We start from the raw sequence: 57,096 nt of genomic DNA on the forward strand, positions 1-57,096 counted from the left end.
CTGTGCTCGTGGTAGCTCACGGCCTCAGGGGCGAGCCTGAGGGCAGCACGCCACGCCTCGAACCCGGCAAGGTTGTCGTGGAAGGACAGCTCCAGCAGGTCCGGGAAAATCGTGGAGACCGCCAGAGTGGGCGCGGGCAGGTCCGCGAAGTCCGCACAGAAGACCCGCAGCACTTGCAGCGGAGCGCTCAGCGCGGCCAGGGTCGAGGCGCTCATGCCACACCCCCCGAGGACGACGCGCGGTCCGGGCCGACGATCCGCCCGTCCAACAGCGCGACGTCCGCCCCGATGCCGAGCGCCCCGTCGGAGTCCAGACGCCCGTCGACGGCGCCGGGGTACTCGGCGGGCACCGGCGGGTCGTAGAACTGATGCCGCTGCTCCGCCAGCTGCCCCGCCCGGTAGGAGCGCGGGTGCAAACGGCGGTAGAGGCGGTGCCGTAAGGCCGTCATCGGGCACCTCCCACACGGGGTGCGGTGCCGGGGCGGCCAGTGCGGCGGCCGTTGGTGGTCGTCACCTCTGGCACCGGGCCATAGGCGATCTGCCAGCCACCGCCCGCACGTTTCGCCGCGTACATCGCCTCATCCGCCCGCCGCAGCGCGACATCCAAAGCGAGAGCGTGAAAGGTGGCGGGGTGCGCACCGATGGAGGCGCCTACCAGCAGCTCTTTTCCTCGGAATGGCACGGGTTGCGTGAGGGCGAGGTGCAAGCCGCCCAGCTCGATGGCGAGCGCGCTGGGGTCGGGGATCAGGGCGGTGGCGGCGAACTCGTCCCCGCCCAGCCGCCCCGCGCTGCCCTGGCGCAGGTCCGCCCACTTCTGCAGGCGGGCACCGACCGTGGCCAGGACCGCATCCCCCGCGGCATGACCGCAGTTGTCGTTGACGTCCTTGAAGCCGTTCAGGTCCACCATCACCACCACCGCACCCACACGTCGCAGGTCACGGCAGGCGGAGCGGGTGAACAGGTCACGGCCGGGCAGATTGGTCAGCGGGTCGAACCGGGCGCGACGGGCCCGCCGGCGCAGCAGCGCGGCGTGGACGGACCAGCCAGCCAGCAGCGGGCCGGCCGTCGCGGACAGCGAGGTGATCGTATCCATCACGCCGCCTCACTCCCGCGCGCCCAGCCCTTCACGCGACGGCCGGCGGACAGGTCGAACAGGTGCGGGGTGCGGTCCTTGATGAGCGTCGCGGCGATCCGCGTCACCCGGTCGTACAGGCCCGGGTCATCGCCGATGATGTCGCGGGCCGCGTCCAGCCGGGCCTCACGCTCCTCCTCGCTCTCCCCCGGCACACCCAGCCATAACTCCAACGGGGTCCCCAGGGCGAGCTCTACGAACTCGGCGGCTGAAGCCGCCTCTTGTCCTGCAACAATGTGCTTCAAGGGTCGTGCCTCTCATTCAGGCGGGAACGGCCCGAAGCGGCCTCGGTGTTTGCCCACCGGGGCCGCGCGCCGTTGAGAACCAGAACAGGCTCCGGCTCCCCTCAACCCCGCCCGTACAGCGCGAAAGAGCGCCGGACGGGCAGAGGAGGCAACCGGCCGCAGCTCTAGCCGCCGCGGTGCGATCGAGTGGGACCGGCCGTTCATGGCGAGGTTCTGTTGCTCGCGAACGGATTGCTGAGCGGCGCCACCGTGCCGGTCGACCACAGTGGCGCCCGCGTATATCGGCGACCCACGGGGCCCCCTCTTCAGCGGTTCGGATCTCGGGTGATCCGTAGCCGTCGGGTGCCACCGGCCAGAAGACCGGAGCAGCGACGACCCCCGCCCACTCCCGAAGGCCAGTGGGCGGCGCTCCTTTTTCACCCCGGGGAGGTGAGTGGCCCCGGACCGCCCTATGCAGGGGGCGGCGTCCTGTGGCCCGGATCGCTCCGGGCAACCTCCCGAACCTTGCGAGGGCTGGAGGCGTCCTCCCAGGCCCGCTACTGCCGGGCCGGAGGCGGGCCCCATCGACCACCCATGTGCAGGCGGCTGAGGCAGCACGCTGTTCAGTTCTCAAGCAACGGACGCTTCCTTCGAACCCGTGTCACGGGCCCTCTGGGCGTTCGGTGGTGCTGGTCAAGCAGCTTTCGCGGCGGGATCCGACGTCCCCGAAAGGGAGTTGGGGCCCGCTTGCTCTGCCTCAGAGTGCACTGTGAGGCAGAGTGCGTCAACCCCCTTCGCGGAACATGCAGCTCGGCACGCTGGTTCTCCCTCAGCCGCTTAGGCACTATGAGGCAGAGGCCGATACGGAGCTTGGGGTGAAGATGGTCGAGTGGACCGGCAAACCCGCCTACCAGCAGGTGGCGGAAGATCTTCGACGGCGGATTGCCGCCGAGGAGTTCAAAGAGACTGGGCGCCTGCCCTCACTGGCAGAGCTCCAGGAGAGATACGTGGTCACCATCACCGTGGCGCGCGACGCGATCCGCGCACTCAAGTCCGATGGACTCGCGGTGAGCCATCAAGGGAAGGGCGCCTTCCTGACATCAGGCTCGGCCGCCCTGGCGCGGCAGAACGACCCGCAGGCCGCGGTCGAAGAGCTCCGACAGGAGGTCGAACAGCTCAGGCGCGAGGTCGAGGAGCTGAGAGAGCGACTGACAGAGCTGGAGACGTGATGGGCGGCCGGCGGACCGGACCGGCGAACCGTGCCGCCTGGACTTCGTGGTGACACCCGAGCACCTCCTCGATCGGACGTGCAGTCAGTTCAGCGTGCTGGGCGCGAAGTTGGTATCACGCTCCCTTACCTGACAAAGTCTCTTCGTTTTTATACATTCACTTACACATCCTCTATCACGGCTTTTCATGAGCGCCTACGATCGCTACACTCGCGGTCGGATTGGCTATCTAGGAGGGGAAGATGGCTCGACACCGCCCCGATTGGAACGCGGCTCTCTTGCGCGAGCAGCGAGAAAAGCACGGCCTCACCTTAGAAGAGACCGGAGAAAAGCTGCGGGAAATTGCAGAGCGCCACAAGTTCAACATCGCGGCGAATTTCCAAACCGTCTGGGGACATGAGAACAACATCTACCCCGGCCCTCACTATCGCCGGGCGTACTGCATTCTCTACGGACGCAACGAAGCCGAACTCGGCTTCCGTCGAGCCCTCCCCGGAGAGGAAGCTCAGGTGGCACCGAGCCCCACCACATCGGCGATACATCCCTCAGATCAGCTGGAAGCGGTCCGTGCCGCCCTCGGCAGCATCCGTGAGGGCACCGACGACGTCAACGGCGAGGATCTACGGAATCGACTCCTCGGCGCTTGGCGTGCGCACAGTGAGTGGAGCACCGACCAAAGCCCATCGGTCGTGCTCGTAGGGGGCTTTGCAGGTTCCGGGAAGTCAGAGTTCGCGAAATTCCTCGGCCGCCTCACAGGCTGGCCGATCCTCGACAAGGACTCGCTGACTCGCCCCTTGGTGGATCAACTCCTTGTTGCCCTCGGCGGAGAGCCCAACGACAGGAGCTCGGAGCTCTACCGGGAGAAAATCCGCCCTCTCGAATATCGCTGCCTCATGGAAGCCGCATGGGACAACGTCGATTGCGGAGTCTCGACCATCCTCGACGCCCCGTTTGTTTCAGAGTTCTCGCAATCCTCATGGATGCAACGCTTCCATAACAGGTGCAAATCCAAAAGGGTCTCAGTCGCTACGATATGGGTTGAATGCGATCCGGATTCCATGCGGGAGTACATCGAATTCCGGGGAGCCGCCAGAGACAGTTGGAAGATGGAGGCATGGGAGGACTATCTGGCCACCATAGATCTGGAGATGCGGCCTCAGGGCCCGCACTTCGTTGTGAACAACCGGCTGGGTGCGGCTATTGCCATGGCTGATCAGGCCCGTGACGTCCTCAGTGGAGGTGGTCTGTGACATCCGCCGGCGTCATCCTGTACGGCCCGCCAGGCGCGGGTAAGGACACCATCACCTCGGAGCTGAACCGCACCCGTCCCGCGTATGCCCTCTTCGAGCGGCTAAAGGCGGGAGCGGGACGGACGGCCGGCTATCGCCTCACGTCGGTGGAACATATCGAAGAGCTCGATCGAGCTGGCGAAGTGCTCTATCGCAATGCCCGGTACCAGGCCGAGTACGCCATCGACCGCAGCGGCCTCTCCGCCATGGTGGAGGCTGGCCGCACTCCGGTGTTGCACATGGGGCAGGTGGAGGGAGCGACCGCGGTCGAAGTCTTCCCGCTCCACTGGGTCAGGGTGCTCTTGTGGTGCCCCGTCGAAGTCACGGCAGCGCGCTGTGCTGAGCGTGGTGACAAGGACGTGCAAGCGCGGCTTCAGGTGTGGCACGAAACCCGGCAAGACCTGTTGGACCATGCCGACGACTCATGGTCGTTGGTATTGCGGACCGATCAGCTCAGCCCCTCTGAGGCGGCGCACGCGATCGACCAGGCCGTCATCGACACAGTGGAGGCCAAAGCTCACGACATCAGGCGGTTGGTCGCATGACGGTTCTTGGCATCCTGCACCCCGGCAGCATGGGAACAGCGGTGGCGGCGCAAGCCAGAGCACGGGGTGTCGAGGTCCTCTGGTGCCCGGAGGGTCGGAGCAACGCCAGCCGGGACAGGGCAGAACGGGCCGGGTTCAGCGCGGTTGCGGGCATCAGCGAGATGGCTGAGCGCGCTGACATCATCTTGAGTCTCTGCCCGCCGGCCAATGCCGAAGAGGTTGCGTCGTCGGTTGCCGCACACTTCTTCACGGGCATCTACGTGGACGCCAACGCTGTCTCGCCGGCGAGCATGGCAATGATCAGCGTCGCCATGAAGCGCGCTGACGCCGAGGTGGTCGACGGCTCCGTCATCGGTTCACCGCCGTCGGCCGCGAAGACGACGCGGCTCTACCTGTCGGGCCCACTTGCCTCGGTGGCGAAGGTGGCCGAACTCTTCGAGGAGACGGCCGTGGACGCCCGTTCCTTGCCAGGTGGGATCGGGCGCGCGTCGGCCCTCAAACTGTCGTACAGCACGTTCCAGAAGACGAGCCGCGTGCTCGCCGCGGTCTCCTACGCGCTCGCCCGTGACTATGGCGTGGAGGAGGAGCTACTCGACGTCGCGCAGGGGCGTACGACCAGCTACCTTGCCGAGACCGCGTACTTCCCCAAGGTGGCCTCTCGCGCATGGCGTTGGGCTCCGGAAATGCGGGAAGCGGTGAGCGCACTCGCGGAGACCTGCCTACCGACCGAGCTGGCAGAGGCCGCCGCGCTGGTGATGGAACGCTGGGAGGACGCCAAGAATTTGCCGCTGGAGCTGTCGGAAGCGCTGGACAGGCTTCATCAGGTGCCAGAGGACTGGTAGAGACGGTGCTCGTGGCCCCAGGCGAGTAGATGCGTGATCGCGGCCGATACGTCCTCGCCTCAGCGTCCGGGCTGCGCAAGATGCCGTCATCCACGGCCGCGTTCATGACGGACGAGACGTTCTCGAAGATCGCAGGCCGGTAGGTCCCCGACGGGACGGCCTTCTTCAGCTCGCAATCGCGGATGTGCTCGGGCTTGAACGACCCCAGCGGGCGCGAGCCTATATAGGGGCAAGCGTGGAGCCGCAGCCGCGACTCGATGGCCGTGCGGCTGGTCTCGTCGGTGGTCTGGTTGCTCCCACTTCTCTGCGAACTGCCGGAAGGTGGTTCGGCCGGCGCGCGGGTCGACATTGTCACCGCGCGCCATGTCGGCCTCGATCTGGGCCAATCACTGACCGCCCAGGTGGAGGGTGCCGTTGCGGTGGAAGCCTTCCCGCTGCACTGGGTGAAGGTGATGCGATGTGGCACGAGACGCGCCGGAACCTGTTGGGCTACCCGCTCCACCCATGGTCACTCGTGCTTGAAACTCACCGCGTCAACCCATCGGAGGTGGCTTATGCCATTGATGAGGCCGTTACCGACAAGGCGGGGGCCAAGGCCCGTGACATTCGAGAGCTGGTCGCATAACGACACCGGGCATCCTGCATCCCGGCAGCGTGCATGGGAGCGGCGGTAGCGGCTCAGGCCAGAGCTCTGGTGTCCAAGGAGGGCGAAGCGATGTCAGTAAGGTGCGGGCATAACAAGCGTCACCTTGGGCCTCTGCCCGTCGGCGAGCGCCGAAGAGGTAGCGGCCTCGGTGGCAGCGCACCCTTCGCAGGCATCTACGTTGACGCCAATGCCACCTCCCCGGCGAGCGTGGCGACGGTCAAGGCAAGTCGTCCCGGACCTGCCGAGTGGTCGACGCAGTTATCGGGTCCCCACCCTCAGCCGCAAAAGACACACGCCTGTACCTGTCCGGCCCAGACGCACCGGTTGAGGCGGTGAGCCGTCTCTTCCAGGGCACCGCGGTCAAGGCCCTCACGCTGCCGGGCGAAATCGGGAGAGCATCAGCGCTCAAGCTGTCGTACGGCACCTTCCGGGAAGACGGGTCGCGTATTTGCTGCGGTCTCGTACGCCTTGGCTTGCGACTGGGATGTGGAGGGGGAGCTGTTGCACATGGCGCAGGGCCGTACGACTAGCTATCTCACGGGGACTGCCTACTACCCCCAGGTGGCATCCTGTGCCTGGCGATGGGCCCCAGAGACGCGCGAAAGCAGTCGGCGCGCTCCGGGAGACCTGTCTACCAACGGATCTGGTCGATGACGCAGCGTCCATCTTCGAACGGTGGCAAGACGCGAGAGGACCTGTCCCTGGAGGTTTCTGAAGCGCTGGACATGCTCCACCCCGCTCCGAAGTAGGCACTTGCCGAGATATCCGCCTACCAACGGAGCTGGTTGAGGCAGCTGCACTCATCTTGGATCGCTGGCGAGACGCCAAAAACGCGCTAATGGACCTACGAGACGCGTTGAACAGATCTCATCACGGACAGGATTTCTAGCACCAACCTTCAAGATCTAGCCCATCGCCATCAGGCGCCACACCTCTACGGCAAGGTCTTCGAACTGATGGACCAGTTTATTCAGCTGCCACAGGCGAGCGAGCAAAGGGGGTTTACGTAGACCGCGCATGAGGGCACCCTGTGGGCACGGGAGGGCCTCATGACACTCAGCTCCATAATCGCCTTCATAGTCGGCTCTCTCACTTCAGCGGCCCTGGCGGCCAGCGCCGGGTGGCTACTCAAAAAGCAATTTCTAGTCCTAATTGTTGACGCCCGAAGGCGGCGGCGCGAGCAGATGTCAGGGCTTTATGGAATAGAAGAGCATTGGCCGGACTTAGTTCGATTCTCAGGGAGTTACGGTAAGCGCCTAGAGAGGAAGTACGAAGAGTCGGAGTCGGCGACATGGTATTTCATTACAGTCGATCCCTACGGATTTGCCCCCTGGCTGGGCAGGGAGTCGGAAACCCGCTCGATCGCCCATAAAGTTAAACACTCCAATATAAACGTAGTGTGGATTTACCATGAAGCCGCAGAGTACATGATGGCACGACGTCTGCTCGTAATTAATGCCCCTGAAGATCGCATGACCTACGAGGCGGGAACCTCGCTGCTACGCAACGCTTGCGAAAGCTGCAGCGACCAATGGGAGACATTTAGCAGTAACGTTCCCCATTACTACTTGGCTTTTCTCTCGGTCCCGAACGGGGCGCAGGTATCAGGCGAACGTGCCCCAGCTGGCACATTTGGCTTTGTGATGCCCTACCTGCTGGCGCCTCGTTCCTACGCGGCGAGGGCGGGACTTTATCTTGAGGCGAACAGCGAGGACTCGAACCAATTCCTCTTGGATTATTACTACAGGTCGATTACCGACTTCCTGCGGATCGGGGTAAGGGAAGGCTGGCTCAATAGGACGAACTGAGGCGTTATCCCGTAAAGGGACCCGGAGGTCGAGAATGCAGTCCTCGAGTGGCAGATCGGCATTGCGGGATGTTCACGACATGCGGAATTTCAGGCGTAGGCGAAGGGCAGGCGTTCAATGGGAGACTGGCAGTGGGTGCAGGACATAGAAAAGCACCTTGAGGAATCAGATTTCCTCAATGAGCATGAGACCGGAGCGAAAGTTGGCAGGATCTCGGGTGGCACCGTCTATGTCGCCGGGCTTTGTGCGGGCGTCGTCTATCTAGGCGTCACAGGCACAGCAGCCAAAGCTGCCAGTTGGGCTGCGGGACAAGAGGCTGCCGTGGCGGCGGCAGCCTCTGCGGGTGCCCTCACCACCGCAGAGCGGATCAGCTATCGGCTGGGAAAGAAGGTAGGGGAGAAGGCGAGTAAGCCCCTGCTAACGAAGGCACTCTCAGGAGGATGGTCGCTAGCCCGGGCCGGTGGGGCCTACGTTGGCGCGGGGTGCGAAGCTGGCTTCGACTGGCTCATCGACTGAGGCGAAGCGGTCGGCCGACGGGCTCTGCGCCCCACGTGTGACAAGAGAATCCCGGCAGAGCACTGCGCACTATCTGCTTACGGTGCGGCGCGGCCTATGTACGGCAACGGAGCTGGGTGATCGGTTCCGCCGGGCTGTGCATTGTGTAGCGCCCAACTGCACGTGAATGATTGCCAGTATGGATGCCAAGGTGCTGCCGTGTAGCGCGCTTGGGTAGATTGAGGCAGGAGGTCGAGTGGCAGGCAATCATTCCGCTGGGCCGGGCATCGGTCGAGCTCAGTGCCTTGCGGTGCAGAACTTTACCTAGTCGAACTCGTGATCGAAATCAGGGGGAAGGTGAAGGCGGCCGGTGCTGGCCGTCGGCCTCGGTGGGGACGCGCCCGCACTCGCGGTCACTTGGGCCGCGTGTGGGCCGTCAAGAGATGACCACGGTCGGCCACCAACAACCGTCAACGTCTCCTGTCTTCGCAAGTCACCGGGCCTGGCGGATCGACCAACCGATACGGGCGCCGGGGGCGCATCAGTTCCTGCGCAACAAGAAGCAGGAGTGGGAGGAGTACCGCTCCGAGGTCACCGCCTTCGAACTGCGGAAGATGCTGCCGGTGCTGTAGGCACCGGTCAGAGTGTGTGTGCCGCTCCGGGCCGACGGTCGCGAACCGTCGGCCCGGAGTCGTCTCGTGCACCACCGTTCCGGGACCGGAATCCGTCCGGATCCGGGATAGGCGGGGTCGGCGATGAGGGCCAGTGTTGGGGCGACGTCGACGAGGAAGGAATCCTCATGACCACTCGCCCGCTCTCCCGGCTCGCGCTTCCGGCGGCGGTGGCCGCCAGTGCCGTGCTGGCGCTCACCGGTGCCACCGCCACGGCGGCCCCCGCAGCGGGACACGGAACCGGCGGTACGAAGGGCGCCCAGGCGTCCCCCATCTCCACCCTGCGGAGCGCGGCGAGCCCGAACCGGAGCAAGTGCGTGGGGCTCGCCGACAACGGCAGCACCAGAAACGGGACCGTCCTGGTCCTCTGGGACTGCCACCGCAATCCCGACCAGTGGTGGTACACCGGAGACGACGGCGTCTCCCTTCGCAGCTACGCCTCCGGCTACCCGGCCGGCAAGTGCGTAGGGCTCGCCGACGGCGGCAGCACCAGGAACGGAACACGCCTGGTGCTGTGGGACTGCCACCTCCACCCCGATCAATGGTGGAGGACGCAGGATCTCGGTGACGGCACCTTCGCGCTCGTATCCGGAGCGGGTCAGAACAAGTGCGTGGGACTGGCCAACAGCGGCAGCACCGCCAATGGCACCCCCTTGGTCCTGTGGGACTGCCACTACCACCCCGACCAGCGATGGGTGAAGGCGTCGTAGACCTCCTCCGCCGGAGACCGAGAGCGCGCCGCACCTACCACGTCACCGGCAGGCTGTGGCAGCCGTAGATGGCCTGGTCCGTGCGGAAGCGCAGGGTTTCCAGGGGGACCGCCGGCCGTAGGCCGGGGAAGCGGCGGAGCAGGGTCGCGAGGACGATGTCCAGTTCGGCGCGGGCCAGGGCCTGGCCGATGCACTGGTGGACGCCCCAGCCGAAGGCCAGGTGGTGGCGGCCGCCGGGCCGCCGGATGTCGAAGCGGTCGGGGTCCTCGAAGGCGTCCTCGTCGCGGTTGGCGGCGGGCACCGAGACGATGACGCCCTCGCGGGCGCGGATGAGCTGCCCGCCGACCTCGACGTCCTCCAGGGCGACGCGGCGCGGGCCGTTGCGGATGATGCTGTGGAAGCGCAGCAGCTCCTCGACGGCGCCCGGCAGCAGCGACGGGTCGCGGCGCAGCCGGCCCGCGAGGTCGGGGTCGTCCATGAGGGACAGGGCGCTGAGGCCGATCATGTTGGCCGTGGTGTCGTGGCCGGCGATCAGCAGCAGGACGCCGAAGGTGGCGACGTCCGCGCGGGCCAGCTCGCCCGCTGCCTCGTGCCCGGTGATGAGGCGGCTGAGGATGTCGTCCCCGGGCGCCGCGGCCTTGGCGGCCGTCAACTCCTCCAGATAGGCGTTGAATTCCCGCCGGGTGGCCGCCTTCTCGTCCTCGGGGACCTCGCGGGAGAACAGCCGCGCGGTGAAGCCCTGGAAGAGGGCGTGGTCGGCGCCCGGCACGCCCAGCAGCATGCAGATGACCCGCGACGGCATCGGCAGGGCGAGCGTCTGTACGAGGTCGACGGGCCGCTCGGGGGAGCGCTCCATCGCGTCGCACAGGTCGTCGGTGATCCGCTGGAGCCCCGGGCGCAGTTCCTCGACCCGCTTGACGGTGAACTCGCGCATGATCATGCGGCGCAGCCGGCTGTGCTCGGGCGGGTCCATGCGGATGAAGCCGCGGTCGGCGGCCGTGGGGGTGCCGCCGGTCATGCCGCTGAGGGGGTAGCCCGGGCGGGTGGTGTCGGAGCTGAAGCGCAGGTCGCCGAGGACGGAACGGGCGTCCTGGTGGCGGGTGACCAGCCAGGCCCAACTCCCGTCGGGCAGGAGGGTCCTGGATATGGGGTCCTCCCGGCGGAGCCGGACCAGGCCCTCGGGCGGGTCGAAGGGGCAGCCTGTGGGGGGAGTGGTGGGGAGGTGCGCGAGGCCGGCGGGTGTCATGTCGCTCCTTGCGTTGCTCGGAGATCACCAGGCAGCGGGTTAATTTACATCTACATGTATCTGCGCTGCCATAGGACAAAGCCCCCGGGAAGCGGCGAGTTGGGGCCGCCCGGCGGGGGCGCGCGAGGGTGCGAGCCGCCGCCCCGGCGCCGCCGGGGCGCCCCGCTCCGGCCCGGCGCGCGGAGCCTGGCGCTATCATGCTGACCAGGATCAGGACACGTGCGGGCCGCCATCAGGGCCGCTGACGTCACCGGCCATCGGCGGTGCTCCTCGAGACCGGCACAAGACCGGCACCGGACCGGCACCGCGGACGGCGACGAGCGGACGAGAGGGTTCCGATGACAGTGCCGCAGGGGCGCCGCAGCAGCTCGTATACCCGGCTGCTCAGGCACGGCTTCACCGACACCACCACCGCCGAGCGGCTGCTGGAGACCCCCGAGCTCGCGCCCGTACGCTCCGACCCCCTCCTCATCGACGCCCTCGGCGCCACCGCCGACCCCGACCTCGCCCTACAGGGCCTGGTGCGCCTCGTGGAGGCCCTGCACAGCGCCGACCGGCAGACGCTGCTGGACACCCTCGTCACCGCCAAGCCGCTGCGCGACCGGCTGCTCGGCGTGCTCGGCGCCTCCGAGGCGCTCGGCGACCACCTCGCCCGCCACCCCGGCGACTGGCACGCCCTGGTCTCCTATGAATCGGCCGATCTCAACCCCGGCACGGCGGAGTTCGAACACGCCCTCGCCGAAGGCGTGCACGGCGAGCGCGGCACGCACCTCGCGCCCGCCGACGCGCTGCGCGCCGCCTACCGCCGCTGCCTGCTGACCATCGCCGCCCGCGACCTCTGCGGCACCAACGACGTCGCGCGGACCGCCGGCGAGCTCGCCGACCTGGCCACCGCCACCCTGCGCGCCGCCCTGGACATCGCCGGGCGGGAGCAGCCGCAGGACGCCGAAGCCTGCCGGCTGGCCGTCATCGGCATGGGCAAGTGCGGGGGCCAGGAGCTCAATTACGTCTCGGACGTCGACGTCATCTTCGTCGCCGAGGCCCGGGGCGCGACGCCCGAGGGCACGGCGGTCCAAGCCGCGACCCGGCTCGCCTCCCGGATGATGCGGGTCTGCTCCGACGTCACCCCCGAGGGCACCATCTGGCCCGTCGACGCCAATCTCCGCCCCGAGGGCCGCAACGGCCCGCTCGTACGCACCCTCTCCAGCCACCTGGCCTACTACCAACGCTGGGCCAAGACCTGGGAGTTCCAGGCCCTGCTCAAGGCCCGGCCGGTCGCCGGCGACCTCGCCCTCGGGCAGGAGTACGTCGACGCCGTCTCCCCGCTGGTGTGGCAGGCCGCCGAGCGGGAGAACTTCGTCGCCGACGTCCAGCAGATGCGCCGGCGCGTCATCGAGTCCATCCCCGCCACCCAGGTCGACCGCGAGCTGAAGCTCGGCCCCGGCGGCCTGCGCGACGTCGAATTCGCCGTCCAGCTACTCCAGTTGGTCCACGGCCGCAGCGACGCCACGCTGCGCGGCGGCGGCACCCTCGACGCCCTCACCGCGCTCGCCGCGGGCGGTTACGTGGGCCGCACCGACGCCGCCCAGCTCGACGCCGCCTACCGCTTCCTGCGCACCCTCGAACACCACATCCAGCTCCACCGCCTGCGCCGCACCCACCTCATGCCCGAGGGCGAGCGCGACCTGCGCCGCCTCGGCCGCTCCCTCGCCCGCGCCTTCCAGTGGCCACCGGGCACCGAACCGGTCGACGCGCTGGCCAAGGAGTGGAAGCGCCACGCCCGCGAGGTGCGGCGGCTGCACGAGAAGCTCTTCTACCGCCCACTGCTGGACGCCGTCGCCCAGCTGGAGCCCGGCGAGATCCGCCTCAGCGCCAAGGAGGCCGGCCACCGCCTGAAGGCCCTCGGCTACGCCGACCCCGCCGCCGCCCTGCGCCACCTGGAGGCGCTGGCCTCCGGCGTGACCCGGAAGGCGGCCATCCAGCGCACCCTGCTGCCCGTCCTCCTCGGCTGGTTCGCCGACTCCGCCGACCCCGACGCCGGGCTGCTGAACTTCCACAAGGTCTCCGACGCCCTCGGCCGCACCCCCTGGTACCTGCGGCTGCTGCGCGACGAGGGCGCCGCCGCCGAGAACCTCGCCCGCGTGCTCTCCGCCGGCCGCCTCGCCCCCGACCTGCTGCTGCGCGCCCCCGAGGCGGTCGCCCTCCTCGGCGACCCCGAGGGCCTGCGCCCCCGCGGCCGCGAGGCCCTGGAGCAGGAGGTGCTGGCCGCCGTCGGCCGCGCCGAGAACGCCGAGGCCGGCATCGTCGCCGTGCGCGGGGTGCGCCGCCGCGAGCTGTTCCGCACCGCCGCCGCGGACATCATCGGCGCCTACGGAGGCGGCGGCCCCGAGCCCTCCTGGCGCAACGGCCACACCGACAGGACCGGCGACGGCCCCAGCGACACCCACCTGCGCGTCGACACCGTCGGCAACGCCGTCTCCGAGCTCAACGCCGCCGCCGTCGCCGGAGCCCTGCGCGCCGCCGTGCGCACCGAGTGGGGCGACACCCTGCCCACCCGCTTCGCCGTCATCGGCATGGGCCGCTTCGGCGGCCACGAGCAGGGCTACGGCTCCGACGCGGACGTCCTGTTCGTCCACGAGCCGCGCGAGGGCGTCTCCGACGAGGAGGCCACCAAGGCCGCCTTCGCCGTCGCCACCGAGATGCGCCGCCTGCTGCAACTGCCCACCACCGACCCGCCGCTGCTCATCGATGCCGACCTGCGCCCCGAGGGCAAGTCCGGCCCGATCGTGCGCACCCTCGCCTCCTACGCCGCCTACTACCGGCGCTGGTCGCTGGTGTGGGAGAGCCAGGCGCTGCTGCGCGCCCGGACGGTCGCCGGCGACGAGGTCCTGGGGCGGCGCTTCATCGAGCTGATCGATCCGCTGCGCTATCCCGCCGAGGGCCTCGGCGACGGCGCGATCCGCGAGATCCGCAGGCTCAAGGCCCGTATGGAGAGCGAGCGGCTGCCGCGCGGCGCCGACCCCACGACCCACACCAAGCTCGGCCGCGGCGGCCTCTCGGACGTCGAGTGGACCGTGCAGCTGCTGCAGATGCGGCACGGCTGGGCCGAGCCCGGGCTGCGCACCACCCGCACCCGCGAGGCGCTCGCGGCGGCCCGCGCGGCCGAGCTGCTGAGCACCGAGGACGCCGCCACCCTGGACGACGCCTGGGTGCTGGCGACCAGCGTGCGCAACGCCGTGATGCTCGTACGCGGCCGCTCGGGCGACACCTTCCCCACCGACCCCCGCGAACTGGCCGCGGTCGGCCGCTATCTCGGGTACGAACCGGGGCACATCGGGGAGATGCTGGACGACTACCGCCGTACGACCAGGCGCGCGCGGGCCGTCGTGGAGGAGCTCTTCTACGGCGCCTGAGGGCCTTCGAGGCCACGGCCCGGCGCTACGGAGCCTGGGGCGTCCCGGCGCTCGCGGCGACCGGCGCCTTGACCGCGACATGGCGGGCCAGCCGGTGCGGGAAGGAGCGGTACCACCCGAAGGACAGGGCGAAGCCGAAGGACAGGCACAGCAGACCGCCGACCGCGTCCAGCCAGAAGTGGTTGGCGGTCGCCACGATCACCACGAGCGTGGCCAGCGGATACAGCGCCCCGAACACCCGCGCCCACACCGGGCGGGCCAGCAGCGCGATGGTGACGCCGCACCACGTCGACCAGCCGATGTGCATCGACGGCATCGCCGCGTACTGATTGGACACATTGGCCAGATTGCCGGAGGCCATGGAGCCCCACGTGTGGTGCACCACGACCGTGTCGACGAAGTCGACGCCGCCCATCAGCCGGGGCGGGGCCAGAGGATAGAGGTAATAGCCGAGCAACGCGACACCGGTCGTGGCGAAGAGGGCCAGCCGGGCCGCGGCATAGCGGCCGGGATGCCAGCGGTACAGCCACACCAGCACCCCGATCGTCAGGATGAAGTGCAAGGTGGCGTAGTAGTAGTTCATGCCCACGATCAGCCACGTCACCGAATTGACGGCGTGGTTGACGGAGTTCTCGACCGCGATGTGCAGAGCGTGCTCCGCGCGCCATATCCAGTCGGCGTTGCGCATCGCCGCCGCCCGCTGCTCGGGGACGGCGTTGCGCACGAGGGAGTACGTCCAGTAACTGACGGCGATCAGCAGCACCTCGAACCACAGGCGCGGCCTCCGCGGCGAGCGCAGCCTCCGCAGGCTGAGTTGTCGCAGAATGGGACGATCCGCCGACGGCCGGCCCGCTCGCTCCTCGGTGGGTGGCGGGGCGGCCGTCCGGCCTTCCAGTGTCCTTACTGTCGCTTCACCCATAGGGAAACAGTCTGCCAGAAAGCGTCCTGGGGCAGATCATCCCCAAGTCTGGTCTTCGCCGCTTTCCGTACGATTCAGGGCCTCCGTACGAGCGCCCGTACGAGCGCCAGTACGGCCCTGTTCTCAGGGCCCTTCCGGACTCGCCGCACGGCCCCCCGGGGCAGAGGCGGTTGAACCGCGAACCACCAACTCCGGGAGGAAGACGAACTCGCTGTGCGGCGCCGGCGTCCCCCCGATCTCCTCCAGCAGCGCCCGCACGGCCGCCTGCCCCATCGACTGCACGGGCTGGCGGATCGTGGTCAGCGGCGGGTCCGTGAAGGCGATGAGCGGTGAGTCGTCGAAGCCCACCACCGAGACGTCCCGCGGCACCTCCAGGCCGAGCTGGCGCACCGCGCGCACGACACCCAGCGCCATCATGTCGCTGGCGCACACCACGGCCGTGCAGCCCCGGTCCATCAGCGCCGCCGCCGCGGCCTGGCCGCCCTCCAGGCTGTAGAGCGAGTGCTCGATGAGCAACTCCGCCTCCGCCTCCGCCACGCCCAGCTGCTCCCGCATGCTGCGCAGGAAACCCTCTATCTTCCGCTGCACCGGCACATAGCGCTTGGGCCCCAGCGCCAGCCCGATCCGCCGGTGGCCCAATGCGGCCAAATGGGTGACGGCGAGCCGGACCGCCGCCCGGTCGTCGGGCGAGACGAACGGCGCCCGGACCTTCGCGGAGAAGCCGTTGATGAGCACGAACGGCACGCCCTGGCCGCGCAGCCGCTCATAGCGCTGCATGTCGGCCGAGGTGTCCGCGTGCAGCCCGGAGACGAAGATGATCCCGGCGACCCCGCGGTCGACGAGCATCTCCGTCAGCTCGTCCTCCGTGGAGCCGCCCGGCGTCTGCGTGGCCAGCACCGGCGTATACCCCTGCCGGGTCAGCGCCTGCCCGATGACCTGGGCGAACGCCGGGAAGATGGGGTTCTCCAGCTCCGGGGTGATCAGCCCGACCAGGCCCTCGCTGCGCTGCCGCAGCCGTACGGGACGCTCGTAGCCCAGCACATCGAGCGCGGCCAGCACGGACTGGCGGGTGGAGGCGGCCACCCCCGGCTTCCCATTGAGGACGCGACTGACGGTTGCTTCGCTGACACCCGCCTGGGCTGCGATATCGGCTAGCCGGGCGGTCACAGGACTGGACCTTACCGGGCGCATCTCAGACTGCCCACCAAACACAGGAATCGGAGGGGATGCGGACCGTTCCGCCAACGAATTCCAGGGCCGAGGTGGCGAGCACGGGACGGCCCGGCACCGGCAGCTCCACCTCGTCGCCCAGCGTGTTGAGCGTGCAGACGAATCCGGGCCGCGAGAAGGCCAGCACGCCCGCGGGCGCCTCCAGCCACGTCATCTCCCCGTCGCCCAGGCCCGGCAGCTCCCGGCGCAGCGTCAGCGCCGAGCGGTAGAGCTCCAGCGTCGAGCGCGGGTCACCGGACTGCGCGGCCACCGTCAGCTCCCGCCAGTCCCCGGGCTGCGGCAGCCAGCTGCCGCCCGGCCCGAAGCCGTACGGGGCCGACTCGCCCGACCACGGCAGCGGCACCCGGCAGCCGTCCCGGGTGCCGTCCTGGCCGTCGCCCCGGAAGAACGCCGGGTCCTGGCGCACCTCGTCCGGCAGGTCCACGACCTCCGGCAGGCCCAGCTCCTCGCCCTGGTAGACATACGCCGAACCCGGCAGGGCCAGCATCAGCAGCGCCGCCGCGCGCGCCCGCCGCAGCCCGCGCTCGCCGCCGCCGTAGCGGGTGGTGTGCCGCACCACGTCGTGGTTGGACAGCACCCACGTGGTGGGCGCGCCCACCGACAGCGTGGCGGCCAGGGACTCGTCGATCACCGTCCGCATGGCCTCCGCGCCCCACGCGCAGGTCAGGAACTGGAAGTTGAAAGCCTGGTGCAGTTCGTCGGGGCGCACGTACAGCGCGAGCCGCTCCGAGGTCGGCGCCCACGCCTCGGCGACGCCGATCCGCTCGCCCTCGTAGGAGTCCAGCAGCTGCCGCCAGGAGCGGTGGATCTCGTGCACCCCGTCCTGGTCGAAGAACGGCAGCACCTGCGCGCCGATCAGCTTCGCCTGCTCCGTGCGGCCGATGTCCGGCAGGCCGGGCGCCTTGACCATGCCGTGCGCCACGTCGATCCGGAAGCCGTCCACGCCCAGGTCCAGCCAGAACCGCAGCACGGACTCGAACTCCTCCCGCACCTCCTGGCTGTCCCAGTTGAGGTCCGGCTGCTCGGGTGCGAACAGGTGGAGGTACCACTCGCCCGGCGTGCCGTCGGGACCGGCCGTGCGGGTCCACGCCGGGCCGCCGAAGACGGACTCCCAGTCGTTGGGCGGCAGTTCGCCGTCCTTCCCCTTGCCCGGCCGGAAGTGGTAGCGGCTCCGGGCCGGCCCGCCCGGCCGGTCCGCGAGCGCGGCTCTGAACCACAGGTGCTGGTCCGAGGTGTGGTTGGGCACGATGTCGACAATGATCCGCAGCCCCAGCCGGTGCGCTTCGCGGACCAGGTCGTCGGCGTCCGACAGATCCCCGAACAGCGGGTCCACGGCCCGGTAGTCCGCCACGTCGTAACCGCCGTCGGCCTGCGGAGAGGCGTAGAACGGCGTCAGCCACACCGCGTCCACGCCCAGCCCGGCCAGGTGCGGCAGCCGCTCGCGGATCCCTCGCAGATCGCCGACGCCGTCACCGTCACTGTCGGCGAAGGAGCGCACGTACACCTGGTAGATGACGGCGCTGCGCCACCAGCCCTCCGCCTGTGGCGAGGAGGGGGCGGCGCCCTGGCCGCGGACGGAGGGCGCGAGATCCTGGGTCATGTACGTCCTATCGGTTCGAGGTACGGGGCCGGAAGGCTGCGGAACGGGCTGCACGGCGCACTGAACGGGTCAACGACGCCGGCCCGACAAGGTCAGCCCTTGGTGCCGCCGGCCGTCAGCCCGGCGATCAGGTGGCGCTGGACGAAGAAGAAGACCGCCGCGGCCGGCACGGTGATCAGCACGGCGGCGGCCGTCATCAGCCCCCACTCGGCCTTCTGCTGGCCGACGAAGGTCTGGAGGCCCACCGCCAGGGTGTAGTGGTCCTCGCTGCTCATGAACTGGGTGGCGAAGGCGACTTCACCCCAGGCGGTGATGAAGGAGTAGAAGGCGGTGACGGCCAGGCCGGGCCGGGCGAGCGGCAGGATCAGCCGCCAGAACGTGCCGAAGGGGCTCAGCCCGTCCACCCGTCCCGCCTCGTCTATCTCGGCGGGAATGGTGTCGAAGTACCCCTTGAGCATCCAGGCGCAGAACGGTACGGAGATCGAGCAGTAGGTCACGATCAGGCCGAGGTAGGAGTCCAGGAGTTCGAGTTCACCCAGAATGTTGTACAACGGCACGATCAGTACCGCCATCGGGAACATCTGAACGACGAGGAACGTCCACATCAGCGGCCGGTGACCGGGGAAGCGCATCCGCGACACGGCGTAGCCCGCCGTCGCCGCCACGAACACCCCGAGCACGGTGGCGCCCAGCGCCACGATCACCGAGTTCCCGAACCAGGTCGCGAACTTCGTCTCGCCCAGGATGTGCGTGTAGTTGGAGAAGTCGAAGCCGACGAACCGGGTGGGCTCCTGCCAGCCGTCGCGCCCGCGCAGGGACACGAAGACGACGAAGAGGACGGGGAAGACCGAGACGAGGCTCGCGGCGACGAGCGCCGCGTGCAGCGCGGCCGACGCCCCGCGCGAACGCTCGCCGCGCGGCCGTGGGGTGAGGGCGCTCATCGCTGAGCCTCCTGTCGGGAGAGCATCCGGCGGTAGAAGACGGCGAAGACCAGCAGCAGCGAGAGGATGAGGATGCCGTACGTGGCGGAGCCGGCGTAGTCGCGCACGCCCTGGAAGGCGAGGCGGTAGGCGTAGGTCACCAGGATCTCGCTGTCGGAGCTCGCGCCCTGCCCGATCAGCAGGTAGATCACCTGGAACATGTTGAACGTCCAGATGACGCCCAGCAGGATCACGGTCCCGCTCACCGGCCGCAGGCCCGGCAGGGTCACGTGCCGGAACCGCTGCCAGGGCGAGGCGCCGTCCATCTCCGCCGCCTCGTGCAACTCGCGCGGGATCGCCTGGAGTCCGCCCAGGATCGCCACCATCATGAACGGAACGCCCAGCCACACGTTGACCGCGACCGCCGAGACCTTCTGCAGGGTGCTGTCACCGAGCCAGTCGACGGGGTCGAGGCCCAGCCCGGTCAGGAAGGCGTTGAAGACGCCGTACTTCTCGTTGAACATCAGCCGCCAGGAGAAGGTGGCGACGAACGCGGGCACCGCCCACGGCAGGATCAGCAGCACGCGGTACAGCGCGCGGAAGCGCATCGGGCGGTTGAGGAGCAGCGCCAGCCCGAGGCCGATCGTGTAGTGGAGGAAGACGCAGGACGCGGTCCAGACGACCGTCCAGGTCAGCCGGGAGTAGAAGTGGCCCTCCTGCCCGGAGAGCACCTTCCAGTAGTTGTCCAGCCCGACGGACTTGTACGTCGACGCGATGTGGTTGACGCCGATGGTGCGGCCGACGTTGGCCTCGTTGGCGTCGGTGAAGGACAGATAGATCCCCCGGCCCAGCGGATAGCCGACGAGCACGGCCAGCACCACGACCACCGGCAGCACCATGGCCCAGGCGTACCAGTGGGTGTCGAAGGAGCGCCTGGCCCGGGTGAGCAGGCCGGGCGGCGGACTGCCGGTCTCGGAAACGGAGGTGGTCATGGTCGGTGGCTTTCGTCCGGGGGAAGGTGGCGCCGGACGGGGCTGGCAGTGCAGCCTGTCCGGCGTCGGAGGACCGGAGGTCCGGGGGCGGAGCCCCCGGTACCGGGAAGGGGCGGGGGAAAAGTCCCCGGCCTACTCGACCGAGTAGTCCTTCAACAGCGCCGACTTCCACGCCTTGGCCGTCGCGTCCAGCCCCTGCTTCGGCTCCTCCTTCAGCGTGAGGATCTTGGTGTAGTGCTGGAGCCACTCGGTGAACAGGTCGCCGCCCTGCGGGATCGGCGGCCGCGGGTGGGCCTTGCCCAGCGCGGCGTAGTACGAGCTGCGCACCGGATCGGCGAGCACGGCCTTGGTGTAGGCGGACTTACGGGTCGGCAGCACGCCGATGCCCGTCGAGACCTCCTCCTGCTGCTGCGCCGCGGTCATGAACTGCGTGAACAGGTACGAGGCGTCGAAGTTCTTCGAACCGGCGTAGACGACGAGGTTGTGGCCGCCGACCGGCGCGCCCGCGGTACCGGTGGAGCCGGCCGGGACGGCCGAGATGCCCAGGTTGTCCCGGGACTTGAACGCGTCGCCGCCGAAGATCTCCTTGGTCGCCCACGGCCCGTCGATGAGCATCGCCAGCTTGCCGTTCTTGAAGTCCGTCTTGAGGGCGTTGTAGCCGTCGGTGCCGGCCGGCTTGGGCGCGGCGCCGGACTTCACCAGGTCGACGGCGGTCTCGATGCCCTTGAGGGAGGCGGCGTTCGAGATGGTGATCTTCTTCTTGCCGGTGTCGACCATGTCGCTGTTCTCGCCGTAGAGGAAGGGCAGCGAGTAGTAGCTGTCGGGGCTGAGGCCGATGCCGGCCGCTCCGGTCTTGTCCTTGATCTTCTCGGCGGCCTCCTTGACCGCCTTCCAGTCGGCCGGCGGCTTGTCGATGCCGGCCTTCTGGAACAGCTCCTTGTTGTAGAGCAGCCCGAGGGTGTCGGTGACCTGCGGGACGCCGTACGTCTTGCCCTGGTACGCGGCGTTCTTCAGCGGCCCTTCGAGGAAGTCGTCGCTCTTGTCGAGCGCGGGCGTGCCCGTCAGGTCCTTGAGGTAGCCGAGCTGCGCGAAGCCCGGAGTCCAGCCGACGTCCGAGCGCAGCACGTCGGGCGCGCCCTTGCCGGTGGACGCGGCGGTCTTGAACTTCTGCTGCGCCTGGTCGAACGGCACGTTGACGTACTCGACCTTGATCTTCGGGTACTTCTTCTCGAAGGCCGAGACCAGCTTCTTGAAGGCCGGGGCCTCGTTGGTGGCGTCCGAGGTGTCCCACCAGGTCACGGAGCCGCTGACGCTGCCCGGGTCGCTGGCCGCCTTGGAGCCGTCGCTGCCGTCACCTCCGCTGTCACCGCCGCACGCGGTCGCGGTGAGGGTCAGCACGCCGACGACGGCGGCGACCGATATGCCTCTTCGCATATGGATCTCCTCTTCAAGGAGGCCGACCTGTGGCGGGCGGCCCGAGCTGTGGAGGAAGTTAACAGGCTGCAATCTCTTGCGAAAGGGCTTGCAAGAAGGAAAAGGCGAGATTTCCGGGTCGTAACCGGACCGTGTCCAAAGGCTTGACCGGCGACGACGTGGCTCGTACGGTCACCTGCGCGGCACGTCACCCCTGTCGTGCGGACAGTCTTGCTGCAAGAACGGCAAGAACCTTCATGGGCCTTATGGGCACGGCAGTTGCCATACGAGGTCGCTTCCTCCACCCCCCAGGAGACGCCATGGCTCCCACCGCCATGCCCCCGATAGCCCGCAAAGCCCTGCCCCTCGCCCTCGCCCTGGTCGCGAGCGCGCTGGCCTGCGCGCCACCCGCGCAGGCCGGCGCCGTCACGGAAGGGGACGTCACGGCCGTCCTCTTCGAGTGGAAATACGACTCCGTCGCGAAGGAGTGCAAGGAGACCCTCGGCCCCGCCGGTTACGGATCCGTCCAGGTCTCCCCGCCCCAGGAACACATCCAGGGGCCGCAGTGGTGGACGTCGTACCAGCCCGTCGGCTACCGGATCGCCGGGCGCCTCGGTGACCGGGCCGCGTTCAAGGGCATGACCGACGCCTGCCACTCGGCCGGTGTGAAGGTCGTCGCCGACGTGGTCGTCAACCACATGGCGGCCGGCTCCGGGACCGGAACCGGCGGCTCGACGTATACGAAGTACGACTACCCCGGCGTCTACCAGCGCCAGGACATGGACGACTGCACCACCGTCGTCACCGACTACCGCGACCGCGGGAACGTCCAGAACTGCGAGCTCGTCGGCCTCGCGGACCTGGACACGGGCGAGGAACCCGTCCGCGCCCGCATCGCCGCCTACCTCGACGATCTCCTCTCCCTGGGCGTCGACGGCTTCCGGGTCGACGCCGCCAAGCACATCCCCACCGGGGACCTCGCCGCGATCAAGGCCCGGACCTCCCGGCCGGACGCGCCCTGGAAGCAGGAGACCATCTTCGGCGCCGGAGAAGCCGTCCAGCCGGACGAATACCTGCGCAACGGCGCCGTCCAGGAGTTCCGCTACGCACGCGACCTGCGACGGGTGTTCCTCGGTGAACGCCTGGCGTACCTGCGGAACTACGGGGAGGGCTGGGGTTACCTGCCGAGCGCCCAGGCGTCCGTCTTCGTCGACAACCACGACACCGAGCGCGGCGGCGACACCCTCAGTTACAAGGACGGCGCCAACTACACACTGGTGAACGTCTTCATGCTCGCCTGGCCGTACGGCTCCCCGGACATCCACTCCGGCTACGAGTTCACCGACCGTGACGCCGGTCCGCCCAACGGGGGCGCGGTGAGCGCGTGTTGGCGGGACGGCTGGAAGTGCCAGCACAAGTGGCCGGAGATCAAGTCCATGGTCGCCTTCCGCAACGCGGCACGGGGTGCGGCCGTCACGGACTGGTGGGACAACGGCTATCAGGCGATCGCCTTCGGCCGCGGAAACAAGGGCTATGTGGTCATCAACCACGAGTCGTACGCGGTCGACCGCACCTTCCGGACGTCCCTGCCGGGCGGCGACTACTGCGACGTGCAGAGCGGGCGGCGGGTGACGGTGGGGGCGGACGGCCGCTTCTCGGCGACGGTGGCGCCGAACACGGCGCTGGCGCTGCATGTGGGTGCGCGTGTGTGTGGCTAGCGGTTTCCCTTCCCCACCCCGCCGTTGGCCTCGATCGCCGGCCGGGCTTGAAAATCAAGCTCGGCCATATCCAGCCCGTCTGGGGGCACCTCCCAGCGGTAGCTGGGGGAGATCGAGGACCGGGGTCCGGGGCGGAGCCCCGGTCACGAACCTCAACCAAAGGAGCACCGTTCCGTGAGACGCCTCGCCACCCTGGCGACAGCCATAGCCCTCACCCTTCCCCTGGCCGGCACAGGCAACGGCACCGCCCACGCCGACCCACCCCCCGCCCCCCAAGGGGCAAAGGTCCAATGGATCGACAAAACCACCGTCGCCTGGCCCAAAGACCTCGGCAACCCCACCCGCCCCCACCGCATCGTCCACGACCGCGGCAGCTTCGAACTCACCCGCCTCCCCGGCGGGCTGACAGCCGAGCAACGCACGAAATACCCGCACCTGGCGAACTACGACGCCTTCCACCTGAACGCCCACGGCGAAGAGCGCGCCGCGCTCACCGCACAGCTCGTCGCCGAGACGGACGGCGTCGCCACCGGCGTACAGATCCCCGGCGTCCTCGACGACCTCTACGCGGCCTCCGCCACGAAGGCCCGGCTCGGCCCCGTCTTCCGGAACGGCCGCCCCACCCTCTCCGTATGGGCGCCCACGGCGCGGCGCGTCGCCCTGGAACTCGACGGCCGCACCCTCCCCATGCGACGCGACGCCGCCAGCGGAGTCTGGAGCGCGACCGGCACCCCCGACTGGGCCGGCAAGCCCTACCGCTACGCCGTCACCGTCTGGGCGCCCACCGTCCGGAAGGTCGTCACCAACCTCGTCACCGACCCGTACTCCACCGCCCTGACCGCCGACTCCGCCCGCAGCCTGGTCACCGACCTCGCCGACCCCGCGCTCGCCCCGCCCGGCTGGCAGGGCCTGCGCAAACCCAAGGCCGTACCGCCGCGCGACGCGCGGATCCAGGAGCTGCACGTCCGCGACTTCTCCGTCGCCGACCGCACCTCCGCGCACCCGGGCCAGTACCTCGCCTTCACCGACCAGGACTCCGACGGCATGCGCCACCTGGCGCGCCTCGCCAAGGCCGGCACCTCCTACGTCCACCTCCTGCCCGTCTTCGACATCGCCACCATCCCCGAGCGGCGTGCCGACCAGGCCACCCCGCGCTGCGCCCTCCCCGCCCTGCCCGCCGACTCCGACCGGCAGCAGGAGTGCGTCGCCGAGACGGCCCCGCGCGACGCGTACAACTGGGGCTACGACCCCCTCCACTACACCGTCCCGGAGGGCTCGTACGCCTCCGACCCGGACGGCCCCCGCCGGACCCGGGAATTCCGGCAGATGGTCCAGGGCCTGTCCCGGGCCGGACTGCGGACCGTCATGGACGTCGTCTACAACCACACCCCCACCGCCGGTCAGGACGAGAAGTCCGTGCTCGACCGCGTCGTCCCCGGCTACTACCAGCGCCTCCTCGACGACGGCACCGTCGCCACCTCGACCTGCTGCGCCAACACCGCGTCCGAGAACGCCATGATGGGCAAGCTCGTCGTCGACTCCGTCGTCACCTGGGCCAAGGAGTACAAGGTCGACGGCTTCCGCTTCGACCTCATGGGCCACCACCCCAAGGCCAACATCCTCGCCGTGCGCAAGGCCCTCGACGCCCTCACCGTCGCGAAGGACGGCGTCGACGGCAAGGCGGTCGTCCTCTACGGCGAGGGCTGGAACTTCGGCGAGGTCGCGGGCGACGCCCGCTTCGTCCAGGCCACCCAGAAGAACATGGCCGGCACCGGCATCGCCACCTTCTCCGACCGCGCCCGCGACGCCGTCCGCGGCGGCGGGCCCTTCGACGAGGACCCCCGCGCCCAGGGCTTCGCCTCCGGCCTCTTCACCGACCCCAACGGCTCGACCCCCGGCACCCCCGACGAGCAGCGCGCGCGGCTCCTGCACGCCCAGGACCTCATCAAGGTCGGCCTGACCGGCAACCTCGCCGGCTACCGCTTCACCGACTCCACCGGCCGCGCCGTCACCGGCGCCGACGTCGACTACAACGGCTCACCCGCCGGCTACGCCGCCGCCCCCGGGGACGCCCTGGCCTACGCCGACGCCCACGACAACGAGAGCCTCTACGACGCCCTCGCCTACAAGCTCCCGCGCTCCACATCGCCCGCCGACCGGGCCAGGGCACAGGTCCTCGCCATGGCCACCACCGCGCTCTCCCAGGGCCCGGCCCTCTCCCAGGCCGGTACGGACCTGCTGCGCTCGAAGTCCCTGGACCGCAACTCCTTCGACAGCGGCGACTGGTTCAACGCCCTCCACTGGGACTGCGCCGACGGCAACGGCTTCGGCCGCGGCCTGCCCCCGGCCGCGGACAACAAGCCCAAATGGCCCTACGCCCGGCCCCTCCTCGCCGACCCCGCGCTCCGGCCGGGCTGCGGGCCGATCCGCTCGGCCTCGGCCGCCTACCTCGACCTGCTGCGGATCCGTACGACGGAGAAGGCGTTCAGCCGGCCGACCACCGAGGCCGTGCAGGCGGCCCTGTCCTTCCCGCTGTCCGGCGAGGACGAGACGCCCGGCGTCATCACCATGCGCCTGTCCGACCTGGTCGTCGTCATCAACGCCACCCCCGGCGAGCGGACCCAGCGCATCGGCGGACTCGCCGGCCAGCCCTACGCCCTGCACCCCGTCCAGGCGCGCGGCGCGGACCCCGTCGCCAAGTCGGCGTCGTACGCCCCCGCGTCGGGCACCTTCACCGTGCCCGGCCGCACCGTGGCCGTCTTCCGGGCGGGCCGGGGCGGCTGAGGGCCAGGACGGCTGAGGTTCAGGACGGCTGAGGGGCGAGCGCGCCGAGTCGGCCCACGAGGTCGGCGAGCGGCCCGTCCACCGGCTCGTCCGCCAGGATGCGCCGCAGCACGGCCGCCATGTCGTCGTCGTACGCGGCGCTCACCGCGGTGAGCGCCGCGAAGGCGTGGACGAGCTGGAGCTCCAGCTCCTCGCGGGGGATGCGGCGGCCGTCCAGCCAGAGCAGCGCCGTCGTCTCCGTCAGGGAGATCCAGGAGCGCAGGGCCAGTTCCAGGCGCGGCGCGGGGCAGCGCACCCCGAGGTGGTCGAGCATCTCCTCGTACGCGGCCTGGCGCACCCCGTCGATCATGGCGCAGGTGCGGCTGGAGCCCGCCGCCGGGCCGCCGCGCATCAGCGCCGAGAACCCCGTCGCGTGCTCCTCGACGAAGTCGAAGAAGCGCCGCATCACCCGCAACAGCCGCTCGCCCAAAGGGCCTTCGCGGGGCTCGTCGAAGAGCGCCGCCAGCTCGTCGGCGGCCCGGCGCAGCGCGGCCTCGTACAGGCTCTGCTTGCCGGGGAAGTAGTGATAGACGAGCGGCCGGGATATCCCGGCCGCCGCTGCGATCTCGTCGATGGAGACATCGTCGGGGGAGCGGTGGCCGAAGAGGTCGAGGGCGACCGCGATCAACTGCTCGCGTCGCTGCTCGACAGCCATTCTGCGGCGCACCCCGTTCGTCATGGCGGTCATACTAATGCCAGGTCGGGGTGGTGGATCAGGGCCCGGAACCCCACCGTCCGGCGGCTGTTCACCGCGCGGACGGCCCTCACCGGAGAGGCGTCAGCTTCTTGCCGTCGGCCAGCCGTCCGCTGAGCTCGGTGCGTACGCCCGGCTTCGCCGGCACGGCCAGCAGCGGCCCCCGGGCGCTGCCCCGCACCCCGCCCGTCGCGACGACCGACCGCACGTCCGGGTCGCCCGCCGCCAGGGCGTACCAGGAACCGCCCGGGGACTTCCACAGCACGCCCGCCAGGACGTGCGGGTCGCGCGCCCCGCAGGCGGGGTGGTCCTCGGCGCGGGTGACGGCCGAGCTCGGCGCGCCCGGCCGGGCGCCCGGCCCCTGGAACAGGGTCAGCACCCGGCTGCCCGGGCCCCGCCACGTCTCGGCCCGGGCGCACGTCCACTCGGCGCTGCCGGCACCGCCGGGCAACTGCTGGGTCGCGAACGGCCAGACGTTGACCGAGCGGACGCCCTGCGACCGGACGGTCTGGAGGTGGCAGGCGGTGTGACCCCAGCCGGCGAGCGCCGCGGCGGAGCCGACGTCGCGCGGACCCCCGGGGCTGCCGGTGGTGAGCCGGGCCGGGGTCAGCTCACCGAGATCGGTCACCAGGTGCTCGCCCATCTGGAGCGCGGGCCAGCTCCGGCAGTCGTTCGTCGGGGCGGGGCTGAGCGTCGGGTCGGTGACGCCGTCGTCGGCGAGGCGCAGGGGCTGCCCGGCCGCCTTCGGCTTCAGGAGGTCCCGGACGGCCACCGAGCTCACCCAAGGCGCCGTCAGATAGCGGACGTTGCTGTCGGCGCGGCCCACCACGACCGCCGTCGCGGAGTCGTCGTCGGAGGCGTCCGTACGGGCGAAGTCCAGCGCCGCGCTGCCCTGGCCGCCGCCGTTCCTGGACTCGGCGTAGCGCACCACGCGCAGGCCGTCGTACAGCACCACGACCGCGGCCTGCCCGATCTCGCCCGCGTACAGCAGCTGCGCCGGCCCGGGGGCCGGGCCGGAGGCGGTGCCGGGGGTGGCCGTCACCTGGACCGAGCGGCCCGGCCGCGCCCAGACGGCCAGCGCCCGGCGCAGCAGCTCCTGGTCGGCGACCCTGCTGCCGCGCGCGGGCCAGGCGGCGAAGCCGGAACGGTCCGCCGTCCGCCACGCGCCGGGGGCGACCCTGGTCAGCTTCGCCGGGTCGAGGGCCTGCTCCGCCGCCGCGTTCCGCGCGTACGGCGGGGCGGCCGCGCCGCTCGGGCCCCAGCCGTCGCCCGGCAGGCCCAGCAGCGTCCCGCACACCACGACCGCCGCCAGGGCCGCGATCGCCGCCCGGGTGTGCTGGCGGCGGCGCATCAGGTCCGTGGGCCGCGCCTGCAGGGAACAGGGGTCGAACTCCATCGACTCCAGCAACGAGGCGTCCCGGCTGCCCGCCGGCGCGCGGAGCCCGTCCGCCTCGGCGAGCGCCGCGCCCGGGTCCTCCACCCCGGCCGACGACAGCACGAGCCGCACGTCACGATCGGCGGACAGCTCCAGGGCGCGCAGCACATACGCGGCGCGGCCGGGCCCGGAGAGCGTGGCCAGGGCCTGGTCCAGGGCGAGTTCGTCGGCGCCGCCCGAGCGCGGGAACAGCCGCAGCCCCCACACCTGCGGCAGCAGCGGCGGCAGCTGGCCGGGCCTGGGCAACTGCCAGCGCCCGCGCGGCCGCCCCGCCTCCAGGGCGGAGCGCAGGACGCGCTGGCGGACATACGCGTACCCCGGGTCGGACGGTGAACCGTCGGTCCCGCGCGGCGCCGGCACGGCCAGGCCCGCGAGCTCGGCGGCGCCGACGCGGTTGCGCGGCAGGGCCCGCTGGACGAGGGCGTGCGCCGTCAGGACGCGGCGGTTGCGGCCCAGCGACGGCGGCAGCACCAGATACCCGAGCCGCACCAGGCGCGGGTAGTGCTCGATGAGCGCGGCCTCGGCCTGCTCGACGTCGACGGGCGGGACGGTCCGGGGGGCTGTCGCTTGCTGCTCCACGATCCGTAGAACGAGTGAATGGTGAGATGGTCACCTCACCCCTGCGGGGGCGTACTCCGGACGGCCCCGCGCCCTCCGCTACGCCACGCAGCGGGCGCGCACGCGGTCCACGGCCTCGTCGGGGATGCCGAGCCCGTCGCGGACATAGGCCTCCACCCCACCGTACGTGCGCTCCATCTGCTCCAGCGCTGCGGTGAGGTAGGCGGGGCGCACGCCGAGGATCGCGTCCACGATCTCCGGGTCGCCGCCCGCGGTGGTGAAACGGTCGATGAGGGGCGCGAAGGCGGCGCGCACGGCGGGGTTCACGGCGAGGTACTCCTCCCGGACGGTGGCCTCGTCGGCGCCCAGGAGCAGGAGGACGACGGTGGCGGCCCAGCCGGTGCGGTCCTTGCCCGCCGTGCAGTGGAAGAGCAGCGGGCCGCAGTCCGGTTCGGCGAGCGCGGACAGCAGCAGCCGGTAGGCGGCGCAGGCGGGCTCGGAGGTCACGAACGCCCGGTAGGAGTCGCAGAGCAGCTTCTCCGCCTTGCCGTTGCCCAGGTGCTCCTCGGCGACGGCCGGGTTGCCGAGCACCGTCTCCAGCTCGGCCGGCACCCGGCCGCCCGTGGCCACCGCGCCGCCGCCCGCCATCACGTCCGCGACGATCAGCCGGGCCCCTTCGGGCACCTGGTCGGGGCGGGCCCGCCGCTCGTGCTCGGTCCGCAGGTCCACCACCGTATGGATGCCGAGCCCGGCGACGGCCGGGTCGATCGACGGGTCGAGCCGGTCGAGCTGGCCGGAGCGCAGCAGCAGGCCGGGGCGGACGGCGGAATTGCCGGCGAGCGCGATGCCGCCGAGATCACGGAGATTGATGATGGTCGAGGCGTCGTCGAATTGCGGCATGGGCGCGTCTCCCTTGTCTGATATCTACCGTTATTGTGCCGAACGGTAGCCGAGGCCGCGCTCGCGCCCCGGGGGCCCGGGAGGGTCCGTGCTGGATCAAGGCCGGTCCATCCAGCCCGTCCGGCGCCCGGGGCGGAGCCCCGGTCACGGGAAGGGGCGGGGTGGGGGAGAAAGCCGCGCCGGCACCCGCGACCGACCGCGCACGCCCCCCGGCGCGGACGGCGCGCAACCCCGCGCACGCCGGTACCACCGCGCCCCCGCACCCGTGACCGGCGGCTCCCCCGCCCCACCCTCACCCCAGCCGCCACCCACTGAACCGGCCCATCCCCCGCGCCCCGCTCCCGTCATTGCCCGCCGTAAGGAACAGCCCCACATCCTGGGCGCGGGCCGGTCCCGGGACGGTGACCGTCGCGACCGTCCGCCACGTCGCGCCGTCGTCCGTCGAGCACTCCGCCGCATAGGCGCCCGAGGCCGTACGGGTCAGCCGCAGCGTCACCGGAGCCTTGACGCCGGTGACGCGCCGGTAGCCGTCGAAGGTGCCGTCGCCGTTGGTGTCGTACGACAGCACCACGCCCTGCCCTGGCGTCACGGCGAGGTTCACCGCGCCCGGCGACCGTGCCGCGAGGCTGTTGCGCACGATGATGCCCGTACGCGCCCAGCCGCCGGTGTGGGTCTGGCTGTCCACCCGCACGGTGGCCACCCCGCCCGCCGTCAGCGCGCCCGCGCGGTAGACCGCGCCGAACTGCTCGGTGCCCTTCCACAGGTCCTCGCCCCCGCCGTCGATCGCGAAGCGGTCCCCGAGCCGGCCGAAGACGGCGGCATTGCTGGTGACCGTGCGCCAACCGGACCCCAGCGGTCCGGCGACGAACAGCGTGCCCGTCCGCACCGACCGCACCCGGTCCTCGCCCTGCGGCCCGTAGCGCGCGCTCACCTCGTACGGCAGCGGCTGGAGGGGGTGCTCCAGCGGTGCGGCGGGCGCGGTGACGCGCCAGCGCGCCGTGCCCGTACCGCCCGGAGGCAGGGAGGGCAGCGAAGTCGGGCCCTGTGGCGCGGCCTTGAGCCCGGCGACGGCGAGGTCGACGGGCCCGGTGGCCCGGAAGCCGTTGACATTGGTCAGCGCCGCGGTGACCGTCGCGCCGCCGCCCGGCGCGACGGCGGCCGGATCGGCCGCCGACGACAGCGCCCCCTGGTACGGCGCCACGGCGAGGGTGTCCCGTACGCGCAGCGCCGTGCGGTAGGCGTCGGTCACCGGCCGCAGCGGGTACGCCCGGGTCTCCCGCGTCCACGGCTCCTCCACCGCGAACCAGTCCACGGCCCGCGGCGCCCGCCCCTGCCGCAGCGCGTCCTCCAGCTCCTCCAGCCACCGCCGCCAGCGCGGCAGGTAGAAGTCGGCCATCAGGCCGTGCCAGTCGCGGTTCGCGTAGTCGTGCAGCTTCCCGTCCTCGGAGGTCGCCCGCCCGCCCCACACGGTGAGCAGTATCCGGGCCGTGCGCTCCAGGTCGGCCGCCTCGTCCGGCCCGTCCGCCCAGGCACGCGCCGCCGCGTTCCACGGGCCGAGGAGGAACGCCCGGTGCGCGCCGGCGATGTCGTCGGCCAGGCCCATCAGCCGCAGCCACAGCGCGGCGAGCGCGCGGAAGGCGGTCAGGTCCTTGCGGGCGTAGGCGCTCTTGAGCTCGGGGAGCAGCTGCCGGCTGCGGTGCGCGAGCGCCTGCCGGGCGACGTCGACCAGGTCGAAGCGGTACGTGTCGCCGCCGCGCAGGGCCGCGCCGGCGCCCAGCAGCCCGGTCAGCGCCGCGTCGAAGCGCGCCGGGTCGTAGGACACGGCGCTCGGCGCGTACTCGCCGGCGCGGTCGGCGTCCAGGCTCGGGCGGGCGGCGAAGAGGCTGTCGTGCGGGTCGCTGCGCTCGGGCGCCTCCTGCCGGTAGGCGGTGTCGCGCAGCGCCGCCCACGCCTCCCGCGCGGCCTTGTCCTCGCGCCCGTAGCGCAGGTCGGCGTACGAGGCGAACCACTGCGCCCGGTCGGGCGCCCGGTCGCGCCACGCCAGCTCGGAGAAGTACTCGAAGGCGGCCGGGTCGCGGTCGGCGCCCTCCGGCATGAACGCCGTGCCCACCAGCGCGCTGCCGGGCTTGTCGCGCCAGGCGAAGAACTTCTCGGTCCAGATGTGCGTCTTGGCGCCGAGCGTCGTCCGGCCGCCGAAGTTCGGGATCGAGCCGAAGGCGTACGGGGTGGAGCCCCAGTCCTTCTCCCGGTCGGTGATGCCCTTGAAGCGGTCCGAGATGCCGTCGACGATCAGCATCCGCTTCCGGTCGACCGCGCCCAGCAGCTCGGGGAGCGGGTTGTCCTGCCAGCCGAGGATCACCCAGGTCGCGTCCGGGTGCGCGGCGCGCAGCGCCTGCTCGACGCGCCGGGCGGCGGCCGCGACGGGGACACCGCCGGCGGTGCCTCCCTCGTGCAGCAGGTCCATCTTGAAGTGCGCGGCCGGACCCAGCAGTTCCGCCTGATGCCGGTAGAACGCGGCGGCCACCTTCGGGAAGGCGTCGGTGCGCGGGTCGAGCCAGTCCGGGCGCCGGAAGCCGTGCCAGATGCCCTGCGGTACGACGCGGGCGCCCGGATTCCGCACGGCGAAGCCGTCCGGTACGGACCCGTAGTAGCCGGGCAGGACGGGCGCCATGCCCAGCTCGCGCAGCCGGTCGGCGATGCGCCGGCCGAGCTCGGCGCGGCGGGCGATGAGGGCGGGGGAGAGCGGGCCGCCGTAACCGCTGAGGTTCTGCAGCAGCCACCACGGCTGGTGCGAGGGCGCGGGCAGCCAGGCGCGGGACTCGGCGTCGCTGTAGCCGAAGTCCATCAGGAGCCGGTGGTAGACGGCCTCCTGACCGGCGATCACCAGGACCTCGTTGCAGCCGTGCAGGGCCAGGATGTCGATCATCCGCTCCCAGTAGGCCCAGTCGGCGTACGGGAGGGTGTAGCCGTCGTTGGTGTCGTTGAGGGCGAAGCGGTGGTGGAGCCTGGTGGATCGTTTCAGCGGGGTCCGTGGGGCGGGCAGCGTGCCGGGGAGTTCGAGCCGTTGGGCGCCCCAGGTGAGATGGGCGCCGCAGGTGTACTTCAGATACCAGTGCACACCGGTCAGCAGCACCGCCGGGCTCGTACCCGACACCTCGATCCGCCCGGCCCGGCCGCCGACCTCGAACCGCTCCTCGCCGCCGGGCGCGCGGCCCAGCGCCGTCAGCCGGAACTGCCCGGCATGCCCGCCGAGCAGCCGCTCCAGCGCCGCGCGGGCCGGGGCGGTGGCGAAGGGCGCGCGTCCGGCGGGGGCCGCGGAGTACCCCTCGGCCGCCGCGGCTTCCGCCGTGGAGGGAAGGCCGAGGGCGGCTCCCGCGCCGATCGCTCCGGCGGCTCCCAGCAGCAGGCGTCTCGACGGTCCCGGCGGTCTCGGAGGGTTCGACTGCTCGGTCATGGCGCTCCCCACTGTGCTGATAATGCGACAACGGACGCGTGCGAGGCGCACGCTAACCGGCGTCACAGAAGGGAGCAATGGGGCGCGCAGGAGGCACCGGGCTTTGAGCCCGAGGGGACCCCAGGAGGGCCACGAATGCCGAGGTCAGCCCTGGTCCAGATAGGCCAGGACGGCCAGCACCCGGCGGTTGTCGTCGTCGGACGGCGGCAGGCCGAGCTTCCCGAAGATGTTGGACGTGTGCTTGGCGACGGCCCGCTCGGTCACCCGCAGCCGCTCCGCGATCGCCGCGTTGGAGCGGCCCTGGGCCACCAGCTCCATCACCTCGCGCTCGCGCGGGGTCAGCCGGGCCATCGGCCGGTCCCGCTCCCGCCGGGACAGCAGCTGCGAGATGACCTGCGGATCCATCGCCGTACCGCCTTCGGCCACCCGCCGCACCGCGTCGACGAACTGCTCCGCGTCGAAGACCCGGTCCTTGAGCAGATACCCCACCCCGCCACTTCCGTCGGCGAGCAGCTCCCGCGCGTAGAGCTGCTCCACGTGCTGGGACAGCACCAGCACCGGCAGCCCCGGGGTCTCGCGGCGGGCCGCCAGCGCGCACTGGAGGCCCTCGTCGGTGAACGACGGCGGCAGCCGTACGTCCACCACCGCCACGTCCGGCTTCAGCTCGGCCAGCGCCCGGCTGAGCTCGGGGCCGCTCTCCACCGCCGCGGCTATCTCGAAGTCGTACGCCTCCAGCAGCCGGACCAGCCCGTCCCGCAGGAGGAACAGGTCTTCGGCGAGCACAACGCGCACGGCAACTCCATCGTCGGGGAGATCGGTGCCCCAGGGACGCCCGGCGAGGATGCCGTCCGGGCGGGGGCCGTCTCCCTCCATGGTCGCCGATTCCCGGCCGGGGCGCGGTCCCAGGCCGGGAGATGACAGGCCGTCACGTCGCTGTCGGGCGCCTCGTGCCGCTGTCGCCGAGCCCTCACCCGAGCGCGCAGGGGATCTCCATCGTCACCATCGTGGGGCCGCCGACCGGACTGCTGACGGCCAGGACACCGTCGAACGCGCCCAGACGGCGCTCTATGCCGAGGAGCCCGGTGCCCGCGCCGCCGGCGGCCGGCGCCTGCGCGCCACCGCGGCCGTTGTCGGTCACGGCGATGCGGAGCATCCCCTCCGTGTGGTGCACGTCGAGCCAGACCCGCTGGGCACCGGAGTGCTTGGCGGCGTTGGTCAGCACCTCGCTGACGGCGAAGTACGCGGCCGACTCCACCGGCGCCTCGGCCCTGCCCGGCAGCTCCACGTCGACCTCGACGGACAGCGGCATCCGCAGCGCCAGGGCCCGCAGGGCGTCGCCCAGGCCGCGCTCGGCCAGGACGGGCGGATGGATGCCGCGCACCAGGTCGCGCAGCTCGGTCAGGGCCTCGGCGGAGTTCGCGCGGGCGGCGGCCAGCAGCCGCTTGGCCTGGGCCGGGTCCTTCTCGATCAGCGCCTCGATGGTGCCCAGGCTCATGCCCATGGCCACGAGCCGGGCCTGGGCGCCGTCGTGCAGATCACGCTCGATGCGGCGCAGCTCCGCGGCGGAGCTGTCGACCGCGTCGTGCCGGGACTCGGTGAGCTGGTCGACGCGCAGGGCCAGCTCGCGCTCGCGGGTGGGTTGGAGAAGCACCTTCGCCATGCGGAAGTGGAGGCGCAGGAGGGCCTGGTTCACGAAGAGGCCGAGGACACCGAAGGCGAGCCCGGTGACGGCCGCCAGGTTGGCGGTGAACTGGTCGGTGATGGGCACGAACGCGAACCACTGCGTGCCATCGGCCCGGACGATCGGCTTCCACACCCCGCAGGCCAGCACCGGGCCCCAGATCGCGTACACGAGCAGCACCGCCGGCAGCAGCGCCAGGATCGCGCCCCCGGTCAGGTCCGCCAGCAGCCACTGCATGTCGCGCCAGGTCGCCTTGTCCTTCAGCAGGGCGACGCACAGCTCCAGCTGCCCGACGAGGCCCCCGCGGTGGGCGGGCAGCGGCTGGTACGGCGCCGGAATGCGCACGTCCGCCCAGTCGAGGGCCTGGACGCGGCGCTGGTTGGCGTAGGCGCGGATGGCGTTCACCAGGACGGGCGTGGTGTAGAGGCCGATCCCCAGCACCATCAGGACCAGGGACACCAGGGTCAGGGTGAAGAGCAGGGTCGACACCACCAGCCCGTAGACCATCAGCCACAGCCCGCGGGCTCCGGCGAGTAGAGCGGTGCCGACCTTCATTCGTGTCTCCCAGCGACTGTCCCCGTGCTCGTCCTTCGAGCACGGGGTCCAGTCTGAGCGACCCCGCCCGGCTCGGTCACGGGGGCCACTACCCCGGCCGTGGTGTACCTAGCCCCCCTCTGACCTCGCCGTTCCGGCCGGGAGGCCGCTTTCAGTAGGAGGCGGGCGGCGCGTACTTGTAGCCCACCCGGCGGACGGTCACGATCGAGGCGCGGTGCTCGGCCCCCATCTTGCGGCGCAGCCGGGCCACATGGACGTCCACGGTGCGGCCGTCGCCCACGTGCCCGTAACCCCAGACCGTGGTCACCAACTGGTCGCGGGTGTGCACCCGGTGCGGGTGCGCGACGAGGTGGGCCAGCAGCTCGAACTCCAGGTACGTCAGGTCCAGCGGCCGTCCCGCCACCCGGGCGATCCGCTGCTCGGGGTCGATGCGCACGAGCGCGTCGCCCTCGGAGGCGGGGGCGACGGTCTCGGGGACCGGCTGCTCGGCCGGTACGAGCACCAGATAGCCGATCATCGGCGGCTGTCCCGGCAGTGTGGGCACGGTGTGCTGGGGCGCGGGCAGCCACGTCGCCGCACCGGAGTGCAGCAGCTCGGCGACCGGCGCCACCTCGTCGGGGGCGACGGCCCGCAGTCGGTGGCGGTGCGCGGGATGAACGGCGGGAGCGGTGGCCGGCGCCGCCTGGGCGTGCGCGGAGCGGGCGGCCTGGGCGGGCACGGTCAGGGTACGGAGGTTCGTCATGGAGAGCTCAGCTCTTTCGCGCGAGAGACCGTCGAGGGGACGTGCGATGCGCGGGCCATTGGCCGGACGGGGGACCGGCGGCTGACTTCGACGTGAGGGTCAGCGGGAGGAGTGGGCCTGCGCGGAAGTCGCGCGGCAACACACTCGGTCGAAATCGTGGTGCTGACGGGAAGGCCAGAAAGGCTCCAGGTCGCTGCGACCCGTCGCGGTGTTCTGGAAGCTGGCCATGCCCCTATTGAAGCATGACCTGCGACGGAACAGCAGCGCCCTCCTGCCGGTTGATACGGAACCTTGGCAGGGGGCGCCGCCGCGGGCGGCGCCGCGTCACGACGGCGTGCACCGGCCGCCGGCGCCACCGGCCATCGGCGTTCGGGCCGTCGGCGCACCGGCGCCCTCAGCACACCAGCCCTCAGCGCACCGGCAGCCGCTTGCGCCAGTCCAGTGGCGCGACGTCTATCACCTGGTCCGGGTCGCCGTCCCACGTCACCGGCAGACCGGCCGCCGTGAGGGCGGCCACCACCTCGCGTCCGACGGCGGCGGTGGCGGCACGGCCGTCGGCCTCGTCGTGCTCCGCGTCCTCGGGGTCCGTACGGTGGTGGCCGTAGGACAGCGACAGGCCGTGGCCCTCGGCGGCCCCGTCCGCGTCCTGGTGGTGGAAGAAGACGAAGCCGTGGTCACCCTCGGCGGCCTCGGCGCCTATCTCCGCGAACCCGCACTTCGTGCAGCACGTGAAGTTCATCCGGGCCGTGATCCCGCGCTCCTGGAGCGCCGCGAAAACCTCCGCGAGCCGATCGACGTCCGTCACCTCGGGCCAGCTCTCCTGCTCCGTCAGCCGCTCGCGCCACAGCCGCCCGACGATCTGCCGCGCGGCCGGCACGGACAACGGCGTACCGCCGTCGACGTAGAAGTAGTCGGACAGGCCCTCGGCGAGCTCCTCGCGCGTGCCGAACCCGCGCCGGATCATCAGCCCGGCGTGCTCCTCGGCCTCCTCCAGCAGCTCCGGATCGAGCTCCGCCGCGAGGTCCCGGCCGGAGTCGGCGTCGGGGTCCCCATCGGTCTCACCGTCGGCCTCCGCCTCGGCCGGCGGCAGTTCGACCCGCTCCCAGGCGTGCCCGTCCGCCCAGCCGCCCGCGTTCTCCGCCCACGCCACGAAGACGGCGACGACCTCCTCCGCGCTGCTCATCCGCACCCCGAAGTGGCGCTCCGCCGAACCGTCGCGGTACTCCACCTCGTAAGGGCCGTCGCCCTCGTGCCAGGTCTGGATGTAGTGGTCGCCCTCCTCCTCGGCGACCAGCCGCTCGACCACCGCGAACCGGTCTCCGTCCCCGCCCAGCCGGCCGATCAGCTCGGCCAGCTCCTCGGCGGTGACCGACGAACGGACCTCGCCGGGCTCGGTGTTCACGGTGATGGGCAGCATGGATCCCCCTCGCTCAGTGAGCCGCCCGCGATCAGCGACCCGCGTAGGAGGATCCTGCCACCCGCCACTGACAATCAGCTCCCGCTCCCGCCGGCCACGACCGGGTAGTGGTCGGAGAGGTCGGTGTACGTGTAGTCCTTGCCCCAGCTGGAGACGGTCCACGGCGCGGACGGCTCCTTGACCACCGAGTTCCGCCAGGCCGCGGGGCGCGCGTGGCCGTTGCGGTGCAGCACGTAGTCGAGGTCCTCACGGCCGTCCGTCGGATAGCGGTAGGCCGCGATGGAGTTCTCCTTCGTGTCGAAGGAGTACGGGTGGCCGGTGCGGGAATCCGAGGGCGCGAGATCGGCGTTCGCGAGCATCGACGCGTATTCGGAGCCGTGCGAATCGACATTCAGATCGCCCGCGAGCATCACCTGCTCACCCGCCGGAATCCTCTTCGCGTCCAGGAAGGCGTCGATCTGCCGGAACTGCTTGGCCCGGTCCGCCACCGCCTCGCCCGCCTTGCAACCGCTGTCGGTCGACTGCGTGTGCGTGCCCACCAGGTGCACCTTCGTACCGTTCACATTCAACACGACATAGGCGAAACCCTTGTTGGACCACCAGTCCGCGCCGCACGCGTCCTGGAATATCACCTGTTCCTTGCGGACGATCGGCCACTTGCTGAGGACGGTGACGCCGCCGTCCTCCGGCGTGGTGGAGGAGTAATTCCCGCTCGTGGCATCCCAGCCGTCCTTGCTCCGCCCGACGATCGGCGTCTGATACGGATACCGCCCGGCCGCATTGGCCTTCAGCGCGTCCGAGGCGCTGTTGTCGAACGCCTCCTGCAGGACGACGACGTCATTCCCCTGGAAGAATCCGGCGGCGGGTATCTCCTTGGCGCGGTGGTCCTGACCCCAATTGGGGTAGACGTTCCTGCTCATGAGGAAGGTGTTGTACGTGAGCACCTTCAGCTCCGGCACCGCGACGGCGCTCGCGCCGCCGCCCGTAGCGGCCTCGGCGGCGACCCCGGTCGAGGCGGCCACGGCGGTCTGCGGGAGCGCCGCGGTGAGCGTGACGGCCGCGAGCGCGGTGGCGAGCGCGGAGGCGATTCCGGCCTGGCGGGCATGCTTGACGAGCGGCACTGCATCTCCCTGGGTGGGGGTGGGGACGGCCGGCGCTGATGCGGGCGGGGCCCCTGGGTCGGGTGGGGGAACGAGCCGTGCTCATCAAATCAGCGTGAGTTACCTCCGGATAGCCTCCAGGTGATCAATTCCCCTACGGAAGCGGTCGACTTCGTACAGCGACGGAGCGGTGTGTTCAATGCGCCGGTGATTCGTTTGAGCCGTCGGGCGACCCGGAAGGAACAAGAGGCCCGCACCAGACGAGGAGCCCCATGCCCAGCCACTCCAGCGACCGGCGCCAAGGTCTCCTCCTCGACTTCGGCGGGGTGCTGACGACCCCGATCGCCGACGCCACACGGGACTTCTGCCTGTGCGAGGGGCTCGCCCCCGACGCCTTCCTGACCGTCATCTCGACGGACCCGGTGGGGCGTGAGCTGTACACGAGCCTGGAGCGCGGCACCATCACCCAGGCCGAGTGGAACGCCCGCACCGCGCCCCTGCTGGGCGTCGACGCCACCGACCTCCTCGGCCGAGTCCTGACCGGCCTCCGCCCGGAGCCCACGCTGATCGACGCCGCGCGCACCGCCCGCCGCGCGGGGGTGAAGGTCGGCATCCTCTCCAACAGCCTCGGCTCCGCGCCCCACGACCCGTACGCGGGCTACGACCTCGACACCGAGTACGACCTCGTCGTCCTCTCCGAGCACCACGGGACCCGCAAGCCCGAACCGGCGATCTACGCCACGGCGCTGGACCTCATGGAACTCCCCGCTGACGCCTGCGTATTCGTCGACGACAACGCCCGCAATCTGGAGCCCGCGCGGGATCTCGGCATGGCCGTCGTCCTCGACGCCGATCCGTCCGACACGGTCACCCGGCTGGAAGAGCTCCTCGGCCTGCGGCTGAGGTGACGATGCCCGCCGCGCGTGCGGCACGCCGGCGCCCGGGCCCTGACGTCCGCACTCGCGGAACCGGGATCGAGAGTGTCGCGTCCACTCAGAGCGGCGCGGAGAGCGTCACGGGACGCGAGGGAGGACGGACATGACCGGAACAGCCACCCGCTATCTCCATCTCGTCCGGCACGCCGAGGCACTGCCGGACGAGAGCGGGCTGACGGACACCGGTGAGCGCCAGGCCGTCCTGCTCGGCCGCCGCCTGCGCCACCTCCCGCTCTCGGCGGTTCACCACGGCCCCCTGCCACGCGCGGCGCGGACCGCGCAGCTGATAGGCGAGCAGCTCACCGGCGTCCCCCTGCACGCCACGCCGGCCGCCGGGGACTACGTACCGTATGTACCGGAAGCGGGCGAGCTGCCGCCCGACAGCGCTGACCTCTTCCTCCGCTTCCTGGAGCGGTTCACCCCGGAGGAACGGCAAGAGGGCCCGCCACTGGCCCGGCAGGCGGTGGAGCGGTTCACCGGCCCCGTCGAGGGCGGCGTGGACCGGCATGAACTGGTCGTCACCCACAACTTCCTGATCGGCTGGCTCGTACGACACGCCCTGGACGCCCCGGCCTGGCGCTGGCTCGGCATCGACCACGCCAACGCTGCCCTGACCGCCATCCGCTACGCCCCGGGCCGCCCGCCCGCCGTCCTGTTCCACAACGACATGCGGCACCTGCCCGCCGACCTGCGCTGGACGGGCTTCCCTCCCGAACTCCACCTGTGAGGCCCGTGGGCACCCGCGCGGTCCCCGCCGGCCCGCCTCCCGGTCAGCGCTCGGAGCGCGCGAGCGCTTCCCGTACGGCCTCGTCCGTGCGCGCGACCACCGCCGTGCCGTCGTCGGCCGTGATGATCGGCCGCTGAATCAGCTTCGGATGCCGGGCGAGCGCCGCGATCCAGCGGTCGCGGGCGTCCGCGTCGCGTGGCCAGTCCTTGAGGCCGAGCTCCTTCGCCACCGCCTCCTGCGTGCGGGTGATGTCCCACGGTTCGAGCCCGAGCCGGTCGAGGACCGCGCCGATCTCCGCTTCGCTCGGCACGTCGTCGAGGTAGCGGCGGACGGTGTAGCCGGCCCCTTCCGCGTCCAGCAGCGTGAGGGCGCTCCGGCACTTCGAACAGGCGGGGTTGATCCAGATCTCCATGCCCGCCACCGTATCGCGAGACCCGTCAAATGCCGTCTGAGCTGGGTCGATTGTCAGTGCCCGGCAGTAAAATAGGGGGTGTTGAGCGAGGGCTCACGACCGCGTCAGGAGGATGCCGATGGCCATAGCCGCTACACCTCTCCCGAACCTCCCCACTCTGCCGACCCTGCCGAAGAAGAAGCTGCCCGCCGGCCGGCCCCGCGACTGGTACGAGTCGCACAACCGCCGGCTGAAGGCCATGCGCCTGGCCATCGCCCTGCTCCACTCCGGCGTCGTCCGCCCGGCGCAGGCCAACAACCGCCGGATACGCAGGGTCGCGGGCCAGATCGGCGTCCATCAGCCTTCCGCCACGACCTGCCGGATGGTGCGCTCCCTGATCCCCGACGACAGCCACTGAGACCGCGAGCTCCGCGCCGGGCACCGGGCCCTTGCCTCCCCCGAGGAAGGCAAGGGCCCGGTCGTACTGTCGGCATCTCGGCGGGATACCCTTCCTGAAGTTTGCCTAAAAAGACGATAAAGGTCGGCAAAGACGCCGAATGGGGTCCGGCCCCTGAATGCGCATCACCCAGAAGGACCACCTGACATGACGACCCCGCCGCCCCAGCCGCCGCCCACGCCGCCCAGCCCGCCCACGCCGCCTTCCGCGCCGCCCGCTCCGCCGCAAGCACCCGTTCCGCCGCCCTGGGGAATGGCACCGGGACCGGGAATGCCGCCGGGGCCTCCCTCGCCCTATTTCCCGCCGCCGCCCGAGCAGCCGGGCAACGGCCTGGGCATCACGGCACTGGTGCTGGGAATCGTCGGCGCGGTGTCCGGGCTCGTGCCGTTCCTCTTCTGGCTCGCGGCCCCGCTGGGAATCGCCGCCATCGTCTTCGGCCTGATCGGCTGGTCCCGGGTGCGCAAGGGCAGGGCCACCCACAAGGGGATGTCGGTCGCGGGCACCGTCCTCGGTGGTGTCTCCCTCGCACTGGCCGTCGTCGGTGTCTTCCTGACCATCAGCTTCGTCCACGAGGTGAGGAAGGACGCGGACGAGGAGGACCGCAAGGTGAGCACCGAGTCGAGCGCGCAGCCCACGCCGTCCGCCGGCACCGGTGACGACGCGGACGACGAGCCCGGTGACGGCCAGGCCCCCGTCGAGAAGCGCACCCTCGACTTCGGCAACACCGCCCGTTACAGGAACGGCCTCAAGGTCACGGTCGCCAAGCCCGAGGAGATCGAGCTCAGCACCCACAGCGCCAAGGAGGGCTACGTCGCCTACAAGGTGACCGTGGTCATCGAGAACGGCACCGACAAGGACGTCAACCTCGACCTGACCCGCGTCTCCGCCCGGGACGGCGACGGCGCCGGCGTCGAGCGCACATACGACTTCAGCAAGGGCGTCACCTTCAACCAGGGCATCACCGGCCGCCCCCACCCGGGCAAGTCGCTGACCGGCACCTACGTCTACCTGGTCCCCGAGAAGAAGGCCCACGACCGCATGGAGATCAGCGTCGAACCCGGCGTAATCGACTACAAGGAAGCGGCCTGGACGGGCTCCGTCAAGTAACCCCCGGCCCGCTTCCACCTGAGCCCCTGCCACCGCCCACCGGGCGGTGGCAGGGGCTCAGGTGTTCCGGCGGCAAACACCGAGCCCCGCCACCGCCCGAAGGCAGTGGCGGGGCTCAAGGCGTTCAGCTCGGCGAGCCGGCGCCGGACCGCGCGGCTTAGAGGTCGAAGTACATCTCGAACTCGTGCGGGTGCGGGCGCAGCTGGATCGGGGCGATTTCCTGGGTGCGCTTGTAGTCGATCCAGGTCTCGATCAGGTCGGACGTGAAGACGCCGCCCACCTGGAGGTACTCGTTGTCGGCCTCCAGGGCCTCGAGGACCGCCGGGAGGGAGGTGGGGACCTGGGGGACGCCCGCGTGCTCGTCGGGGGCGAGCTCGTAGAGGTCCTTGTCGATCGGCTCGGCCGGCTCGATCTTGTTCTTGACGCCGTCGAGGCCGGCCAGGAGGAGGGCCGAGAAGGCGAGGTAGGGGTTCGAGGACGGGTCCGGGGCGCGGAACTCGACGCGCTTGGCCTTCGGGTTGGAGCCCGTGATCGGGATGCGCATGGCGGCGGAGCGGTTGCGCTGGGAGTAGACCAGGTTGACCGGGGCCTCGAAACCGGGGACCAGGCGGTGGTAGGAGTTCACCGTCGGGTTGGTGAAGGCCAGCAGCGACGGGGCGTGCTTGAGGATGCCGCCGATGTAGTAGCGGGCGGTGTCGGAGAGGCCCGCGTAGCCCTGCTCGTCGTAGAAGAGCGGGTCGCCGTTGGACCACAGCGACTGGTGGACGTGCATGCCCGAGCCGTTGTCACCGAAGATCGGCTTGGGCATGAAGGTCGCGGTCTTGCCGTTGCGCCAGGCGACGTTCTTCACGATGTACTTGAAGAGCATCAGGTCGTCGGCCGCGGCCAGCAGCGTGTTGAACTTGTAGTTGATCTCGGCCTGGCCGGCCGTGCCGACCTCGTGGTGCTGACGCTCGACCTGGAGGCCCTGTGCGTCCAGCTCCAGGGAGATCTCGGCGCGCAGGTCGGCGAAGTGGTCGACCGGCGGGGTCGGGAAATAGCCGCCCTTGTAGCGGACCTTGTAGCCGCGGTTGTTCTCGACCGCACCGGTGTTCCAGGCGCCGGCCTCGGAGTCGATGTGGTAGAACGACTCGTTCGCGGCGGTGTTGAAGCGCACGCTGTCGAAGACGTAGAACTCGGCCTCGGGGCCGAAGTACGCGGTGTCCGCGATGCCGGTGGAGGCGAGGTAGGCCTCGGCCTTCTTGGCGATGTTGCGCGGGTCGCGGCTGTACTGCTCGCCCGTGATCGGGTCGTGGATAAAGAAGTTGATGTTGAGCGTCTTGTCCTTGCGGAACGGGTCGAGGCGTGCCGTCGACAGGTCCGCGCGCAGCGCCATGTCGGACTCGTGGATGGCCTGGAAACCGCGGATCGACGAGCCGTCGAACGCGAGCTCCTCGGCCGGGTCGAACGCCGCCGCCGGAATCGTGAAGTGCTGCATCACGCCAGGCAGGTCGCAGAAGCGGACATCGACGAACTTGACGTCCTCGTCCGCGATGAACTTCTTGGCGTCGTCGCCGTTCTGGAACATCCAACTCCTCCTAGCCCGGCCGTGAACGGTCGGGGTTGCTTCGGTGGCGCTGTCCATATGCGGGGCCATATGCGGGTCCATATGGGGTCCATACGCTGTGGGGCGCTGGGGCCGACCCTAGAGAGACGGGATTTCCCAAGCATGACCCATTTGTTTCGCCGAGGTTAACCGGAGCGCGGCCCGTGTCCGGCCGAAACGCCGTACGCCCGACCCGGGCCGAAGGGAACGTATGCGGTCGCAGTACCGTGGACCGGTGGACAACAGGCAAGCAATCGGCTCATGGCTCTCCGGCCCGCGCGCGGCCGCCGAGGAGATGGGCGTCGACTTCGGGTACCGGGGTGAGCGTCTCGGGCTGCCGGAGAGCGGGCCGGGCTCGGTCGCGCCGCTCGGGCGGCGCATGGGAGCGATCTTCATCGACTGGGCGCTGTGCATGCTCATCGCCTACGCCCTCCTCGCGGACGGCAAGCCCCAGCAGGCGGGCAACTGGGCCCTGCTGATCTTCTTCGTACTCAGTGTGATCACGGTGGGTACGGTCGGCTGCACACCCGGAAAGCGGCTCCTCGGGCTGCGGGTCATCAGCGAGGGCGGCGGGCGGCTCACGCTCCCGCGCGTCCTACTGCGCAGCGTACTCCTCGCGGTCGTCGTCCCCGCCGTCATCTGGGACCGGGACACCCGCGGCCTCCACGACCGGCTCGCCCGCGCCGTCCAGGTGCGGATCTGAGGGGCGCGGCAGCGGCACGCAAGTGCAAGAGGGCGGGGCGGAACCTCTCGGTTCCGCCCCGCCCTCGTTCGGTCGTGATCCGCCTCAGCGGCCCTTCGGTGCCCGCACGCCCTTCGGCATCGGCCCCTTCGGGATGGGCATGTTGCTCATCATGTCGCCCAGCGCCCGCAGCCGGTCGTTGGTGGCCGTCACCTGCGGACCCGGGACGACGCGCTGCAGCTTGAGCAGGGTCGTACGGAGCTTCCTGACCGGCACCTGGCCCTCGCCGTCGCCCACGACGATGTCGTGCACCGGCACGTCCGAGACGATGCGCGCCATGCGCTTCTTCTCGGCCGCGAGCAGGCTCTTCACCCGGTTGGGGTTGCCCTCTCCGACGAGCACGATGCCGGCCTTGCCGACGGCCCGGTGCACCACGTCCTGGCTGCGGTTCATCGCCACCGCCGGGGTGATGGTCCAGCCGCGGCCGACGTTCTCCAGGACCGCGGCGGCGGCTCCCGGCTGTCCTTCGAGCTGCCCGAAGGCGGCATGCTCGGCGCGCCGCCCGAAGACGATCGCCATCGCGAGGAAGGCCAGCAGGAAGCCCAGGATGCCCAGGTAGACCGGGTGGCCGATCCAGAAGCCGATCGCGAGGAGGACACCGAAGGTGACGATTCCCACAGCCGCGACGACAAGACCGACCTTCGAGTCGACCTTCTTGGTCATCTTGTAGGTCAGGGCGATCTGCTTCAGTCGCCCGGGGTTCTCGGATGTTTCCTTCCTCGCCATAAAACGCAGTTTACGTCGCCCGCGGACCTGGGGCGGCCACGGCCTCCAGCACATACTGCGCCTCGCGCCGGTCCTTGGCGCGGCGTCGGTCCTCCAGCACCGCCGTCCAGGCGTTCCGGCGGGCGGTGCGCTGCCCACCGCGCATCAGCAGCCCCTCCAGGGCGCGCAGGGCGTCCGTGACGGACGGAGGGCGTACGGAGAGCGTGGCGGGCAGTGCTGAGGGCGGAGCGGAAGAGGCGCGAACCGGCGCGGCCTGCATGTCGTGGTCCCCTCGGGAGCGGAAGTGGTGACTGGACAGCGGGGGGCTGGCGGTGCGGTGTGACCGATGTACTGCTGCGGTGCGTGCTTCCATCGTTACTGAACGGTGTTACCAATGGATGACGTGTTGGTCAAACACCTATGAAACGTTGACGCGGCCCGTACCGTGCCCCCCTGTGGGAGGGCTCGGTACGGGCCGCGAGATCAACGGGACGGGCTTCAGACCGCCTGGGTCGACGCCTCCGCCGCGCGCCGCTCCATCGCCTGCTGGTGCAGCCGGCCCGCGCGGTACGAGGAACGGACCAGGGGACCGGACATGACTCCGGCGTAGCCGATCTCGTCCGCCTCCTGCTTCAGCTCCACGAACTCCTGCGGCTTCACCCAGCGCTCCACCGGGTGGTGGCGCACGGACGGGCGCAGGTACTGGGTGATGGTGATCAGGTCGCAGCCGGCCTCGTGCAGGTCGCGCAGCGCCTCGCTGATCTCCTCGCGGGTCTCGCCCATGCCGAGGATGAGGTTCGACTTGGTCACCAGGCCGGCCTCGCGGGCCTTGGTGATGACCTCCAGCGAACGCTCGTAGCGGAAGCCCGGACGGATCCGCTTGAAGATCCGCGGGACCGTCTCGACGTTGTGGGCGAAGACCTCCGGGCGGGCGGCGAAGACCTCCTCCAGCAGCGCGGGAACGGCGTTGAAGTCGGGGGCGAGCAGCTCGACCTTGGTGCGGCCGGCCTCGCGCCCGGCCGTCTGGAGGTGGATCTGGCGCACGGTCTCGGCGTACAGCCAGGCGCCGCCGTCCTCCAGGTCGTCGCGGGCGACGCCGGTGATGGTGGCGTAGTTCAGGTCCATCGTGACGACGGACTCGCCCACGCGGCGCGGCTCGTCGCGGTCCAGCGCCTGCGGCTTGCCGGTGTCGATCTGGCAGAAGTCACAGCGCCGGGTGCACTGGTCGCCACCGATGAGGAACGTCGCCTCGCGGTCCTCCCAGCATTCGTAGATGTTGGGACAGCCCGCCTCCTGGCAGACGGTGTGCAGGCCCTCGCGCTTCACCAAACCCTGAAGCTCGGTGTACTCGGGACCCATCTTCGCCCGGGTCTTGATCCACTCGGGCTTGCGCTCGATGGGGGTCTGGGCGTTCCGGACCTCCAAGCGCAGCATCTTGCGTCCGTCGGGTGCGACAGCGGACACGTCCGGCTCCCTATGACTTCGATTCCTCGGCGAACACCAGGGTACGCCCGTTAATTCATACGTGTTTACGTGCAGTGGTTACGGGTTGGACAACCTCCACCGCGCGGGGCTCATTCCCGGGCTACACCGCCCTCGGCAGCGGCTCGGCGGTCTCCAGGACCTCCCGCAGCCGTTTCTCCACCACCGGCAGCACCTCGGCCACCGGCACCCGCCGGCCCAGCTCGTTGGAGAGCGAGGTCACGCCCGCGTCGCGGATCCCGCAGGGCACGATCCGGTCGAACCAGGTGTTGTCCGGGTCACAGTTCAGCGCGAAGCCGTGCATCGTCACGCCCTTGGCGATCCGGATGCCGATGGCCGCGAGCTTGCGGTCCTCGCGGCGCTGGCCGGCGTTGGACGGCGCGTACTCCGGGCCGTTGAGCCGGGCGTCGAACTCCTCGTCCGTCAGCCGCGGGTCGAAGTCAAGGTCCAGCCCGCCGACCGCCGGACGCTCCGCCACCGGGTCGCCCAGCACCCACACGCCGCTGCGGCCCTCCACCCGGGTGGTCTCCAGGCCGAAGTCCGCGCAGGTGAGGATCAGGGCCTCCTCCAGGCGCCGTACGTGCGCGATCACGTCGACCGGGCGCGGCAGCTTCAGGATCGGATAGCCCACGAGCTGGCCCGGACCGTGCCAGGTGATCTTTCCGCCGCGGTCGACGTCGACGACCGGGGTGCCGTCCAGGGGGCGCTCGCTGTCTTCCGTGCGCCGTCCGGCGGTGTAGACCGCCGGGTGCTCCAGCAGCAGGCAGGTGTCCGGGATCTCGTCCGCGAAACGCGCCGCGTGGACCCGCCGCTGCTCCTGCCATGCCTCCTGATACTCGACGGCGTCCGTCCCGAAGCCCAGGTGGACAAAGCGCAGCTCACTCACGGCAGCTCCTCTTCGAACCTATTCGAACCATGTGGTGCACATTTCGGTGCTTCTCGCGCGATTCCCGACCCGGCAGCCGCGCCCTTGCCACTGTACGGCGGCGCACTGACGTTCCCGCAGGCGGCCGGTCGACCCGGGCCGCCTTCCATGCGTATTTGATCTGTCCTCACACGATCGGATGAATGCGGGGCGAAGGTAGCGATCAGGGCGTCGGCCGGCGCTAAATTCACGCCGTTCCAGAACGCGATCAGGGAGACCGGCAGGCTGATGACGGAACGACCCCCGCAGCGCATCCCCAACCGTCAGCTAGCCGCGCTCATCGCGGAGGCGGGCTTCTCCAACGCAGGGCTGGCTCGGCGCGTCGATCAGTTAGGGCTGGAGCACGGCCTCGACCTGCGCTACGACAAGACCTCCGTCACCCGATGGCTGCGCGGGCAGCAGCCGCGCGGTACGACACCGGCGCTGATCGCCGAGGTCTTCACCCGGCGCCTGGGCCGACGGCTGTCCGCACAGGACCTCGGGCTCGACGCGTGCGCCCCGGTGTACGCCGGGCTGGAATTCGCCGCGTCCCCGGAGGAGGCCATCGACATCGTCAGCGGGCTCTGGCGAAAGGACTCCGGCAGCCACACCGAGCTGCGGAAGATCGCCTTCACCCCGGCCGGACTGGTGGTGCCCAGCCGCGACTGGCTGATCGGCCGCGCCGACGAGCGCGTCGCCCGCGGCGCCGCACCCCCGCCGCTCGCGGAGGGCGGCACCCGGGTGCCCGCCCAGCAGCGGGGCCACCCGCCGCGCCAGCGGCACGCCGAGCGCGGGCCCGGCGGCCGGGTCTCGATGGGCGACATCGCGGCGCTGCGGTCGGTGGGGGAGCTGTTCCGGACCCTCGACCACGCCTACGGCGGCGGCCACGCCCGCCAGGCCCTGGTGCGCTATCTGGAGCACGAGGCCGAGCCGATGCTGCGCGGCACGTACGGCGAGTCCACGGGACGCCGGCTCTTCGCCGCCGTCGCCGACCTGACCCGGCTCGCCGGGTGGACGTCGTACGACATCGCGGCGCACGGCCTGGCGCAGCGCTACTTCGTCCAGGCGCTGCGGCTGGCCCAGGCCGCGGGGGACCGCTCGTACGGCAGCTATGTGCTGATCACCATGAGCCGGCAGGCGGTCTATCTCGGGCACGGCCGGGAGGCGGTGCAGCTGGCCAGGGTGGCCCAGCAGGGCGTGGGCTCCGGCGCGCCGTCGGTGGTGCAGTCGCTGCTCCACGCGGTCGAGGCGCGCGGGCACGGCGTGCTCGGCGAGGTACGGGCCTGCTCGGCGTCGCTCGCGCGGGCCGAACGGGCGCTGGAGACCGCGCGGCCGGGCGACGACGTGCCGTACTGGGCCCGGTTCTTCGACGAGGCGCAGCTGGCGGACGAGTTCGGGCACTGCCACCGCGACCTCCAGCAGTACCGGGCGGCGGCGCAGCACGCGGAGCGCTCCCTGCAACTGCGCAGCCAGGCGTACGCCCGCAGCCGGCTCTTCTGCCGGGTGGTGCTGGCGACGGCGCGGCTGGGGCTGGGCGAGCTGGAACAGGCGTGCACGCTCGGGGCGGAGGCGGCGGCGCAGGCCGCGGAGATGCGGTCGGTTCGGGCGCTGGAGTATGTGCGGGACTTCGAGCGGCGGCTGGAGCCGTATCGCGATGCCGCGGCCGTACGCGCCTATCGGGAGAAGGTGGCGATGCTGTAGGGCGGGTGCGCGTTCAGGATTCGGGGCTCCGCCCCGGTCCCCGGTCCTCAATCGCCGGACGGGCTGAACGGTTGCCCGGACGGGCGTGAGTGCAGCCCGTCCGGGAGGTCCGTTACGCCGCCCTCAGCTCCTCCGCCTCCAGTGGGGTGCGGATGCCCAGGTCGCGGAGGACCGCCAGTGCCGCGCGGCGGCCCGAGAAGAGGGCGCCCTGGACGGTGCTCGTGTCGCGGTGGTCGCCGCAGACGTAGAGGCCGGACAGCAGGCGGACCGGGCGCCGGACGTCGTGCGGGGCCGGCATGGCCGGGACCGCGTCCGGGTCGTGGTGGGCGGAGAGCAGGTCCCAGTCGGTGGTGGACGTGCCGTAGACGCGGGCGAGCTGGGCGCGGGCCGCGCGGTCCAGCTGGGCGGTCGGCAGCCCGGCCGCCGTGCCGAGCACCGTCGAGGTGATCAGCGCCCGGCCGTCGGGCGTCCGGGAAGGGTCGACCTCGCTGGCGACCATGGTGTGCGCCACGGGCCCGCGCCGGCCGCCGGCGATGATCAGCGAGGCGTCGCGCAGCGGTGGCTCGGGGGCGGTGTGGTGCAGGACGGTCACCGGGTGGAAGCCCGGCAGCCGCAGGCCCGGGATCAGTTCGGCGGCGGCGCGGGCGCCGGTGGCCACGACGACCGACCGGCAGCGGATCTCGCCGTGCTCGGCGGTGCTGACGGATGTGGTGCAGGCGGCCTTGGCGTGCACGCCCGTACGGACCGTGCCGGGCGGCAGCAGCGCCGCCAGCAGCTCCGGGACCGTGTCGGCACCGCCGGCGGGCAGGCAGAGGCGGCCCCGGGCGTAGCCGCGCAGCACCAGGTCGGCGCAGCGGCTGGAGGTGGTGAGGTCCGGGTCGCACAGCAGGGACGCCAGCAGGGGGCGCAGGAAGCCCTCGACCGTACGGGCCGGCAGGCCGCGCCCGGTGAGGGTGTCGGCGGTGGGCCGGTCGGGCCGGGCGAGGACCCGGTGGGCGGGCAGGGCGGCCAGGCGGGCCAGCGCCGTGCCCAGGCGCGCCTGGTCGAGGCCGCCGGGCCGCGAGGCGCGGGCGGCGGTCGCGAAGGCGCGTGCCGTGGTGAACGCGCGCTTGCCGCCACGGGGTTCGCCCGCGCGGTGGTTGCGGCCGTCGGCGTGGACCAGCACCCCCGGGGAAAAGGGGCGCAGGGCCAGTCCGTCCAGACCCGGGGTGCGCAGGAGCTCCGGGAAGGCGGTGTTGAGCAGCTGTGCCGTACGGTCCAGCCGGAAGCCGTCGATCCGGTCGGTGGTCATCCGGCCCCCGACGTAAGGAGCGGCCTCCAGGACGGTGACGGTTACTCCGGCGGCGGTGAGCCGGTGCGCCGCCGAGAGTCCGGCGAGGCCGGCTCCCACGATGACGACGTCGGTCTCGTGTGCGGTCTCGCGTGCGCTGCTGAGCACGTGCCCTCCCGGGATCGGTCCGCTCGCTCTGGGGCCTGATGCCCTCAACGGGCAGCGGCGATGCGCGAATTGCCTCGACCGTAGAGAGAAAATCGGTCAACAACAGTCGCGCACGGACAGAGCACGGTCGCACGGCGGTAGCACATGCCACGGCCTGGGGCACGGCAGGCGCTCAGCGCGGGTCCGCCAGCGCCGCGCGTACGGCGCTCTCGATCCGCGGGTGGGCGAACGAGAAGCCGGAGTCCAACAGCCGCCGAGGCTCCACGCGCTGGCTGCGCAGCAGGTCGGAGGCCAGTTCGCCGAGCGCCAGCCGGAGCGCGGGCGCGGGGACGGCCAGCAGCGTCGGCCGGTGCAGCACGCGCCCCATCGCCGCGGTCACCTCGCGGTTGGTGACCGGATGGGGCGCCGTCAGGTTCACGGGCCCCGCCAGGCCGTCCGTCTCCAGGAGGTGGCGCAGGGCCGCGATGTGATCGTGCAGGGCGATGAAGCTCCAGTACTGCCGCCCGTCGCCGATCCGCCCGCCCAGGCCGAGGCGGAAGAGCGAGAGCAGCTTGCCCCAGGCCCCGCCGGGGGCCACGACGAGCCCGGTGCGCGCCAGGACGGTCCGTACACCCGCCTCGGAGGCGGGCGCCGCCGCGTCCTCCCACTCCTGGGCCAGGTCCGCGAGGAAGCCCTCGCCGGGCGGGGCGCTCTCGTCCGCCGGCCGGCCGCCGGTGTCCCCGTAGAAGCCGATGGCGCTGCCGCTGATCAGCACGCGCGGCGGGGTGTCCAAGGAGGCCAGGGCCTCGGCGATCGCACCGGTGCCCAGCACCCGGCTGTCGCGCAGCTTCTTCTTGTAGGCGTCGGTCCAGCGGTGGTCGCCCACGCCGGCGCCCGCCAGGTGCACCACACCCGTGCACCCCACGAGCCCCTCCGCGTCGACCCGCTGCCCCTCGGGGTCCCAGAAGACCTCCCCGGGGGCGCGCACCGGCCGCCGGACGAGGCGCACGACCTCGTGGCCGTCGGCCGTCAGGGAGCGTACGAGCGCCGTGCCGATGAGCCCGGACGAACCGGTGATCGCAATCCGCATACGGCCCATCCTGCCCGGCACCGGGCGCGGGATACAGGGACCGGGCCGTGTCCGTCATCGCCCGAACCGGTCCCACAGCCGGGGGAACCGCTCGGCCAGGGCCGCCTCGTCCTCCAGGTCGATCACCGCGCCCAGCGGCTCGGGCGGCGGGTTCGGCAGCCCGAGGTCGGGCGTCTCCGCGCCGGTGAGCTGCTCGTACGCCTCGTCGGCCGCGAAGCCCAGGTCCTCCGCGTCACCGTCCACCTCGTCGTCGAAGTCCTCCAGGAGATCGGCGAGGTTGTCGGGGTCGTGTATCGCGCCCTCGAAGACCTCCCGGCCCTGGGCGATGAGCCAGCAGCGGAAGAAGTCGAAGGTGTCGTCGCTCGCGCCGTTGAGCAGCACGGCGGCGGCGCCCCACAGGTCCCAGAGATAGGCGCGGTTGTAGCGCGCCTCGAAATGCCGGGCGAAGTCCACCACACGGTCGGGGTCGAGCTGCATCAGCGCCTCGACCAGCAAGTCCGCCTGCTCCTCGGCGTCACCTCCGGCCGCGTCGCGCGTGCTGTCGATGAGGTCCCAGAACTCCGTCTCGTCCATCACGGCACCAGCATCAGGCCAACGACCTGGCCCCGCACGCGGAGCGGACCGGATGCGGCCGTGTCGTTACCGGTGCGTCGCCGGAAAGGGATCTCGGGGAGGCCGGGGAAGGAAACGGAGGAAGGACGAAGTCCCAGAAAAACCAGACAGAAGATGTCATGTTTCGGTGGCAGGGTCGGCCGCGTACCGAGATCGTTCGAGCGAAGGGAACAGGTACGTGGAGGACACCGGGAGCGCACCGGCGGGACGGCTGGCCGGAAAGGTCGCACTGGTCGCCGGCGCGACGCGCGGAGCGGGCCGGGCCATGGCCGTCGCGCTGGGCGCCGCGGGGGCCACCGTCTACGCGACGGGCCGCACCACGCGGGAGCACCGCAGCGAGATCGGCCGCGCGGAGACGATCGAGGAGACGGCCGAGCTGGTGACGGCGGCGGGTGGCACGGGGTTCGCCGTCCCGACGGACCATCTGGAGCGGGACCAGGTCGAGGCGCTGATCCGGCGGATCGACCGGGAGTGCGGGCGGCTCGACGTGCTCGTCAACGGCCTGTGGGGCGGCGACCACCTGGTCGGCTTCCCCGAGGGCTTCGCCAGGAAGATGTGGGAGCACGACCTGGACGCGGACCTGCGCATCCTGCGGCTCGGCATCGACTCCCACATGATCACCAGCCACTTCGCGCTGCCCCTGCTGACCCGGCGGCCCGGCGGGCTGGTGGTCGAGGTGACCGACGGCACGGCCGAGTACAACGCGAGGTACCGCGGCCACCTCTCCTTCGACCTCGCCAAATACGCGCCGATCCGGATGGCCATGGGGCTCGGCGAGGAGCTCAAGGACCTCGGGTGCACGGCGGTCTGCCTCACACCGGGCTATCTGCGGTCGGAGGCGATGCTGGACACCTACAAGAAGGTGACCGAGGAGACCTGGCGCGACGCGCTGCGGGAGGACCCGCACTTCTGCATCTCGGAGAGCCCCGTCTTCGTCGGGCGGGCCGTGGCCGCGCTCGCCGCCGACCCCGACGTGGCGCGCTGGAACGGGCAGTCGCTCTCCAGCGGGCAGCTGGCCGGCGTCTACGGCTTCACCGACACCGACGGCACCCGCCCGGACGCCTGGCGCTACATCATGGACCTGGAGGCGGGGAAGGATCCGCAGGAGGCCGACTACCGGTAGGGCGGGGCGGCCGGGCGTAGAGCCCGGCGCTCCGCTCCGCCGCCCGCGCGAAGCGCTCGCGCAGCTCGGGCGGCCCGAGCACCTCGGCGTCGGGGCCCAGTGCCAGCAGCTGGGCGTACGCCACCTCCAGGGACTCCACGGCCAGGGTGACGGTGACGCGGCCGAGGCCGTCGGGGTCCGGCGCGGCCGCCAGCGCCTCGGCGGCCGCCACACGGTCCGTCACGTGCGGCAGCAGCCGGGCGCCGTCCGGGGTGAGGCGCACCTCGGCCCGTTCGCGCAGGATCGAGCGGGCGAACTCCGCCGCCCGCTCCGCCCAGAAGGCCGGCAGGTCGAACGCCTCCTCGCGCTCGAATCGGTCCTCCCCGGCGGTCACGGCCGTGAAGCGGTCCACGCGGTAGACCCGGAACCGCTCGTCGGCGCGTGCCGCGAGATACCAGACGCCGCCCTTCAGGACGAGCCCGTACGGCTCCAGCTCGCGCTCGACCTCGGTGTCCCGCCGCGGATAGCGGCCCGTCAGCCGGCGGTCGTCCCAGACCGCCCCGGCGACGACGGGCAGCAGGGCGGGCGGGTCGGCGGGCTGCCACCAGCCGGGCGCGTCGAGGTGGAAGCGCTGCGCGGCGCTCGCGGAGGCGTCGCTCAGGTCGGGCAGCAGGGCGGCGGAGACCTTGAGGCGGGCGGCGGAGGCGGCGTCGGCCAGGCCCATGTCGCGCAGCGCGGAGGGCACACCGGAGAGAAAGAGGGCTTCGGCTTCCGTACGGCCGAGGCCCGTCAGGCGGGTGCGGTAGCCGCCGACGAGGCGGTAGCCACCGGAGCGGCCGCGGTCGGCGAGGACGGGGACGCCCGCTTCGGACAGGGCGAGGACGTCCCGGGCGACCGTGCGCTCCGAGACTTCGAGCCGCCGCGCCAGTTCGGACCCCGTCATCGACGCCCGGGACTGGAGGAGCAGCACCAATTGGATCAGCCGGGCCGCGCGCATGCGCCCATCATGCCCTGGGGCACCGACACGGCCGCGTGCGACGACGGCGGCGACGACAGGACCCGTGCGCCGGCCAGGGCATGGAAGACGCACGGACTCCTGTTGTCATCCCGGAGCCGCTTCCGGTCGCAGGACAGGGCGGTGCGGACGCGGCTCCGCGAAGACGATACGCCTTTGATCGATGATCGATCAATCCCTGGCGTCAAATCCTCACCGACTCCGCCCTCATGTCACACGCGCGGCGCGCAGCTCAGCACATGGGTCTTCAGCAGCTCGCCGATGCCCGGATCGCGCCGCGCGAACGCCGCCACGATCTCCGCGTGGTCCTCCGCGTACGCGCGGGGCTCCGGGCTCAGCCAGCGGATCGACAGCGTCGTCCACACCTCGATGCCCAGCGACTCCCAGGTGTGCAGCAGCACCGCGTTGCCGGCCGCCTTCACGATCTCCCGGTGGAAGGCCACCGTGTGCCGCGCCTGCGCCTCCCCGTCGCCGGTCCGGTCGGCCGCGTACAGCGCGGTCACCTCCGGCTCCAGCGCCGAGACGTCCTCGGCCAGGACGGGCGCGGCCAGCTCGGCGGCCACCTGCTCCAGGCCCGCCCGCACGGGATAGCTCTCCTTGAGATCCGTGGCGGTCAGCTCCCGGACCCGTACGCCCTTGTTGGGCGAGGACTCGATCAGCCGCAGCGACTCCAGCTCGCGCAGCGCCTCGCGCACCGGCGTCTGGCTCACCGACAGCTCCGCGGCGATCCGCCGCTCCACGATCCGCTCGCCCGGCTGCCAGCGCCCGCCCACGATCCCCTCGAGGATGTGCTCGCGGATCTGCTCGCGCAGCGAGTGCACGACGGGTGTGGCCATGGATGGATGCTCCTTAGCGGGCGCGGGGACGGGACGTCATTATCCCGGTGCGAAGGGCGGAAAAGGGGCGCGGCGGACGCCGCCGGCCCGCCCGCGAAAAAGGGCGCGGCCCCGGCCCGTACGGATACGGGACCGGGGCCGCGCCCTTTGAGGGCGTGCCGCCTCACGAGGTGGAGGCTCAGAGGCCGATCTCGGCCTCGAACTCGGCGGCCTCCAGCAGCTGCTTGACCGTGGTCAGGTAGCGGGCGGCGTCGGCGCCGTCCACCAGACGGTGGTCGTAGGAGAGCGCCAGGTAGGTCATGTCACGGATGGCGATGGTCTCGCCCAGCTCCGGGTGGTTGATGACCACCGGGCGCTTGACGGTCGCACCGATACCGAGGATGCCGACCTGGTTCGGGGGCACGATGACCGTGTCGAACAGCGCACCGCGCGAGCCGGTGTTGCTGATCGTGAAGGTCGCGCCGGCCAGGTCGTCCGGGCTGATCTTGCCCGAGCGGACCTTGCCCGCGAGCTCCGCGGTCTTCTTGGAGATGCCCGCGATGTTGAGGTCACCCGCACCCTTGATGACCGGGGTCATCAGGCCCTTCTCCGAGTCGACGGCGATGCCGACGTTCTCGGAGTCGAAGTAGGTGATGGTGCCCTCTTCGTCGTTGATCCGGGCGTTGACGACCGGGTGGGCCTTCAGCGCCTGGACGGCGGCCTTGACGAAGAACGGCATCGGCGAGAGCTTGACGCCCTCACGCTGCGCGAACGCGTCCTTGGCCTTGTTGCGCATCCGCATGATCTTGGTGATGTCCACCTCGACCACGGAGGTCAGCTGCGCCTGGCCGTGCAGGGCCTTCATCATGTTCTCGCCGATGACCTTGCGCATGCGGGTCATCTTGACCGTCTGGCCGCGCAGCGGCGACGCCTCGACGGCGGCGGCCTTCGGGGCGGCGGCGGGCGCGGCGGCCGGGGCCGGGGCCGGCGCGGCCTTCGCGGCCTCGGCGGCGGCGATGACGTCCTGCTTGCGGATGCGGCCACCCACGCCGGTGCCCTGGACCGAGGTGAGGTCCACGGCGTTCTCGGCGGCGAGCTTGCGCACCAGCGGCGTGACGTACGCGCCGTCGGCGGCCGGAGCGGCGACCGGGGCGGCCGGGGCCGGAGTGGCGACCGGAGCCGGGGCGGCCGGGGCGGCCGGAGCCGGAGCGGCGGCCGGAGCCGGAGCGGCGGCCGGAGCCGGAGCGGCGACCGGGGCCGGAGCGGCGGGAGCCGGAGCCGGGGCAGCGGCCGGAGCCGGGGCCGGGGCCGGGGTGGGCTCCGGAGCGGCGGCCGGAGCCGGGGCGGCGGCGGGCGCGGCCGGGGCCGGAGCGGCACCGGCGGCACCGATGACGGCGAGCTTGGCGCCGACCTCGGCGACCTCGTCCTCACCGACGCTGATCTCCAGCAGGACGCCGGCGACCGGGGCGGGGATCTCGGTGTCGACCTTGTCGGTGGAGACCTCGAGCAGCGGCTCGTCGACCTCGACCGACTCGCCGACCTGCTTCAGCCAGCGGGTGACGGTGCCCTCGGTCACGGACTCGCCCAGGGCGGGGAGCACGACCGGGGTGCCCTCGGCGGCACCGGCGGCGGGGGCCGCGGGGGCCTCCTGGGCCGGGGCCTCGGCGGGGGCGGCGGGCGCCTCGGCGACCGGGGCCGGAGCCTCGGCCGGAGCGGCGGGGGCCTCGGTGGCGGCCGGGGTCTCGGCGGCGGCACCGGTGCCGTCGTCGATGATGGCCAGCTCGGCGCCGACCTCGACCGTCTCGTCCTCGGCGACCTTGATGGAGGCCAGGATGCCGGACGCGGGGGCCGGGATCTCGGTGTCGACCTTGTCGGTGGAGACCTCGAGCAGCGGCTCGTCGGCCTCGAC

At 71.2% G+C, this 57,096-nt stretch carries 48 protein-coding genes and 2 pseudogenes (1 of these 50 only partly in view); 18 read left to right on the top strand and 32 right to left on the bottom strand.

The genetic code is table 11. The features are described from left to right. From ACZ303_RS00005 to ACZ303_RS00020, 4 genes and pseudogenes are all read right to left on the bottom strand, one after another. Positions 1-215 (bottom strand): annotated as a pseudogene (locus ACZ303_RS00005) (hypothetical protein); the annotation flags it as partial. After that, a complete protein-coding gene (locus tag ACZ303_RS00010; RefSeq protein WP_467333337.1) occupies positions 212-448 on the bottom strand; it encodes a hypothetical protein in 237 nt (78 codons plus the stop codon). The gene ACZ303_RS00010 and the pseudogene ACZ303_RS00005, both read right to left, overlap by 4 nt. Further along, on the bottom strand, positions 445-1,092 hold the full coding sequence (locus ACZ303_RS00015; RefSeq protein WP_467333339.1) for a GGDEF domain-containing protein: 648 nt from the start codon (positions 1,090-1,092) through the stop codon (positions 445-447). Before ACZ303_RS00015 ends, ACZ303_RS00010 begins: the two co-directional genes overlap by 4 nt. Then, entirely contained in the window at positions 1,092-1,376 is a 285-nt protein-coding gene (locus ACZ303_RS00020) for a hypothetical protein (protein ID WP_467333341.1), read from the bottom strand. The genes ACZ303_RS00015 and ACZ303_RS00020 overlap by 1 nt, the downstream gene beginning before the upstream one ends. Positions 1,377-2,158: 782 nt before the next feature. Between ACZ303_RS00020 and ACZ303_RS00025 the strand changes: the two genes are divergently transcribed. From ACZ303_RS00025 to ACZ303_RS00060, 8 genes and pseudogenes are all read left to right on the top strand, one after another. Next, positions 2,159-2,584 (top strand): winged helix-turn-helix domain-containing protein, encoded by a 426-nt coding sequence (locus tag ACZ303_RS00025; protein ID WP_467333343.1) that lies wholly within the window; start codon positions 2,159-2,161, stop codon positions 2,582-2,584. A gap of 242 nt (positions 2,585-2,826) precedes the next feature. Then, entirely contained in the window at positions 2,827-3,834 is a 1,008-nt protein-coding gene (locus ACZ303_RS00030; protein WP_467333345.1) for a P-loop nucleotide/nucleoside kinase family protein, read from the top strand. After that, the gene (locus tag ACZ303_RS00035; protein ID WP_467333347.1) at positions 3,831-4,418 is read left to right on the top strand and encodes a P-loop NTPase family protein; all 588 of its coding nucleotides are present in this window, start codon (positions 3,831-3,833) and stop codon (positions 4,416-4,418) included. The genes ACZ303_RS00030 and ACZ303_RS00035 overlap by 4 nt, the downstream gene beginning before the upstream one ends. After that, positions 4,415-5,260 (top strand): NAD(P)-dependent oxidoreductase, encoded by an 846-nt coding sequence (locus tag ACZ303_RS00040; protein ID WP_467333349.1) that lies wholly within the window; start codon positions 4,415-4,417, stop codon positions 5,258-5,260. The genes ACZ303_RS00035 and ACZ303_RS00040 overlap by 4 nt, the downstream gene beginning before the upstream one ends. Positions 5,261-6,955: 1,695 nt before the next feature. Next, positions 6,956-7,714: a hypothetical protein gene (locus tag ACZ303_RS00045; protein ID WP_467333351.1), complete on the top strand. Its 759-nt coding sequence runs from the start codon at positions 6,956-6,958 to the stop codon at positions 7,712-7,714. A gap of 117 nt (positions 7,715-7,831) precedes the next feature. Further along, positions 7,832-8,230, top strand: coding sequence for a hypothetical protein (locus tag ACZ303_RS00050; RefSeq protein WP_467333353.1), 399 nt, complete (start codon positions 7,832-7,834; stop codon positions 8,228-8,230). A gap of 524 nt (positions 8,231-8,754) precedes the next feature. Then, positions 8,755-8,841, top strand: a pseudogene (locus ACZ303_RS00055) (glutamine synthetase); the annotation flags it as partial. Between the two features lie 167 nt (positions 8,842-9,008). Further along, on the top strand, positions 9,009-9,590 hold the full coding sequence (locus ACZ303_RS00060; protein WP_467333355.1) for an RICIN domain-containing protein: 582 nt from the start codon (positions 9,009-9,011) through the stop codon (positions 9,588-9,590). Between the two features lie 34 nt (positions 9,591-9,624). Here ACZ303_RS00060 and ACZ303_RS00065 read toward each other — a convergent pair whose 3' ends face one another. After that, the gene (locus ACZ303_RS00065) at positions 9,625-10,836 is read right to left on the bottom strand and encodes a cytochrome P450 (protein WP_467333357.1); all 1,212 of its coding nucleotides are present in this window, start codon (positions 10,834-10,836) and stop codon (positions 9,625-9,627) included. A gap of 338 nt (positions 10,837-11,174) precedes the next feature. Between ACZ303_RS00065 and ACZ303_RS00070 the strand changes: the two genes are divergently transcribed. Next, positions 11,175-14,249 (top strand): bifunctional [glutamine synthetase] adenylyltransferase/[glutamine synthetase]-adenylyl-L-tyrosine phosphorylase, encoded by a 3,075-nt coding sequence (locus tag ACZ303_RS00070; protein WP_467333359.1) that lies wholly within the window; start codon positions 11,175-11,177, stop codon positions 14,247-14,249. A gap of 25 nt (positions 14,250-14,274) precedes the next feature. Here ACZ303_RS00070 and ACZ303_RS00075 read toward each other — a convergent pair whose 3' ends face one another. The 6 genes from ACZ303_RS00075 to ACZ303_RS00100 all read right to left on the bottom strand — a co-directional run bounded on the left by ACZ303_RS00075 (position 14,275) and on the right by ACZ303_RS00100 (position 21,344). Continuing rightward, a complete protein-coding gene (locus ACZ303_RS00075; protein ID WP_467333361.1) occupies positions 14,275-15,168 on the bottom strand; it encodes a phosphatase PAP2 family protein in 894 nt (297 codons plus the stop codon). 123 nt (positions 15,169-15,291) lie between these two features. Continuing rightward, positions 15,292-16,335 (bottom strand): LacI family DNA-binding transcriptional regulator, encoded by a 1,044-nt coding sequence (locus tag ACZ303_RS00080; protein WP_467333363.1) that lies wholly within the window; start codon positions 16,333-16,335, stop codon positions 15,292-15,294. A gap of 25 nt (positions 16,336-16,360) precedes the next feature. Beyond that, positions 16,361-17,998, bottom strand: coding sequence for a glycoside hydrolase family 13 protein (locus ACZ303_RS00085; RefSeq protein WP_467333365.1), 1,638 nt, complete (start codon positions 17,996-17,998; stop codon positions 16,361-16,363). A gap of 92 nt (positions 17,999-18,090) precedes the next feature. Next, entirely contained in the window at positions 18,091-18,939 is an 849-nt protein-coding gene (locus ACZ303_RS00090) for a sugar ABC transporter permease (RefSeq protein ID WP_467333367.1), read from the bottom strand. Continuing rightward, positions 18,936-19,910 (bottom strand): carbohydrate ABC transporter permease, encoded by a 975-nt coding sequence (locus ACZ303_RS00095; RefSeq protein WP_467333369.1) that lies wholly within the window; start codon positions 19,908-19,910, stop codon positions 18,936-18,938. Before ACZ303_RS00095 ends, ACZ303_RS00090 begins: the two co-directional genes overlap by 4 nt. Positions 19,911-20,042: 132 nt before the next feature. Then, positions 20,043-21,344: an extracellular solute-binding protein gene (locus tag ACZ303_RS00100; protein WP_467333371.1), complete on the bottom strand. Its 1,302-nt coding sequence runs from the start codon at positions 21,342-21,344 to the stop codon at positions 20,043-20,045. Between the two features lie 299 nt (positions 21,345-21,643). On the opposite strand from ACZ303_RS00100, the gene ACZ303_RS00105 reads away from it, so the two are divergent. Both ACZ303_RS00105 and pulA read left to right on the top strand, forming a co-directional pair. Continuing rightward, positions 21,644-23,041: an alpha-amylase gene (locus tag ACZ303_RS00105; protein ID WP_467333373.1), complete on the top strand. Its 1,398-nt coding sequence runs from the start codon at positions 21,644-21,646 to the stop codon at positions 23,039-23,041. A gap of 174 nt (positions 23,042-23,215) precedes the next feature. Further along, a complete protein-coding gene (gene pulA / locus ACZ303_RS00110; RefSeq protein WP_467333375.1) occupies positions 23,216-25,825 on the top strand; it encodes a pullulanase-type alpha-1,6-glucosidase in 2,610 nt (869 codons plus the stop codon). A 19-nt stretch (positions 25,826-25,844) separates the two neighbouring features. On the opposite strand, the gene ACZ303_RS00115 is transcribed toward pulA, so the two are convergent. The 9 genes from ACZ303_RS00115 to sph all read right to left on the bottom strand — a co-directional run bounded on the left by ACZ303_RS00115 (position 25,845) and on the right by sph (position 38,421). Next, positions 25,845-26,543 carry a TetR/AcrR family transcriptional regulator gene (locus ACZ303_RS00115; RefSeq protein ID WP_467333377.1) on the bottom strand — a complete coding sequence of 233 codons (699 nt, stop codon included), beginning with the start codon at positions 26,541-26,543 and terminating at the stop codon, positions 25,845-25,847. A gap of 85 nt (positions 26,544-26,628) precedes the next feature. Continuing rightward, positions 26,629-28,572, bottom strand: a complete 1,944-nt coding sequence (locus ACZ303_RS00120) for a hypothetical protein (RefSeq protein WP_467333379.1) — start codon at positions 28,570-28,572, stop codon at positions 26,629-26,631. Positions 28,573-28,650: 78 nt separating this feature from the next. Further along, a complete protein-coding gene (locus tag ACZ303_RS00125) occupies positions 28,651-29,451 on the bottom strand; it encodes a tyrosine-protein phosphatase (protein ID WP_467333381.1) in 801 nt (266 codons plus the stop codon). A gap of 292 nt (positions 29,452-29,743) precedes the next feature. Continuing rightward, positions 29,744-32,905: an alpha-N-acetylglucosaminidase gene (locus tag ACZ303_RS00130; RefSeq protein WP_467333383.1), complete on the bottom strand. Its 3,162-nt coding sequence runs from the start codon at positions 32,903-32,905 to the stop codon at positions 29,744-29,746. Between the two features lie 144 nt (positions 32,906-33,049). Next, a complete protein-coding gene (locus tag ACZ303_RS00135) occupies positions 33,050-33,697 on the bottom strand; it encodes a LuxR C-terminal-related transcriptional regulator (protein ID WP_467333385.1) in 648 nt (215 codons plus the stop codon). Positions 33,698-33,872: 175 nt separating this feature from the next. Continuing rightward, the gene (locus tag ACZ303_RS00140; RefSeq protein ID WP_467333387.1) at positions 33,873-35,141 is read right to left on the bottom strand and encodes a sensor histidine kinase; all 1,269 of its coding nucleotides are present in this window, start codon (positions 35,139-35,141) and stop codon (positions 33,873-33,875) included. A 151-nt stretch (positions 35,142-35,292) separates the two neighbouring features. After that, positions 35,293-35,883: a winged helix-turn-helix domain-containing protein gene (locus ACZ303_RS00145; RefSeq protein WP_467333389.1), complete on the bottom strand. Its 591-nt coding sequence runs from the start codon at positions 35,881-35,883 to the stop codon at positions 35,293-35,295. 409 nt (positions 35,884-36,292) lie between these two features. Beyond that, a complete protein-coding gene (locus ACZ303_RS00150; protein ID WP_467333391.1) occupies positions 36,293-37,300 on the bottom strand; it encodes a DUF6891 domain-containing protein in 1,008 nt (335 codons plus the stop codon). Between the two features lie 74 nt (positions 37,301-37,374). Beyond that, positions 37,375-38,421: a sphingomyelin phosphodiesterase gene (gene sph, locus ACZ303_RS00155; protein WP_467333393.1), complete on the bottom strand. Its 1,047-nt coding sequence runs from the start codon at positions 38,419-38,421 to the stop codon at positions 37,375-37,377. Between the two features lie 251 nt (positions 38,422-38,672). Here sph and ACZ303_RS00160 point away from each other — a divergent pair, with 251 nt between their 5' ends. Beyond that, positions 38,673-39,308 carry an HAD family hydrolase gene (locus tag ACZ303_RS00160; RefSeq protein ID WP_467333395.1) on the top strand — a complete coding sequence of 212 codons (636 nt, stop codon included), beginning with the start codon at positions 38,673-38,675 and terminating at the stop codon, positions 39,306-39,308. 130 nt (positions 39,309-39,438) lie between these two features. Then, positions 39,439-40,062 carry a histidine phosphatase family protein gene (locus tag ACZ303_RS00165; protein ID WP_467333397.1) on the top strand — a complete coding sequence of 208 codons (624 nt, stop codon included), beginning with the start codon at positions 39,439-39,441 and terminating at the stop codon, positions 40,060-40,062. A gap of 43 nt (positions 40,063-40,105) precedes the next feature. On the opposite strand, the gene ACZ303_RS00170 is transcribed toward ACZ303_RS00165, so the two are convergent. Continuing rightward, positions 40,106-40,474, bottom strand: coding sequence for an arsenate reductase family protein (locus ACZ303_RS00170; RefSeq protein WP_467333399.1), 369 nt, complete (start codon positions 40,472-40,474; stop codon positions 40,106-40,108). A 118-nt stretch (positions 40,475-40,592) separates the two neighbouring features. Between ACZ303_RS00170 and ACZ303_RS00175 the strand changes: the two genes are divergently transcribed. Further along, positions 40,593-40,871 carry a hypothetical protein gene (locus ACZ303_RS00175; RefSeq protein WP_467333401.1) on the top strand — a complete coding sequence of 93 codons (279 nt, stop codon included), beginning with the start codon at positions 40,593-40,595 and terminating at the stop codon, positions 40,869-40,871. Positions 40,872-41,180: 309 nt separating this feature from the next. Continuing rightward, positions 41,181-42,017, top strand: coding sequence for a DUF4190 domain-containing protein (locus ACZ303_RS00180; RefSeq protein WP_467333403.1), 837 nt, complete (start codon positions 41,181-41,183; stop codon positions 42,015-42,017). A gap of 157 nt (positions 42,018-42,174) precedes the next feature. Here ACZ303_RS00180 and glnA read toward each other — a convergent pair whose 3' ends face one another. Continuing rightward, a complete protein-coding gene (gene glnA / locus ACZ303_RS00185) occupies positions 42,175-43,584 on the bottom strand; it encodes a type I glutamate--ammonia ligase (protein ID WP_467333405.1) in 1,410 nt (469 codons plus the stop codon). Positions 43,585-43,837: 253 nt separating this feature from the next. Between glnA and ACZ303_RS00190 the strand changes: the two genes are divergently transcribed. Then, a complete protein-coding gene (locus ACZ303_RS00190) occupies positions 43,838-44,305 on the top strand; it encodes an RDD family protein (RefSeq protein WP_467333407.1) in 468 nt (155 codons plus the stop codon). Between the two features lie 84 nt (positions 44,306-44,389). On the opposite strand, the gene ACZ303_RS00195 is transcribed toward ACZ303_RS00190, so the two are convergent. From ACZ303_RS00195 to lipB, 4 genes are all read right to left on the bottom strand, one after another. Then, entirely contained in the window at positions 44,390-45,070 is a 681-nt protein-coding gene (locus ACZ303_RS00195) for a DUF4191 domain-containing protein (protein ID WP_467333408.1), read from the bottom strand. A 10-nt stretch (positions 45,071-45,080) separates the two neighbouring features. Then, complete coding sequence (locus tag ACZ303_RS00200; protein ID WP_467333410.1) at positions 45,081-45,329, bottom strand: SCO2195 family GlnR-regulated protein; 249 nt, start codon at positions 45,327-45,329, stop codon at positions 45,081-45,083. A 218-nt stretch (positions 45,330-45,547) separates the two neighbouring features. Further along, positions 45,548-46,513: a lipoyl synthase gene (gene lipA / locus ACZ303_RS00205; RefSeq protein WP_467333412.1), complete on the bottom strand. Its 966-nt coding sequence runs from the start codon at positions 46,511-46,513 to the stop codon at positions 45,548-45,550. 121 nt (positions 46,514-46,634) lie between these two features. After that, positions 46,635-47,417: a lipoyl(octanoyl) transferase LipB gene (gene lipB, locus ACZ303_RS00210; RefSeq protein WP_467333414.1), complete on the bottom strand. Its 783-nt coding sequence runs from the start codon at positions 47,415-47,417 to the stop codon at positions 46,635-46,637. A gap of 267 nt (positions 47,418-47,684) precedes the next feature. Here lipB and ACZ303_RS00215 point away from each other — a divergent pair, with 267 nt between their 5' ends. Next, positions 47,685-49,136, top strand: coding sequence for a regulator (locus tag ACZ303_RS00215; protein WP_467333416.1), 1,452 nt, complete (start codon positions 47,685-47,687; stop codon positions 49,134-49,136). A gap of 112 nt (positions 49,137-49,248) precedes the next feature. Here ACZ303_RS00215 and ACZ303_RS00220 read toward each other — a convergent pair whose 3' ends face one another. The 3 genes from ACZ303_RS00220 to ACZ303_RS00230 form a co-directional block, all read right to left on the bottom strand. Beyond that, positions 49,249-50,574, bottom strand: a complete 1,326-nt coding sequence (locus tag ACZ303_RS00220) for an NAD(P)/FAD-dependent oxidoreductase (protein ID WP_467333418.1) — start codon at positions 50,572-50,574, stop codon at positions 49,249-49,251. A 172-nt stretch (positions 50,575-50,746) separates the two neighbouring features. Further along, positions 50,747-51,652: a TIGR01777 family oxidoreductase gene (locus ACZ303_RS00225; protein WP_467334572.1), complete on the bottom strand. Its 906-nt coding sequence runs from the start codon at positions 51,650-51,652 to the stop codon at positions 50,747-50,749. A 45-nt stretch (positions 51,653-51,697) separates the two neighbouring features. Next, entirely contained in the window at positions 51,698-52,216 is a 519-nt protein-coding gene (locus tag ACZ303_RS00230; RefSeq protein WP_467334573.1) for a DUF4240 domain-containing protein, read from the bottom strand. Between the two features lie 217 nt (positions 52,217-52,433). Here ACZ303_RS00230 and ACZ303_RS00235 point away from each other — a divergent pair, with 217 nt between their 5' ends. Continuing rightward, positions 52,434-53,378, top strand: a complete 945-nt coding sequence (locus ACZ303_RS00235) for an SDR family oxidoreductase (RefSeq protein WP_467333420.1) — start codon at positions 52,434-52,436, stop codon at positions 53,376-53,378. On the opposite strand, the gene ACZ303_RS00240 is transcribed toward ACZ303_RS00235, so the two are convergent. From ACZ303_RS00240 to sucB, 3 genes are all read right to left on the bottom strand, one after another. Further along, positions 53,329-54,354, bottom strand: a complete 1,026-nt coding sequence (locus ACZ303_RS00240) for a helix-turn-helix transcriptional regulator (protein ID WP_467333422.1) — start codon at positions 54,352-54,354, stop codon at positions 53,329-53,331. The two genes, ACZ303_RS00235 and ACZ303_RS00240, sit on opposite strands and share 50 nt — an antisense overlap. Positions 54,355-54,584: 230 nt before the next feature. After that, positions 54,585-55,208 (bottom strand): GntR family transcriptional regulator, encoded by a 624-nt coding sequence (locus ACZ303_RS00245; protein WP_467333424.1) that lies wholly within the window; start codon positions 55,206-55,208, stop codon positions 54,585-54,587. 178 nt (positions 55,209-55,386) lie between these two features. Further along, on the bottom strand, positions 55,387-57,096 hold the 3' portion of the coding sequence (gene sucB / locus ACZ303_RS00250) for a 2-oxoglutarate dehydrogenase, E2 component, dihydrolipoamide succinyltransferase (protein ID WP_467333426.1). Its footprint extends 87 nt past the window's final position; 1,710 of the gene's 1,797 nt are visible here — the last part of the coding sequence; its start codon lies beyond the right edge, outside the window; it ends in the stop codon at positions 55,387-55,389.

The organism is Streptomyces sp. NPDC023527 (assembly GCF_055560115.1).

Bases quoted from the DNA above. Each gene is read 5' to 3' on its own strand.
- ACZ303_RS00010 (WP_467333337.1), bottom strand. From the start codon at position 448: ATGACGGCCTTACGGCACCGCCTCTACCGCCGTTTGCACCCGCGCTCC.
- ACZ303_RS00015 (WP_467333339.1), bottom strand. From the start codon at position 1,092: ATGGATACGATCACCTCGCTGTCCGCGACGGCCGGCCCGCTGCTGGCT.
- ACZ303_RS00025 (WP_467333343.1), top strand. From the start codon at position 2,159: ATGCAGCTCGGCACGCTGGTTCTCCCTCAGCCGCTTAGGCACTATGAG.
- ACZ303_RS00030 (WP_467333345.1), top strand. From the start codon at position 2,827: ATGGCTCGACACCGCCCCGATTGGAACGCGGCTCTCTTGCGCGAGCAG.
- ACZ303_RS00040 (WP_467333349.1), top strand. From the start codon at position 4,415: ATGACGGTTCTTGGCATCCTGCACCCCGGCAGCATGGGAACAGCGGTG.
- ACZ303_RS00045 (WP_467333351.1), top strand. From the start codon at position 6,956: ATGACACTCAGCTCCATAATCGCCTTCATAGTCGGCTCTCTCACTTCA.
- ACZ303_RS00050 (WP_467333353.1), top strand. From the start codon at position 7,832: ATGGGAGACTGGCAGTGGGTGCAGGACATAGAAAAGCACCTTGAGGAA.
- ACZ303_RS00060 (WP_467333355.1), top strand. From the start codon at position 9,009: ATGACCACTCGCCCGCTCTCCCGGCTCGCGCTTCCGGCGGCGGTGGCC.
- ACZ303_RS00065 (WP_467333357.1), bottom strand. From the start codon at position 10,836: ATGACACCCGCCGGCCTCGCGCACCTCCCCACCACTCCCCCCACAGGC.
- ACZ303_RS00070 (WP_467333359.1), top strand. From the start codon at position 11,175: ATGACAGTGCCGCAGGGGCGCCGCAGCAGCTCGTATACCCGGCTGCTC.
- ACZ303_RS00075 (WP_467333361.1), bottom strand. From the start codon at position 15,168: ATGGGTGAAGCGACAGTAAGGACACTGGAAGGCCGGACGGCCGCCCCG.
- ACZ303_RS00085 (WP_467333365.1), bottom strand. From the start codon at position 17,998: ATGACCCAGGATCTCGCGCCCTCCGTCCGCGGCCAGGGCGCCGCCCCC.
- ACZ303_RS00090 (WP_467333367.1), bottom strand. From the start codon at position 18,939: ATGAGCGCCCTCACCCCACGGCCGCGCGGCGAGCGTTCGCGCGGGGCG.
- ACZ303_RS00095 (WP_467333369.1), bottom strand. From the start codon at position 19,910: ATGACCACCTCCGTTTCCGAGACCGGCAGTCCGCCGCCCGGCCTGCTC.
- ACZ303_RS00100 (WP_467333371.1), bottom strand. From the start codon at position 21,344: ATGCGAAGAGGCATATCGGTCGCCGCCGTCGTCGGCGTGCTGACCCTC.
- ACZ303_RS00105 (WP_467333373.1), top strand. From the start codon at position 21,644: ATGGCTCCCACCGCCATGCCCCCGATAGCCCGCAAAGCCCTGCCCCTC.
- ACZ303_RS00115 (WP_467333377.1), bottom strand. From the start codon at position 26,543: ATGACGAACGGGGTGCGCCGCAGAATGGCTGTCGAGCAGCGACGCGAG.
- ACZ303_RS00125 (WP_467333381.1), bottom strand. From the start codon at position 29,451: ATGCCGCAATTCGACGACGCCTCGACCATCATCAATCTCCGTGATCTC.
- ACZ303_RS00130 (WP_467333383.1), bottom strand. From the start codon at position 32,905: ATGACCGAGCAGTCGAACCCTCCGAGACCGCCGGGACCGTCGAGACGC.
- ACZ303_RS00140 (WP_467333387.1), bottom strand. From the start codon at position 35,141: ATGAAGGTCGGCACCGCTCTACTCGCCGGAGCCCGCGGGCTGTGGCTG.
- ACZ303_RS00145 (WP_467333389.1), bottom strand. From the start codon at position 35,883: ATGACGAACCTCCGTACCCTGACCGTGCCCGCCCAGGCCGCCCGCTCC.
- ACZ303_RS00150 (WP_467333391.1), bottom strand. From the start codon at position 37,300: ATGCTGCCCATCACCGTGAACACCGAGCCCGGCGAGGTCCGTTCGTCG.
- ACZ303_RS00160 (WP_467333395.1), top strand. From the start codon at position 38,673: ATGCCCAGCCACTCCAGCGACCGGCGCCAAGGTCTCCTCCTCGACTTC.
- ACZ303_RS00165 (WP_467333397.1), top strand. From the start codon at position 39,439: ATGACCGGAACAGCCACCCGCTATCTCCATCTCGTCCGGCACGCCGAG.
- ACZ303_RS00170 (WP_467333399.1), bottom strand. From the start codon at position 40,474: ATGGAGATCTGGATCAACCCCGCCTGTTCGAAGTGCCGGAGCGCCCTC.
- ACZ303_RS00175 (WP_467333401.1), top strand. From the start codon at position 40,593: ATGGCCATAGCCGCTACACCTCTCCCGAACCTCCCCACTCTGCCGACC.
- ACZ303_RS00180 (WP_467333403.1), top strand. From the start codon at position 41,181: ATGCCGCCGGGGCCTCCCTCGCCCTATTTCCCGCCGCCGCCCGAGCAG.
- glnA (WP_467333405.1), bottom strand. From the start codon at position 43,584: ATGTTCCAGAACGGCGACGACGCCAAGAAGTTCATCGCGGACGAGGAC.
- ACZ303_RS00195 (WP_467333408.1), bottom strand. From the start codon at position 45,070: ATGGCGAGGAAGGAAACATCCGAGAACCCCGGGCGACTGAAGCAGATC.
- ACZ303_RS00200 (WP_467333410.1), bottom strand. From the start codon at position 45,329: ATGCAGGCCGCGCCGGTTCGCGCCTCTTCCGCTCCGCCCTCAGCACTG.
- ACZ303_RS00215 (WP_467333416.1), top strand. From the start codon at position 47,685: ATGACGGAACGACCCCCGCAGCGCATCCCCAACCGTCAGCTAGCCGCG.
- ACZ303_RS00225 (WP_467334572.1), bottom strand. From the start codon at position 51,652: ATGGGCCGTATGCGGATTGCGATCACCGGTTCGTCCGGGCTCATCGGC.
- ACZ303_RS00230 (WP_467334573.1), bottom strand. From the start codon at position 52,216: ATGGACGAGACGGAGTTCTGGGACCTCATCGACAGCACGCGCGACGCG.
- ACZ303_RS00240 (WP_467333422.1), bottom strand. From the start codon at position 54,354: ATGCGCGCGGCCCGGCTGATCCAATTGGTGCTGCTCCTCCAGTCCCGG.
- ACZ303_RS00245 (WP_467333424.1), bottom strand. From the start codon at position 55,208: ATGGCCACACCCGTCGTGCACTCGCTGCGCGAGCAGATCCGCGAGCAC.